We start from the raw sequence: 57,671 nt of genomic DNA, 5'->3' as shown, positions 1-57,671 counted from the left end.
AGAAACTGCACAAAATGGTGATATCGTGATTGCGATGACTGCAGAAGACGAAGCAACTTGCAAACGGTTCTATAAAGAAAGAGATCATTTTCGTTTGCAACCCGAGAATGATTTACTGGAACCGATCATTTTAGATGAGGTGTCGATCTTAGGTCGTGTCGTTGGTCTGTACCGTAGTCATATTTATTGATAAGAAAAGAAAATTCAGTTATTTATTTACGAGCTTGAGATCATGATCTCAAGCTCGTCTTTTCCTCTTTTAGTAGATATCTTTGTTCTTTTTGAACTTCCCTCTTTACAAAACGAACAAAAGTTCGTATAATAATGATACGAACTTTTGTTCGCATTCTATAAAGAGGTGAAAATCATGAAATCAATGAGACGTTTTGGTTTAGTATTGATCGTTTTGTTTTTAGGTATTATTATTGGTAATTTTGGTCTACGTACAGCGCTGTTGGTTTTTGTTCCTTTGTTTACATTGTGGTTTATGTTGTGGGATGAAAAAAAATACCGTCAATCACAACGTCGTCAATCCCATGAAGACTCCTTCTATCACGAAACCTATTACAGCTCCAGGCACTCGTAAAAGTAAATAAGATCGCTTCTATGAAAATTCCGTCCAAGCAAACGATGATCGCTCGTTTGCTTTTTTTTAACGACAAACTGACTACCTACTCCTTGCACATATTTGTTCTATCAATAAATTGAGGCTACTCATCCAACGAAAATCCCCTTCCGCAAACGATTCATCCGTTTGTGGAAGGGGGTTTTCTGTTCAATATTTTATTTGATTAATACTCCATCAAAGTAATCATGTCGTAGCCTTCGATTTTGTCACGACCATGCAAGTCCATCAACTCGATCAAAAAGGCACAACCCACAACAACTCCGCCAAGCTCTTCGATCAATTCGATCGTTGCTTTGATCGTTCCACCTGTTGCTAATAAGTCATCACAGATCAAGACTCTTTGTCCTGGTTGGATTGCATCTTTGTGCAGCGTCAAGGTATCTGTCCCGTATTCAAGTCCGTAAGTCACTTCGATCGTTTCACGAGGTAATTTTCCTTTTTTACGAACAGGAGCAAAGCCCACGCCTAATTCGTAAGCCACTGGACACCCTACGATAAATCCACGTGCTTCTGGTCCAACGACCATATCGATACGTTTTTCTTTCGCATAATCAACGATTTGCTTCGTTGCTTCACGATAAGCATCTCCATCAGCCATCAATGGCGAGATATCTCTAAATATAATTCCTTTGGACGGATAGTCAGGAATACTGGCAATATAATTTTTTAAATCCACTTTATTGTTTCCTCCTAGGTTGTTAACCATTTTTTTATTGTGGGAATGTCACTTAATAGTAAGAATTCCTCTGATTTGATTTTTTTCAATCGCTCCTGATAGCGGTCACTTGCAGTCAATGGATGACTCGCCGGATCTGCGACTTTCTCCAAAACACCATTGTTTATTGTAACAAACTTCAACTCAAAAAACACCTGTATCATAAAAATTAATAATTTTTGTGGAATTTTTAAATAGTTGGCCATTGCACCTAATTTATGTCGGATATCGATCCGTTCTTGCGCATGGATCAATTTGAAGAGTCGAGCATATTGTTCTCTTGTTCCTACACCGTTCAAGTATGCTTCATCAACAGAAATACCTAAAAAGTAAACTCGGCTAAAGGACCCAAATGATAAGATCTCTTTCAAGTCGGTCAAATCGGTTGGACAATCGATCACGACTAATGCGTTTGGGTCATTTTCCTGAATCCATGATTGAATCATTTCTTTATCTGTCCAATGAATGATGTGTTTTTGTATCGACTTATTTAGTTCTTTGATCGATGCTTCATCAAAAGCTAAATAAATCGGATGTTCGATTTCATTTGCTAGCGTTCGGTAACGTTTTGCTCGCCAATCAAACACTTGCAATCCTTCTACTGCAAAGTCGGAAACCATCAGCTGTGGTTTTTTGCGTCCATTCCACTCATTGATCGATAACTGTCCTACAATATCAAGTGAATCATCTACAAATTCGTTTTCTTGTGGGCCAAAACCAAACGCGACAGCATCTAATTGACTATCTTCATCCACTAAAGAAAGCTTCAAGTGCTGTTGGTTCGAACCGATTCGTTTTACATTTTGGACAGCAACCTGTTTGAATAAAAAGTTAGGTACAGGATTATCTGTTCCGAATGGTGCCAGTGATTTCAATGTAGCGATTTGTTCGACCGTCACATCTTTTGGCGAGACGACCTCATCGATCGTCAACGCAGGACCCTTGGACAAGTCGATTTTCTTTTCTTCTATATAGGCATTCATCCGTTCTTGTAATTGGGGGATATTTTCCGCTGGCATCGTTAAACCGACTGCTGCGTGATGGCCACCAAAAAATGTAAACAATTCACGCATCTCATTCAGCATATCGAAAAGATTCAACGCTTCGATACTTCGACCTGATCCTTTTGCAACGGACTGGTCTTTGATGCCAAGCACGATTGTTGGTTTGCCTGTTTGATTCATGATTTTTCCTGCGACGATCCCTAGTACCCCTTCATGCCAACCTGGATGTGCTAATAAATGGATCTGGTTCTCTTCATTGATCATCGCTAATGCTTCTGAGGTGATTTGCTCAACGATTGCTTTACGTTCTTCATTGACCGTTTGTAACTGCTCGGCTAATGTCTGAGCTTGACTTTCGTCGAATGTGGCTAGTAATTCAACCGCTGGATTAGGGTCTCCCATCCGACCGATGGCATTCAAGCGCGGGGCAATCGAAAAACCGATCATCGTTTCATCCGCTTCATTCGCACGTACACTACTTTTCGCAAACAGTGCCTGTAAGCCTACTCGCTCGGTATGACGAATTGCCTCTAAGCCTAACGCCACTAGCGTCCGATTCTCATCAGTCATAGAGACAAGGTCAGCGATTGTGCCAATTGCGACTAAATCTAAAAATTCTGCTGGTGGTTCTTCCAACAAAGCGGTCGCTACTTTAAATGCGACACCGACACCTGCTAATTCTCCAAAAGGATAATTGCCTTGTGGATGGCGGGGATGGATGATTGCATAAGCCGTCGGTAATTCACTAGGCAACTCATGATGATCTGTCACGATCACATCTACTCCCTGCTGTTGTGCATAAGCAATTGCTTCATGCCCAGCTACCCCATTATCGACAGTCACGATCAGTTGGGTACCTGCGGCTATTTTCTCTTGATAAACGGTTAGATTAGGTCCATACCCATGTTCAAATCGATTAGGTAAAAAGACTTCCACTTGGGCACCAAGCAATTCTAACGTTTCTTTCATGACGGTCGCACTGGTGATGCCATCTGCATCATAATCTCCGTAAACTAAGATTTGTTCACCATTGATCACGGCTTCTTGGATACGGCTGATTGCCTTGTCCATATCAAACATCAAATATGGATCATGCAACTTTTGCTCTTTTGGATGTAAAAACCGATGGATACTTTCTTCCTCTCGGTATCCTCTTTGCCATAGCAATTGCCCGATCAGAGGAGACAATCCTTGTTGTTTGATTATTTGGATAAAAGATTCAGAAGGTGTTGTTTCATTGACCTTCCAATCAAAATTTGCTCGTCTCACATACTCACCCCTAACTTAGTCATTATAGCAAACGTCTTCTCTAAAAAAAAGAATTTCAGAAGATTAGATTCTGACATCACTAACTTAAATAAACCAAAGTAGACAAAACAGATTCGTTTGCCTACTTTGGTTGCCTTTTAGAAATTGAGTAATAAATCCTCTATTTGATTTTTGATACAGTGATTTCTACCACTTTATTCTATTTACTTTCAAAAAAACATCAGCTATCCATGATCAATCAAAGTAATTGACGCTTTGCTTTGGTGTTTGAGAAGGTGATTCAGAAGGTGTTTGCATTTGTTCGATCTGTATTTGCTTTGCTTGTAATTCTGCTTGATAGGCCGCTTCAAGTTCCGCACGTTCATTTCGAAATTGTCTTTGTTGTTCTTCTGTCGCCTCTTCGATTTTCTTTTGGATATCTGCTTGGTTCTCTGCTAATTCTTTTGTTAATTGTTTTAATTGTTTCTTTTGTTGCCATAGTGTCGTAAAGGCTGTTAAAAATACAATCAATGCACCAATCAATGCTGAACCAATGATCACTAGAATCAATGGCGCATTAAAAGAAGCAAAGCCAAAGCTTACAGGAACATTTTGATTGTTCAATACAGCGAACACGACAATGACAAGTACAAGTAAAAAACCAACGATCACACTACCTTGCTTTTTCATTTACTTCACCTACTTTTTATTAAAAATTCCACCTGCAAAATAATCCCCAATGGTTGGGAAAAGTGCATAAAATTTAGACGCGATTTCTAACAATACCGGTTGATTGATCTCACGTTTCGGATGTTTCATCGCTCGCACGATCGTTTGCGCCAATTTAGTTGAATCCAAAACTAAGTGACCGACTTTTTCCAAATAGCTACCACTTGGATCAGCCTTATCAAAAAATTCCGTTTCGATTGGTCCGGGATTTACCGTAGTGACCGCGACTCCTAGTGGCTTCAACTCTAAACGTAACGCATTTGAAAAGCCCAAAACAGCAAATTTTGTAGCGGAATAGATCGTAGATTTAGCTGTCGCCATTTTTCCTGCCATGGATGCCACATTGATGATATGTCCTTGGCGTCTTTCTGCCATATCGATCGCAAATTTTTGTGTCAATACCATCATCCCCAAGACATTGACTTCGAACATATCGTAGGCTTTTCCTAAGTCAAAGGATAAGAAATCCTCAAAGATACCAAATCCAGCATTATTGACTAAGATATCAACACGACCGACCTCAGTCATCACCTTGTCGTACAATTCATCTACGCTGTCAGGATTACTAACATCTAGTTGAAACGCGTATGCTGGTTTTCCACTTAGTTCTTGACAAACCGCCTTCACTTCGCCGATTTGTTGGATTCTTCTTGCACATGTGACAACGATTGCTCCTTGTTTTGCTGCTTCATAACAGATTTGTGCACCTAAACCACCAGAGCCACCAGTGACTAAAACGACTTTATTTTCTAAATTCAACTTTTTTCCTCCTCTTGAAACGGAACATCCACAACCTCAAAATCTTTCATGACTTTTGTATTTGGAAAGATTTCTTGTGCTTCTTGTTCAAGTTCTTGTGTTGCTTTTCCTAGATATCTCGCACTGATATGGGTCAGTAATAATCTTTGGACATTTGCTTCTTTTGCCACTTCTGCGGCTTGATGAGTCGTTGAATGGAAATAATTATGGGCCATTCTCGCCTCGTTTTTATTAAACGTACTTTCATGCACCAAGACATCTGCGTTTTTTGCTAATATAACAGAATTGGTCGTTTTTCGAGTATCTCCTAAAATGGTCACGATTCGGCCTTTTTTATCTGGACCGACAAAATCACGTCCATTGATGAGCTGGCCATTGTCTAATTGGACCGTCTCCCCTTTTTTTAGTTTTCCATAGATGGGACCAGCTGGAATATTCAGTTCTTTAAGCTTATCCACTTGTAATTCGCCTTTGTGATCATGCTCAACGATCCGATATCCGTAGCTTTCGATGCCATGGCTTAATTTTTTTGCATACACAGAAAAGTGTGCGTCTTCAAAAATAGCTTGATCTTCTGATAAATCAATAAAAACAAGGGGGTAGCCTAATTTTGTTTGAGAAATCGTCAGCGCATTGCGTACAAATGCTTCCGTTCCTTTAGGGCCATAGATTTCTAATGGTGTTTCGCCCCCCTGAAAAGAGCGACTACTGATTAAACCTGGCAAACCAAAAATATGATCCCCATGGAGATGAGTGATAAATATTTTTTCTATTTTTCTTGGACGGATATTTGTTCGTAGAATCTGCATTTGCGTGCCTTCCCCACAATCAAACAACCAAATCTCATTTCGCTCGTCCAAAAGTTTCAATGCGATACTTGAGACATTTCGATGTTTAGCAGGAACCCCTGCGCCTGTACCTAAAAATTCTAGTTCCATAATTTACCTAACTTTCTATTCATTCTTATTAATTCTAGGGTAAAATCAGCCGACAATCAACTGAAATTCGCAGGATTATTTTTAGAAGACTGTCCCTATAAATGAAAAGAGTGAATAAGTACCACTATTCTTACATCCATTCTTTTTATCGTTATTCAGAAGGCGTAGTATCCTCTGAGCTATCGGTTGGCTTTTTGTGCTTTTCATCCCAATTTTTCTGCGCTGTTTCTTTTGCATGTTTTTCTACCTCAGTTGCATCATGAACGTCTTGTTCTACTTCTTCATAATCCAATCGAGTGATTTCTCCACCTAATTCCATCATCACAAGTTGATTCAATGGTCGGTTGTCCTCTTCTTCTGCGATCAAGATCAGACCGGTTGCGCCTTCACCGATCTTATTACCGACAAAATCAAACACCGTTTGTGCATCTTTGATTTCCTTCGCATCTTGGCTGGCACCGATCATTCCGCCTGCAAACCATCCTAGTAAGATCCCTAATGGGCCACCTAAAACGCCAACTAGCATCCCGATCAGACCACCTTTAGAGGATTTATTATTGCCAGTAAAATCTAAAAAGTCTTCAATTTTGAATTGATGGGCGCCATTAGATTGATGGCTGATGACCGCCATTTGTTCGCCTTTGATCGCTCTCGTCATGTGAAGCTTCTTGATTTCGGAAAATGCTTGGTAAGCTTGACTTTCTAACTCAAAATTCAATATGATCACTCGTTTGCTCATGGAGATCGCCTCTTTCTCATTTTCTTTTAGTGTACCTTGGAATAAACAAAAATAAAAGGGAAAACCTTTAAAAAATAACGCAGTATACAAAAAAAGGAGTATGACATTCGTCAACTCCTAAAATCTGATAAACGTTTTAAAAAAACTACTCCTAAGAGAGTAAGCCAAAACTTGAAAAAATGAACGATTATTTTCTCAAATTTCGCCTTACTACTTGGAGCTGAACGACTACCTAGTCACCTAGATATGTGGTGTACCAAAAAATTATTCGACAAATTCAAACTCAAACTCACCAATGCGGACCAAGTCACCATCTTTTGCACCTCTAGCACGCAAGGCTTCATCGACACCCATCCCACGTAATTGGCGAGCAAAACGCATCACCGTTTCATCGTGGTCAAAGTTAGTCATTTGGAATAACTTCTCGATCTTCTCACCTGACAATACCCATGTCGCATCTGGTTCACGATCGATCGTAAATTCAGGACCTTCTGGATTGAAACCATAGTGCACAGTTTCTTCTTCGATCTCTTCCTCGTATAATGGGAATTCTGGTGTTACTTCTAATAGATCAGCTGTCGCATTCAGTAACGCATCCAGTCCTTTACGAGTCACACCGGAGATTGGGAATACCGGCAGGTCATCGGCAAATTCATCTTCTTTGTTTTTATTTAATTGTTCTTTGAATTTCACTAGATTTTCTTCTGCATCTGGCATATCCATTTTATTTGCTACAATGATCTGTGGACGCTCTAACAAGCGCAGGTTATGAGAAGACAACTCATGGTTGATCGCCAAGTAATCTTCATAAGGATCGCGCCCTTCCATTCCACTCATATCAATGACATGCAAAATGACACGAGTACGCTCGATATGACGCAAAAATTGTGTGCCTAATCCGACGCCTTGTGAAGCTCCTTCGATCAGTCCTGGAAGATCCGCCGCTGCAAAACTACGTCCGTCACTTGTAGTGACCATTCCTAGATTTGGCACAAGGGTAGTAAAATGATACGCACCGATTTTTGGTCTTGCCGAAGAGATCACAGAAAGCAAGGTCGATTTCCCAACCGAAGGAAAACCTACGAGACCTACGTCTGCTAGTACTTTTAATTCTAATTCGATTTTACGTTCTTGGCCGGGTTCGCCGTTTTCAGCAATTTCCGGGGCAGGGTTTCTTGGAGAAGCAAAACGGATATTTCCGCGACCGCCGCGGCCACCTTTTGCTACTACCAATGTCTGACCATCTTCGATCAAATCTCCTAAGAGTGCCCCTGTTTCTGCATCACGTACAGTTGTTCCTTGAGGGACTTTGACATACGTATCATCAGAACCACGTCCATGCATCCCTTTACTCATGCCATTTTCACCGGGCTGAGCCTTAAAGTGACGGTTGAAACGGAAGTCCATCAACGTGCGTAAGCCTTCATCAACGACTAAGATCACATCGCCTCCTTGACCGCCATCACCACCAGCCGGTCCTCCATCAGGTACATATTTTTCTCTACGAAACGCAACCATCCCGTCTCCGCCTTTACCAGCCTTCACGTCGATTGTTACTTGATCTAAAAACATGGACATATTATCGTCCTCCTATTTCCTTTTATCTATTCTAACTATACTGACTACCTGAATTTCCACAATAAACACAAGTCCTGTCTATTTTATCGGTGAATGGCCCGTTTGTCCATCATTAAACTGAAAGTTTCACGGAAATACCTGACTCTTTCTTTATTTTACTGCAAGAACGAATGGAGACAAAATAAAACGTTGTGACCAAAAGTTTCAAGAAAGTTCTTAAAGTTCTTTAAGAAACACTTTGGTCACAACAGTTATTTTACATATTTTTCTAGGAAACTACTTACAGTCTTTTGATAATTCTCAGGATCGATCGAATATGCTTTGGCATGCTCTGCTCCTGGGACGATATATTTTTCTTTTGGTCCGTTCGTCGCTTGGTAGACTTTGTCCAACATTTCATAAGGAACAAAGGTATCCGCATCCCCATGGATAAACAGCATCGGTAATTGGTTTTTTTCTAATTGTTTGATCGCATCAGCTTCCCCAAAGAAATAGCCGGCTCTGATTTTTGTCATCAAACTGGTTACTTGGATCAGTGGGAACGGTGGTAAGCTAAATAATTCATTGAGCTGATAAGCCAATTCTTCGTTAACAGAGGAATAACCGCAATCTTCGATGATCGCTTTAACATTTGTAGGCAGTGATTCTCCGCTAGTCATCATCACCGTCGCTGCCCCCATACTAATACCGTATAGAACGATTTCTTCCGATTGACCGTTTGTTTCAAGCACTTGATCGATCCATTTCACATAATCTTTCCGTTCGTGCCAGCCAAAGCCGATATAATCCCCTTCACTTTTTCCGTGTCCACGCGCATCAGGTACTAATACGTTATAGCCAAGATCATGGAACATCTTTGCGTAATTTGCCATCGTTTCTGCATTGCCCATATATCCATGAGCCACAATCGCCGTCTTATGACTGTCTGTTGCTGGTAGATAAATGGCTGATAGCTTCAACCCATCCGTAGATGTCTGTTGCCACTCTTTACGATTGTCAGGGTTCGCAAACCAAGATTGTGCACTCGATTCTTCATTTGTTTTTGTTGTGCCAGGAGTATCGCCTTCTAAAAAGTCTTTTTCTGAAGGAACAACGGCATAGTTATAAAAATAATTACCCGCAAAGACTAATACGACTGTCACGAGTAATGTCACGCCGATTAAAATTTTGATCCAAAGTTTCATCTTATACCTTCCTTGCTTTTACATTGATATACTATCTAAAATTAGTATAAACAAAGAGGACGTGTGATGCAATCTAGAATAAATAATAATCGTCATTGAAAAGCCCCGTAAAGCTCTGATCGCTTTACGGGGCTTTTCAATATTTATAATTACACAATTATTTGCTTTCGATCAACTTGAAGTTTGACCATGGTTTCAAGAAATCAAGTAAGAATAACTCATCGTCTGAGATACGTCCGACGACGTTCACACGTCCATCATTCTTCATTTCTTTTAAGGCAATTTGTGTTTCGCCTTTATATTGACCATAGCCAACGTTATCGATCAATACATCCCCACGGGTCATATCTTTCGTATTATGCGCTGGGAATGGTTTGTCTTTGTAATAGATACGTGTCATCGTTGAACGCAAGATATACTCTGAGCGATCCCCACGATAACTATGAAGGTTGTCGAATAGACAAATACGTTCGTCTTCTGTGATATCGTCTGCTACATCCACTTTTAATGTAGGATAACTTGCAAAGAAGGCTTCAGACATTGCGCGTAATTCCTCTTCACTCGCATAAGCATTCCCTACAGAGATATCATCGATCAAACCTGTCAACATCAGGTGTTTGACTTGTGTTGCGATCTCAAGATCACGATGGTCTTCTAATGAGCAAAGTCCGTCTTGAGTCGGCCATGGACCAAAGTCAGCAGTTTGTGAATTTACGAAAGCCATCGTATTCAAATTATATTTACGGAATTTCTCCGAACAAGCAACAAAATGTTCATAGCCTAAGCCGGAATAACGATGAGGGTAGAAGTTATGTGAACCTAATAAGTTATCTGTGTTCGGCGAATAGCTCATGATATTGTCAACATAATTCGTACCTGAACTCATGTTGATCTCGATTTTGATATTGTATGGATTACGAGTCATTTTTGCTTCTTCAGCTCCAGTAAATCCAATATCAAGACGAATGCCGTCGGCGCCCATCTCATCAAAGAACGATAGATCATCATATGAGATCTCTAACTGTTCAAATAATGCTGGATTGATATCCACCATGACTTCCATCTCTAATTGATTGGCATAATCGACTACCTTTTTAAAGTCTGCTAAGACTTTTTCTTTATCGTCTGCAATTTGTAATAAACTTGTGAATACACGTTTAAATCCGTATTTATGTGCTAAATCTAAATATTCTTTGTCCTTTTCAAACGTTGAACGTTCAGGATAAATTGAAATTCCTAATTTTCCCATGTGTTGATACCCTCCTGGATGTGCGTTTTTGTATCCACTTACATTATAACAAACCGCTTTCAAATGGTCTACACCTTTTGCTATTTATTAAATAATTTCGCTTATTGTTCGAAAAAGTGTAGGTATTTATCTGATAATTTGCTATCATTAAAGATAACAACGAACAAAAAAAGAAAGGAATTACTTATGAAACACAAAAAATTATTTTTAACTATGAGTATGGCTGCAACGCTATTATTTGCAGCTGGTTGTACGTCGAACGGTTCAGATACCGCCTCTTCAAGTACGAAAGAATCTACAGAAAAAACAACAGAGACTAGCACTGTAGAAAGCATCGATTTAAATTCTTTAGAGTTACCTCAATTGAATACAGAAGTCGCTGATAACGAAGATCTAGTTGAAATGGTCACAACTAAAGGAACAATCAAGATCAAACTATTCCCAGAGCTTGCACCAAAAGCTGTGGAGAACTTTATGACTCATGCTAAAGATGGCTATTACGATGGCGTCACTTTCCATCGTGTCATCCAAGACTTTATGATCCAAGGTGGCGATCCTGAAGGGAACGGAACTGGCGGAGAAAGTATTTGGGGAGAAGGTTTCGAAACGGAGATCTCAAACCAACTGTATAACATCCGCGGCGCCCTTTCAATGGCTCGTACACAAGACCCGAATAGTAATGGTAGCCAATTCTTCATCGTACAAAACTCTGATGATATGCATGATGGTTTATTGAAAGATGATTACCCACAAGCCATTATTGACGCCTACAAAAACGGCGGCTACCCTAGTTTAGATGGTGAATATACGGTCTTTGGTCAAGTCGTTGAAGGAATGGACGTTGTTGATGCTATTGCTGCTGTCGAAACAGATAGCTCAGATAAGCCAACAGAAGATGTGAAGATCGAAAAAATCAACATCTTACAGGAAGCAAAATAAACACACATTTGATCACTTTCTACTGAAACATCAAATGAGGTGGGGACAGAAGTGTTCAGCCTCGAGAAATAAGGCGCCATCCACGAAAATTGTATTTCAAATTTTTGTGGATGGCGCCTTATTTTCGAAGAGGTTACTTTTTTGTTCCCGCCGTTTATTCGGTTATAGGTGGGAGAGGTGAACGAATGTCCCACTCCCTTTTTTTAATTAAAAAAATTTTGATGGCTGAGACTTTACAACTATTTTTTATATTTTCGCTAAAAAATAGTTGTTTTCATTTTTACCTTTAGTAAAACTTAACATTTTCAAAACAGTCTTAGATAGACAAAAAAAGACCATCCAAGAATAGAAAACTATTCAGAAGATGATTCTTTTTTTGTGGAAAGCTGCTTTCCGCTCCCCTATTGCCATATCTATTGATATTTTTAGAACCGCTCTATGGGTTCCTAAAGTTTATTTTTATCTTTATGCTTGCTCATTGACGATAAATGTAAATTCACATTCACACACTTTTGTATCGTCAACAAAAGCTTCAGAAATCGCAGTCCCTACAGGTCCTTTCATTTTGATGATCTCAAAATGACACTTCATCACATCCCCAGGAACGACTTTTTGGCGGAATTTTGCTTTGTTGATCCCACCGATATACGCACGTTTCCCTAGGAACTCTTCTGATTTTAAAATCAAGATCGAACCTGCTTGTGCAAGGGTTTCTAGAATCAACGCTCCTGGCATGACCGGATTGTCAGGGAAATGCCCTTGGAAAAAATCTTCATTGATCGTTACATTTTTTGTTGCAATGATCTTCTTTCCTGAATCGATCGAATCCACGTAATCGATGTAACAAATTGGGTAACGGTTTGGAATAAGATCCATTACTTCCGTTGCTGATAATGCGTATGACATAGTTTACTCCTTCTTTCGGGCAATAGCCGTAATCAATACTTTGATTATCAAAGTATCATATTCTTGATTATTTGGCAATCATTTTTTATTCATCAAAAAAATAGTTTGACAATCAAAGCATTTTACTGAATAATAAGAAATCAAGAAGTTATTTTTTTGCACTTATATTATCGTCAAACAAAACTTTTATTGAATCAAAGGAGTGTCTATATGTCTTTTTTAGAAGGAAAAAAAATCGTGATCATGGGTGTTGCGAATAAACGCAGTATTGCTTGGGGTTGTGCGGAAGCAATGATGCAACAAGGCGCTGAGATCATCTATACGTACCAAAATGAACGGATGAAGAAATCGTTAGTCAAATTAGTCGGTGAAGATGCCTTCACTGTAGAGTGTGATGTCGCTAGCGATGAGAGCATCGAAAAAGCGATGGATACGATTGGTGAATATGCCGGTGAGATCCATGGTTTGGTCCACGCTGTTGCTTATGCCAACAAAGAAGAGCTTTCAGGTAACGTTTCTGATATTTCAAGAGATGGTTATCAATTAGCACAAGACATCAGTAGCTATTCATTGATCGCTGTATCGAAGTATGCCCAAAAGTACTTAGCTCCTAACAGTGGGATCGTAAGTATGTCTTATCTTGGTTCACAACGAGCGATCCCTAACTATAATATGATGGGCATCGCGAAAGCTTCACTAGAAGCTGCCATTCGCTACTTAGCCGCTGAATTCTCACCTAAAGGAATCCGTGTCAATGGGATCTCTGCTGGTGCGATCAAAACGTTAGCCGTGACTGGTGTGAAGGATTACCAAAAATTGATCGAGTTATCCGAATCACGCACCCCCGATCAACAAGGTGTGACGATCGAAGAAGTCGGAAATACTTGTGCCTTTTTGATCAGCCCCCTATCTAGCGGGATCATCGGTGATATCATTTACGTAGATAAAGGTGTTCACTTATCTTGATCCAATAAAAAATCAGCCCTCCAATGTGAGAGCTGATTTTTTTGTAGTTATTTTTACAGCAAGTCATTATTCGACGACTTCGATCCAACCATCTGGTGCTTCGATATCCCCAAACTGGATACCCGTCAATTCTTCATATAAGCGCTTAGTTACTGGTCCTACTTCTGTCTCACTGTAAAAGACATGTAAATCATTTTTATAGTAGATTCCACCAATTGGTGAAATCACCGCTGCGGTTCCACACGCACCTGCTTCTGCAAATTGATCAAGTTGATCGATGTAGATATCTCCCTCAACTGCTTTAAGCCCCAAACGTTCTTCCGCAATCTGCAACAAGGAATACTTCGTGATACTTGGTAAAATCGAAGGCGATTGCGGTGTGATGAACTGGTTGTCTTTAGTGATACCAAAGAAATTCGCCGCGCCGACTTCTTCAATTTTTGTGTGCGTCGCTGGATCTAGGTAAACGCAATCTGAATAATTTAATTCTTTCGCTTCAGTCCCTGGTAATAGACTTGCTGCGTAGTTCCCTCCTACTTTGGCAGCTCCTGTTCCATTAGGTGCCGCTCGGTCATAGTCAGAAACGATAAAGTTCGTTGGTTTTAATCCACCTTTGAAATAGGCTCCTACAGGCGTACAGAAAACAACAAACACATACTCAGGCGCTGGATGAACACCAATGTTTTCTCCAACCCCGATCAGGAAAGGACGTAAATATAACGTTGCTCCTGAACCATAAGGTGGCACAAAGGATTCATTTGCCTTTACGACTTCTTTCACTGCATCAACAAACATTTTTTCTGGAACCATGGGCATCAATAAACGTCTGGCACTCTGGTTCAAGCGACGACTGTTTTGCTCTGGACGGAATAAATTGATCTTTCCATCTTTTCTGCGATAAGCCTTTAATCCTTCAAAGCACTGTTGGCCATAGTGAAGTGCGGGCGATCCTTCATGAAGTGACAGATAATTATCCTCAGTCAATTCGCCTTTTTCCCACTCTCCATCTTTCCATTTGGCAACGAAGCGCCAAGGTGTTTTGATGTAAGAAAATCCTAAGTTATCCCAATCTATTTGCATGTTCATACCACCAATCGTCAGTTTTGAAATATTTTAGCACTATCTCTCCCATTTGTCATCGTTTATTTTAACCACTTGTTATTGCAAGTGTGATTGGTAGCTTATCTAATGATTTATTTTGATTTTTATGCTGTTCTTGTTACAATACAAAAGAGACTAATTAGAAAAGGGGATTTTATGTTTTCATTCATTGCAACAGCAGAAACAACAAGCTCAACCGGAGAAAATTTGACCGATCAAGCGGTCAGTCAACTCAATGCGTTCCAACGTTTTTGGAATAATATTGATTGGGATGGGATTTTTTCTACAATGATCCAAAAAGGATTATTCCTTATTTTTTTGATTATTCTTTTTGGACTCATCAATCGAATCGGTAAATACTTGATCGACAAATCTTTTAAACAATATTCAAAAAAAACCGTTCTTAACGGTAGCCGCTTAAAAACGTTACAAAGTCTTTTAAATACCATTTTCAATTATACGATTGGCTTTTTCTTTATTTATGCCATCCTATCCGTGATTGGTGTGCCGATTGGTTCACTATTAGCCGGAGCAGGGATTGCCGGAGTAGCCATCGGTTTAGGGGCACAAGGCTTTATGAGTGATGTGATCACTGGCTTCTTTATTATCATGGAACAACAAATGGACGTTGGCGACTATGTCAAATTAACGAATCTTACGATCGAAGGAACCGTGGTATCCGTTGGTATCCGGACACTGCAACTCAAAGGTGTTGACGGCACCGTCCACTTCATTCCAAACCGTAGTATCACAACGATCAGTAACCTCTCTCGTTCCAATATGCAAGTCGTTCTTGATATTCGGATCGTTCCGGAAGAAGGCTATGATAAGATCTATGAGATCATTCAAAAAGTTAATGAAACGTTAGCTGTAAAATACGAAGAGGAATTACAAACTGAGCCATCGATCTTTGGATTGGTCGATATCGGCAACAGTAACTTTGCGATTCGGACGATTTGTTACGTTTTAAATGGTAAACAGTTCGAATTGAAAGAAGAATTTTTGAGTTCATATGTCAAAGAACTGACAGCTGCCGGTTACAGCATCCCAAATACACCGATCGTGTTGAAATAGTTTATGTAGTGTCTACGCTGGGAGTGGGACATTAGCCCTCTCCTACCATCTAAAACCGAATGAACAGAAGTGTTTAGGTTTGACCTCTTTTTTTAATCATTAGAAAAATGTCTAAAATGACTAAATTATTTGATTCTCAGGACAAACTTTATTCCCACTCGTGCCATTCCTTAATACAACAAATGAAGCGACGTCCAGAAGTTAGAAATATAATCTAACTTTTGGGCGTCGCTTCATTTGTTTTATGTCTTTCTATTTTGTGAGTAGGATCAATTACCTTTAACTAACGATATCGATTCTTTCTCTTAAATCATCTACATCTATTTTAGGTGATACAATATTTTGACGTTCTAATTCGTGTACCATGTAATTGACTGCTTTCAATAACTCTTTTCGTGTGATGATTCCTTTGAATACTTTATCCTCTGTGACAACTGGCAAGAACGAAGCATCCACTAGTAAATGAAGAACTTCTTCTAGTTCCCAATTTTCATCAATGGTTGGTACATCGGTTTCCATTACATCAGCCACTGTTAGGCCTTCTAATGGTTCCATACTGATTGTTTGTAGGTCCATCATCTTATTGACAACATTCGATAGACTGACTAAACCAACAAAGCGATCATCTTTCCCTAACACAGGGATTTTAGTGTAGCCAACTTTCGATAAAACTAATAGTCCATGCGATAACGGATGTTGATACATAACATTTGCCACGTTTTCTGCTGGAACCAAAAATGTCTCTTGATTTTGCAGTAATAACTCTCTTACAATTGGTCCAATCATGTATTGGCCCTCCATTTCAAATTCTTTCAATATCTCTATTTTACCGAAAACGGATGCAAAATCTATACAAACATTTCTTTTTTTAGCAAAAATTAGAGTTTGTTTGTCAGCGTTTATATTCAAATGCCATGTTATCGATTTTTTTGTGTGATCGATTATAGTATTGGACAGCAAGTGTCTCTTTCGTACTTTCAATGATTGCGTAAGCTGGGATTTGGATCATTCCTCGAGGTTGGGAAATGCTTCCTGGATTCAAGAACAAAATGCCTTGTTCAAATTCACAGCCTAGTTGATGGGTGTGACCAAAAAGAGCAATCGTTGCTTGTTGTTCTTTTGCTTCAAGGGCTAACTGAGTCAAGCCAAAGCGGACATTCGATAAATGGCCGTGCGTCATATATACCCGATCAAGCCCAGTATCTACCACTCGTTTTGTCTCAAAGTCTGTGCCGAAATCACAATTCCCTTGTACACCCAGATAGGTTTCCCATACTTCATCTGTTGCGTCAAGTTCTGAATCACCGCAATGAAAGAAATAATCGACTTGATTTTGGTATTGGGCGAGTAATTCTTCTATGATTGCTCGATCCCCATGGTTGTCACTAACGACTAAATAGCGCATCTACTCCACTCCTTCCAACCATGCCTGCCAAACTTGGCTTAGTTTTGCCATGGCCAAGCCTCGGTGACTGTGGTTATTTTTGTCTTCACTTGAGATTTCTGCCGCTGTTTGAGCATAACCATCTGGAATGAATAAAGGGTCATAGCCAAAGCCATTTTCGCCTTTAGGTATCCGACCAATTCGTCCAGGCCACTCTGCTTCCACTACTAGGCTTTCTTTATTTGGTTCAGCGAAAACCAATGTACAATGGAATTGCGCTGTGCGTTCTTCATCGGCTACATCGGTTAATTCAAAAAGCAGTTTTGCGTTATTTGCCGCATCACTCTTGTGTTCGCCAGCAAAACGAGCAGAATAAACTCCTGGTCTGCCACCTAGCGCATCGACTTTCAAGCCAGAGTCATCCGCCAATACTGGCTGATTCAATACTTGTGCAATCGTTTCTGCTTTTAAACGGGCGTTTTCTTCGAATGTTGTACCTGTTTCTTCGACATCAGGTATCTCAGGATAATCGAACAGTGTTTTGACTGTATAGCCTTCCTTCGCAAATAAGGAACGGAATTCTTCTGCTTTCCCTGCGTTTCGAGTAGCAATCACAATCGTTTTTTCTGTCGGTTCAGGCGTAGTGTCTGACCATTCACTCAACAAAACATTTTTTTGTTCAAAAATCAGTGATTCGATCGCTGTTTTGCCATAAACAAGCATTTCGTTCAATTGTTCACCATCAAAGGTAGCTTCTTCGCCTGTCCCTTGGATTTCTACAAATTTGCCCGATTCCGTCATCACTAAGTTCATATCGACTTCTGCTGCAACGTCTTCGTGATAGTCCAAATCAGTCACACATGTCCCATCAGCTAAAATCCCTACACTGATGGCGGCTAAATGTTCTTTGATTGGATCATTCGCTAACACTTTTGCCTGTAATAATTTTTCGATTGCTAATCTTAAAGCCACAAATGCACCGGTAATACTTGCTGTTCGGGTGCCACCGTCTGCTTGGATCACGTCACAATCAACGATGATACTACGTTCACCAAGTTTCTCGAGATCGACGACCGCACGCAACGAACGACCGATCAAACGTTGGATCTCCATCGTCCGTCCACTTAACTTACCTTTGCTGCTTTCACGACGATTTCTCGTATTCGTGGCGCGGGGCAACATACTGTATTCTGCTGTCACCCATCCTTTACCAGTCCCTTTTAAAAACGGGGGGACTGTCTCTTCAACCGTTGCCGCACAAATCACTTTCGTATCGCCAAAGCTGATCAAAACTGATCCTTCTGGATGCTTCAGCACATTTGTTTCAATCGTGATTTTACGTAAATCTTGGACATTTCTTCCGTCATGACGCATCATTGCTCTTTTCCTCCTAAATCAATCGATTCAACGATCAGTTCTTTTAATCCTAACCAATCTTGGGCAATCTCATGGAACATTTTAGCTGATCCTGTCGTATAAAACTGACAAAGCGTTCGGCCATTTTGTGGTGAATTACTGATTTCAAAATAGTCAAGTAACATCGAAACTTCGCCAATCGTTTCTGCTCCTGAATCGATCAGCATGACTTTATCCCCCATAACATTCTGAATGATCGGGCGAAGGAGTGGATAATGGGTGCAACCTAAAATCAAGGTGTCGATCCCTTTTAATTCTAATGGAGCCAAAGTTTGGGCCACGATTTTTTTAGCGACTGATGATCGGTATTCTTTACTTTCTACGACTGACACAAACTTTGGACACGCCAAGCTGGTGACTTTCAGTTCGGGTGCTTTATCCAGCAAGGCCGTCTCGTAAGCGGCACTTTTGACGGTTCCAATTGTTCCAATCACCCCTACTCGGTGATTTTTCGTTTGTTTGACTGCCGCTCTCGTTCCTGGCAAAATCACACCGATCACTGGAATCGAGAGTGTTGCTTTGATTTCTTCTAATGCGACCGCAGTTGCCGTATTACAGGCAATCACAAGCATCTTTATGCCTTTTTCAACTAAATAATTCGTCATTTCCCATGTATAAGCGATCACTTGCTCTGCTGGTCTTGGTCCATATGGACAGCGCGCGGTATCGCCAACGTATAATATGTTTTCATTCGGCAATTGCTTCAATGCTTCTTTGACGACTGTAAGACCGCCAACTCCTGAATCAATAAAACCGATCGGACGTTTATCTGTCAATCGAATCATCCTTTTTCAAAAAAATTCTACCTTCTATATTGTGGACTTTTTGACGTGATTTATCAAGTCCTACAATCTGCTTTCCTGCTCTTTTCCCACATGACGACTCAACACGTGTTCCAATGAAAATTTTTGGATAACGTAAGAAGGAATCCACAAAAAATTTAAAAAAAATTTCGTGGATTCCTTCTTAATTCCCATGTAAAATACGATTTTTTCTACTAATAACTATACTTTCTTCTTTCTAGGTAAGAAGAAAGTAAAGAAAGTGCGTAACATACGACAAAATACATGAAAGTCATCATAACGAACATTGGTAAGACATAATTGGTATTTTGACCGTAGACGATCCGCGCTTGGTGTGTCAATTCTGGCAACGAGATGATCACCGCTAAAGAAGTGTCTTTGATCAACGAGATCAACTGACTGACGATAGCAGGGATCATTGACTTGAATGCTTGCGGCATGATGATCGTACGCATCGTTTCCACATAGCTTAATCCCGTGGAAAGCCCTGCTTCCATCTGACCTTTCGGCACAGCATTCAAACCTGCACGGAAAATCTCTGATAACATGGCAGATTCAAAAATCGTCAATGCTGCAACTGCTGACCAAAAGATGTTCATTTGGATACCGATTTGCGGCAAAGCAAAATAAGTGAAAAAGATGATCAGCAATAATGGCAGATTACGAATGATGTCGATAATCAAACCTACTATTTTTGATAAATAAGGAATACTCGCAAAACGAAGAACACCTGTCAGCCCACCGATCAGAAAACTAAAAATGATGGAGAAGAGCGAAACTTCGATCGTTACTTTTAGTCCTTCCAGTAAAAAGCGAATATTCATCCATGAAAATGCACCACTAAAATCCATTGAGATTCTCCTTTCTATGAACGAACTGCCCATTTTTTCTCAAGATAAACCATCAAATAAGACAATGGTAAGGTAATGATCAAGTAAAATAAACCGACGATGATATAGGTATCAAACGTGTTGAAAGTTTCACTGGCGATCAAATCCCCTTGATACATGATATCCAAACCAGCAACAATTGCTAAAATCGATGAATTTTTGACCAAATTGATAAATTGATTGCCTAATGGTGGGATAACGATTTTAAATGCCTGTGGCAATACGATGTAACGCATCGTCTCTGAGTAAGTAAATCCTGATGAAAGACCAGCCTCCATTTGACCTTTTGGCACAGTTTGAATGCCCGAACGAACGGTTTCTGCAATAAATGCGGAAGTATAGATCGTCAGCCCGATCGTTCCTGCTTGAAAACCATCAAAGCTGATCCAATAAAGTGGTAATACGACATAGAAGAACATCACGATGATCAATAACGGGATATTCCTAAAAAATTCAACATAGGCTTTCGCTAAACCACGAATCCATTTATTGTGTGACAATTGAAAAATCGCCATCAACGTTCCGATGATCAAACTGAATAAAAGTGCCAAGACACTTGATAGGATCGTTACTTTAAATCCATCAAGGAAGGCTGGCCCATAAGTTTGTATCAATTCACTCATTGTATTCCCTCCTTAATCAATTTTTCCCTGAGTCGTATCTGGGAACCATTTTTCATAAATCTTATCGTAGGTGCCGTCTTCAACCATTTCTGCTAATGCTTGGTTGACTGCATCTAAGAAATTTTCTTGTCCTTTGTTGATTGCAATACCATAAGGCTCTTCGGTAAATGTTCCTCCTGCTAATTCATAGCTAGGGTTCTCCGCTGCCATCCCGAGTAAGATTGCATTGTCTGTCGTCATGGCATCACCTTGCCCCGATTGTAAAGCAGTAAATGCTTCTGCATAGTTCTCTAACTCCAAGATCCGCGCATCAGGTGCATGTTCTCTGATGTTGGCAGCTGAAGTCGAGCCTTTTACCGCTAGAACAGTCGTTTCAGCGTTTAGATCCTCTACGCTTTTGATAGGACTACCCTTTTCAACGAGCAATGATTGTCCGGCGTCAAAATAAACAGAGGAGAAATCGACTTGCTTTTTACGTTCTTCGGTAATCGTCATCGTCGCAATGATCGCATCGATATTCCCATTTTTTAATAAAGGGATTCTTGTTTTAGAAGTAACTTCGACAAACTCTGCTTTTCCATCCTCTCCTAAAATCTTTTTCGTGATCGCTTTGGCGATATCGATATCAAACCCTTGAACTGTGCGACTTTCGATATCCATCATCCCAAACAATCGTGTATCGTATTTGACACCCCAAATGATCTCGTTCGTTTCTTTGCTACGAGTCAAAATATCTTTTTCTGCCAAACTGCTACCTTTACAGCCGCTCAATACTAGAAATACTAGCCCAAAAAGAAATAATAAACGAGTGAATGTTGTCTTACGCATATCGTTCCTCCTATCAATGATTGATTACTTTACTGATAAATTGTTTTGCACGTTCTTCTTTTGGATCATCGAAGAAATTACGTACATCGCGACTATCTTCTAATACTTGTCCATCCGCCATAAAAATGACACGATCTGCCACTTCTTTCGCAAAGCCCATTTCGTGGGTGACCACGATCATGGACATGCCATCTCTTGCCAATTTTTTCATTACGTCCAATACATCGCCGATCATCTCTGGGTCCAAGGCAGATGTTGGCTCGTCAAATAACAGCATTTCGGGATTCATCGCTAAGCCGCGAGCAATCGCTACACGCTGTTGTTGTCCACCAGATAACATGGAAGGATAGGAATCTTTTTTATCTAGCATGTTGACTGTCTTTAAGAACTTTTCCGCATTTTTTACAGCAGTTGCCTCATCTTGTTTTAATACTTTGATTGGTGCCAATGTGATGTTTTCTAAAACTGTTTTATTGGGGTAAAGATTAAAATGTTGAAAGACCATTCCGACATTTTTTCTGATTTCCGTCAATTTTGTGTTTTTATCGCGAATATCGACATCATTGATCAAAAGCTTTCCTGAAGTGATTGTTTCCAAGCCGTTGATACAGCGAAGCATCGTACTTTTCCCTGATCCTGATGGACCAATGACAACGACAACTTCCCCTTTTTCAAACTCAAGATTGATGTTTTTCAACGCATGGAATTTGCCGTAATACTTTTCCACGCTATCAAATTTAATCATTGTCATAACATTACACTCCCATTATTATTTAGTAAGATTTCATTTAAAGATATATAATAGAACACATTATATCCGAAAGCGAAGCAACTTGTAAAGTTTCCAAGAAAATTCCTTTACTCGTTTTCTTTTACCATTTGTATAAATAACGATTTCCTAACTGATTTTTTCAATGATTTTCGGTTTATCCTGTTGTTAATTCTGCAAAAAAACGGTAAGATATTAAGTATTAGTCTTAGAAATTACAAAGAGGTGTTCTTTTTTGAAAAATATTATTTTAACAGGAGACCGTCCTACTGGCAAACTACACTTAGGCCATTATGTCGGGTCTTTGAAAAAACGTGTAGAAATGCAAGCGGATGAGAATAATCAGTTGTTCGTAATGATCGCAGATATGCAAGCCTTGACTGACAATGCGAAAGACCCTGAAAAAGTGTCTTCCAATGTATTAGAAGTTGCTTTAGATTACTTATCGGTCGGTTTAGATCCTGCCAAATCAACATTGTTTATCCAGTCACAGATCCCTGAATTAGCTGAGTTGACAATGTATTACTTAAACTTAGTGAGTGTTGGTCGTGTGCGTCGTAACCCGACTGTTAAAACAGAGATCGAGCAAAAGAAATTTGGCGAAAGTGTCCCTACAGGCTTCTTTATCTACCCTGTCTCACAAGCTGCTGACATCACTGCGTTCAAAGCAAATCTAGTCCCAGTTGGTGAAGACCAAAAACCAATGTTGGAACAAACGCAAGAGATCGTCCAAAGCTTCAATCATACCTACGGTGATGTGCTAGTTGAGCCGAAAGGCGTCTTCCCTCCTAAAGGAATGGGTCGTTTACCTGGAATCGATGGGAACGGAAAAATGAGTAAATCATTAGGAAATGGCATCTACATTTCTGACCCTGCGGATGTTTTACAGAAAAAAGTCATGAGTATGTATACTGATCCAAATCACATCCATGTCCAAGATCCAGGACAAGTCGAAGGCAATATGGTCTTTACTTACTTAGATGTTTTTGGTACAGACAAAGAAGCAATCGAAGAGATGAAAGCCCACTATCGTCGTGGTGGACTAGGTGACGTGAAAATCAAGCGTTACTTGATCGACGTATTAGAAGCAGAGTTTGCACCGATCCGCGCACGTCGTGAAGAGTTGGCGAAAGACCCACAAGCCGTGATGGATATCTTACGTCATGGTAGTGAAGAAGCCGCTAAAGTTGCGGCAGCCACACTTTCTGAAGTGAAAGCGGCAATGGGCATCAATTATTTCAATAAGTAATCACACAAATAAAACTGGAACAAAAATCATTGAATGATTTTTTGTTCCAGTTTTTTTCTTCTATTGTTAAAGGTTAACGAATACTTGCATCGACTGTTTCTGTCAACGCCTTTTCAACCTTACTCATTGCTTGGTTGATTTCTTCATCCGTCAACGTTGCTTCAGGATTTTCAAAGCTTAACGTATAGGCAACTGATTTATGCCCTGATTCAATATTTGCTCCTTGATAGACATCGAATAGTTCCACATTCGTCAAGAATCGACCAGCTGCTGATTGGATCGTGCGAACGATTTCTTGATTCGTCACTTGTTCAGCTACTAACATGGCAATGTCACGCGTCACACTTGGGAATTTTGTGACTGGTCGGAAAGTGATGCCTTTTTGCGATGCTTCTACGACTGTCGCTAAATCAAACTCTGCCACATACGTTTCTGGAATATCATAAGCTTTAGCAGTCATAGGATGTACTTGACCAACAAACCCGATCATTGTTTCACCTAAATAAATGGCTGCTGTACGACCTGGATGAAGTTCATCGATCGTTGTCAACGCTTGATAAGTGATTTCCTCATTGATGGAAAGTTGTTCGAATACATTCTCTAATATGCCTTTTACTGTAAAGAAATCAACCGCTTGAGGCTTACTTTGCCAACTCTTTTCTTCCCATGTGCCAGACACCGCAAGAGCTACGTGAGTGACTTCTTGTGGCAGATGTGTCAACGGATCGTTTTCTTGATAGAAGACGCGACCCACTTCATAAAATGCGATATCTGCATTTTTACGTGCTGTATTGTATTGGACGTTATCCAAAAGACCACTGATCAAGTTCATACGTAAGACAGAACGGTCTTCACTCATCGGCCAATCCAAGCGAGTGATGGCTGTTTCTTTCAAAGCGAATTGACGAGATTTATCTTCCGTTGTCAATGCATAACTAATGGCTTCAGTTAGACCACTGCCTTCAAGTAATGTACGGATCTTCCGTGTTGTCGCTTGTTCTTGTGTCAAACTACCTGCAACTGTTTCGCCGCTCGGTAACGTTGAAGGCAAACGATCATACCCATAAATACGTGCAACTTCTTCGATGATGTCTGCTTCGATCTGGATATCCCAACGTCTTGGAGGCACAACGACAGTATAAGTTTCTCCATCGACTTGATAGCCGAATCCTAATGCTTCAAAGATCTCACTTACTTCAGCGACACTTAACGTTGTGCCAAGGTAATGGTTGATGCGGTTCAATGTGATCTGTACTTCGACTTCTTTCGCTTGATACTCAGAACCTTTGACCGCTCCTTGTAACACTTCTCCTCCTGCTAAAGCAACGATCATCGCCGCTGCAACATCACTTGCTTCGCCGACGGTTCCTTTATTGATGCCTTTTTCAAAGCGCGCAGATGATTCACTACGTAAATTGAAACGTTTTGCTGTGCGACGAATTGAGATTGGGTCGAATAGAGCGGATTCTAACGCAACGGTTGTCGTTGTTCCCGTGATCTCTGAGTCTAGTCCCCCCATTACCCCAGCTAAAGCCACTGGCACTTGTCCATTCGTGATGACCAAGTCTTCTGAAGTCAATGTACGCGTTTCGCCATCTAACGTCACGATGTTCTCTTCTTCTGCTGCATGACGCACCACGATTTCTTCTGAACCTAACTTATCATAGTCAAATGCATGTAACGGTTGACCGAACAATAATAAGATATAGTTTGTGATATCAACGACGTTATTGATTGGTCGGATTCCTTCATTCATCAAGATATTTTGTAGCCATTGTGGACTCGGTTGGATCTTGACGTTTTCAATGATACGGATTTGGTATGCTGGTACTAATTCTTCGTCTTCTACTTTTACCGCAATTTTCTCTGAAGCTTTACGTTCAACTTCTACTAACTTTTCATCATTGAATGTCGGTGTTTGGCGGTAGATCGCGCCAACTTCGTACGCCACACCTCTCATTGATAACGCATCGGCACGGTTAGGTGTGATCGATAATTCGATGATAGCATCGTCCATATCTAGATAAGAAAAGACTGGTTCTCCATTGACCGCTTCTTGTGGCAAATAGTAGATGCCTTCTGAATATTCTTTCGGTACGACACTGTCAGAATAACCGATTTCTTGTAAGGCACAGATCATCCCATTCGAAACTTGTCCGCGCATCTTGCCTTTTTTGATTTTGACATTGCCCGCAATCCGTGAATTTGGTAAAGCCACGATGACTTTGATTCCTGCTTTGACGTTCGGTGCGCCACAAACGATTTGTGATAATTCCTCTTCGCCGATGTCGACTTGACAAATCGATAGATGATCCGAATCAGGATGTGGAATACATTCCTTCACTTCTCCGACAACGATTTTTTTCAACCCTTCTTCAGGTACAGTCACACCTTCGACTTCGATTCCTGTGACTGACATTTTGTCTGCAAGTTCTTGCGGTGTCACATTTGATAAATCAACGTATTGATTCAACCATTTATATGATACTAACATTCTTTTACTCCCCCTTGAACTGACTTAAGAAGCGCAAGTCATTTTGATAGAAATTACGAATATCGTTGACCCCATAACGTAACATTGCGACACGATCTGGGCCAAGTCCAAAAGCAAATCCGGAGTATTCTTCAGGATCGATCCCTGACATTTCCAAGACATTTGGATGAACCATACCAGCACCTAAGATCTCGATCCAACCTGTGTGTTTGCAGACGTTACAGCCTGAACCACCGCATTTGAAACAGCTGACATCGACTTCAACAGATGGTTCTGTGAATGGGAAATAGCTTGGACGTAAACGGATTTGACGATCTTCACCAAACATTTTCTTCATCACGACTTCAAGCGTTCCTTTCAGATCACCCATTGTCACGTTCTTGTCAATCACCAATCCTTCGATTTGATGGAATTGATGGCTGTGTGTTGCATCATCAGTATCACGTCGGAAAACTTTCCCTGGTGAGATCATGCGTAGCGCACCTTTTGAAAAGTCATGTTTTTCCATGGTACGTGCTTGGACAGGTGACGTATGGGTACGGATCAAGATCTCTTCTGAGATATAGAAAGTATCTTGCATATCACGCGCTGGATGATCTTTTGGTAAATTCATTCGTTCAAAGTTGTAATGGTCTGACTCGACTTCATATCCTTCAACGATTTGATACCCCATGCCGACAAAAATATCTTCGATTTCTTCCATGATCTGCGTCAAGATATGGCGTGTACCTTGCTTGACTGAGCTACCTGGAAGCGTTACATCGATCGTTTCTTTTTCTAATGCTTCATTCATTGCAGCGATTTCCAAGACTGCTTTTCTTTCTTCGATTTCTTGTGTCAATAGATCACGGATCTCATTGGCAAAGCTTCCTACTTTAGGTCGCTCTTCGGCACTTAGATCTTTCATTCCACGTAAGACCTCAGTGATCGGTCCTTTTTTCCCTAATGTTTCGACACGGATTTGATTTAGTTCTTTCAAATCCTGCGCCTGCTTGATCTTGACGATCGTTGCTTCTTTCAAGCTTTCGAGTTGCGCTTGTAAAGACATGACATTTCCTCCTTTAAATTCAACTACAAAAAAGACCTCATTCCTATCAAGGAACGAGGTCTTCGCGTTACCATCCTAATTTACGATCCCAACGAGATCGTACACTCATTTTAATAACGACAGACATACTGCCGGTCTGAACTATCTCAGACGAACTCGGAAAGTGAACTTCATTTTTCAAACACAGGATCTGCTTTCAGTCCATGACAGATCTCCCTATACTGGTTTAGCCAAACTACTCTTTTTCGTCAACATTCTTTTTTATCTATTCAATTAAAAACTAGTGTACAAGATTTTTGATGCAAAATCAACTGCATTCTTCGGGTGTGACCCATTTCTCACTCCAAAGCTGTAACTGGACCATCGCTTTTTGTAGATCTGCCCCTTTTTCCGTCAGCATATATTCTGAACGACTGGATTCATTACACGAAAAATTGCGGGTAACGATCTTTTCTTTCTCAAGCTCTTTTAATCGTTCGACCAAGACACGATCACTGACCATCGGGATTTTTGCAGAGAGATCAACAAAGCGTTGCGGACCATTTTCGAGTAATACATCGATAATCAATCCATTCCATTTTTTCCCTAGAATCGAGAATGTTTTTTCAAATTTGGGGCACAGAATGAATTCTGTCTGTGTTAGCTCCATTTTACTCACCTCTTTTCATGAGTATAGCATATTACTTACAAAGTGTAAGTCCAGTTTGCTCAATTCTTATTCTTTATTAAGATTTATTATTTTCTTCGCTTGTAGCAAAACTAAAAAGACATCTTGAACGGGTTTAGCCAATGCTTCACTCAACGCACGTTGGTATAAGTTCAATTGCCCGCGGTATTTATTGATGACTTTAGCAATCTCCTCTGGATTTTCAGGATGTAGAATAAAATCAGTTTTGAAATCATAAAGCTGTACATACTCACCAAAATCAAGATAACCATCGACGATTCCATGGACTAATAATTCATCTTCTTCATTTGGATAGTGATCGAACACCCTTTCTGCTTGTAGAAGCATTGAAAATGGTTGTTCGCGTTTTACTTTTTCTGGATGTTCGATCAATGATCGACCAAGAGCAGATTCATAAAACCATAAGATCGAATCAACTGGCACGCGTTTTGCTACTTGCTCATCGACTAAACGTTTTTTGACGAGGGTCGTCAGTTCTTTTTTGATGCTTTCTTTCGTCAACTGTTCCAATGGTAAGACTTGTAATAGAAAATGTGTCGCTGTCCCAACAGCTGCGGCAGAAACTTTGCGCTCTTTTTGTACAAAACGTGGTTCAGCTAATTGGTCTTGCGTATACCTGAAAGGCTGGGCAAAGGCTTTTTTATCACTGCTTTCCCAAGTCAAACGTGCCTCTGGGGAATCATCTGGATCTTCAAACAGCCGTTTGATCTCAGAAACCGATTGATAACTCGTTGTTTGCGAAGAGGCTTCATAAGGATAAGTGAAGGCTAAACGAGCTTGTAGTTCAGCCGTTAATGGTGTTTGATCTCCTTTTTGTTCCTCTGCTTGCTCTTCTTTGACTGTCAATGCTTGGCGTTGTGTTAAAATCGCTTGTTGATCCATCCAGGTGATCGTAAAATCTCCCGGTGAATGTTTCAGTTGTGGCAAAGGCGTGATTTCTGGAAAATATTCGGTCATTTTAGGATGACGGATCAAGCTGTAACCGATCCAATTCATCAAGCTACTCGAACTTTTCAGGCGAATCACAGGGTCTAACACTACATCCGTTTGCTCACTTGCTTCTGACCAGGCTTTGAACGTGTCTTCTTTGCTTTTGTAAGAACCGACAATAAACAGTTTTTGCTCCGCCCGAGTCAATCCAACGTATAATTTACGCATTTCTTCTGAGAGCAATTTTTTTTGTTTCGCTAATTTGATGGCTTGATAAGGTAAGGTGTCAAACAAGACCCGCGTGTCTGGCTCCATGTAGCGCACGCCCGCACCTAGTTTTTCTTCGAAGGCGTAACGGTTTTTCAAGTCTTGTAGATTGAATTGCTTCGTCATATCTAATAAGAAAACGATAGGAAACTCTAATCCTTTACTTGCATGGATGGTCATGACGCGAACGGCATTGTCACTAGAAGCAATCACTGGTTCCGCCAAGTCTTTGTCTTTTTCCTGCATTTTCTCAATAAATCGTACAAACTGATAGAGACCGCGAAACGAACTTTGTTCATAAGCTTTGGCACGATCCACTAACGCATACAGATTCGCTTGACGTTGCGCACCAGCCGGCAACCCAACGACATATTCTAAATACCCCGTTTGGTAATAGATCTCCCATAATAAGTCCGTGATCGAAGAACGCCGTGCTAACTCCCGCCATTGTTGCAGTTGCTCATTGAAATGAAGCAACTTAGCCGCTAATTCATCTTGGTTATTATTTTGGTAAGCTAAGACTGCATCATAGTAAGTATGCACCTTATCTGCTAATCGGATACGTGCTAACTCGGGTTCGATCAAGCCAACGACTGGTGAACGTAACACTGAAGCTAAGGGAATATCCTGATAAGGGTTGTCGATCAATTGGAGCAATGAAATCATGATCCTGATTTCTGTCGCTTGGAAATAATTCTGCGCATCATTGAGTTCCAACGGAATATCGAACGTTTTGAACACTTCTAAAATCGTCAAATTGTTTTTCTTCGTTGGTGTCAATAACACGATATCTTTGTATTCGATCGGGCGCTCTTCTTGACTTTTTTTGTCGTAGATCATGAATTTTGAATCGATCAATTCACGGATCTTCAAACCAGTCATCAAGAGTTCACCTTCTGTCTTATCTTCCAACATATCGTCCATCGGCAACTCGATTTCTGTCGTTTCTTGTTCCTTTTCATAGATCAAGACTTCTGGTGCAAAACGTTCATTTTCTGGAAACCCAGAAAAACCAAGAACCAGCCGAGCCGCTTCATCATAGGCGATTTGTCCGACTGTTGGGTCCATCAACTGTTCAAAAATCAAGTTGGTAAACGCTAAGACTTCCTGACGGGAGCGAAAATTCTCCGCCAAGACGATTCGTCGACCGCCTTTTTCTTCCGAGAATTTCTCATATTTATTGATAAATAGAGTTGGATCTGCTAAACGGAAGGAATAGATCGACTGTTTGACATCTCCCACCATAAAGAGATTGCCTCTCTCCTCATCTGGCTCTCTGACCCAATAGAGCAATTCTTCTTGCAATTGATTGACGTCTTGGTACTCGTCGACCATGACTTCTTTGAACTTTCTGCGATAATAATCTGATGCTTCGCTTGGTAACCACTCTTCCTCAGTCTGTTTCGTCAAAATTTGTAATGCCAAGTGTTCCAGATCATTGAAATCTAGCACGCCTTTTTCACGTTTGCGCGCACTGAAACCTTCCATGAAAAGCTTAGTGACTTCGGTCATTTGTTCAACGAGGGGGAAGGCTTTTTGACTCAACTCTTCGATTTGCGCAGGCGAAACTGGAAAGTAGCTTTTGCCGATTTGTTGTAAGATTTTTTTGGCACGGTCTCGCAAGTTTTTGACTTCAGCCGAACGCTCTTTCAACTCTGCTTTACGACTACTTTTGAAAGTCGAAAACGTCAGATTTTCTAAAGCTTGGTAAGCTTCGTCTAACTCATCACCAAGAAAACGTTCATAGATTTGTTGGATACTTGCTTGTTCTTGTGAGACTTGTTCAAACATCTTTTCAAGTCCTTCTTCTTGTGCCAAAACGACCATTTCTTCGTATAACTGCGTACAATGGAGTAGATCAGCTAAAACGAGCGGCCGGATCTGTTCTTGATACAATGCAGAAGCTGCTAAACCATCTTCTAAGCGATACGCTTCTGGTAAGCGATCCAACCAAGCCAACGGATCAGGATTTGCTCGGGCAAAATCATAGAGAGAAAATACGAGGTTAGTCAAACCGTCATCTGAACGATCATTTGAAAAGTTCATTGTCAGCTGGAAAAAACCTTCGCGATTTTCTGCATAGAGTTGTTCTCTGATCTCATCCCAGACATCTTCTTTCATCAAGATCGTTTCCGTTTCATCCGTCAACATCCGAAAGACTGGGTCGATATCGATCAAATAGTAATATTTACGGATCACCGTTAAACAAAACGCATGGAGTGTCGAGATATTTGCGGTAGGTAGTAAAACGAGCTGTTTCGTAAAATGTTTTTGCCAGACCGGATCACTTTCACTATTCACTGCTTCTTGCAAGGCTACTTGGATCCGTTCCTTCATTTCTCTTGCTGCTGCTTCTGTAAACGTCACGATCAGCAACTCGTCGATATTGACACCCATTTTTAACTTTTCGATCACTCGGCGGACTAACACAGTCGTCTTACCTGAGCCAGCGGAAGCCGAAACAAGTAGGTTGTCGCCTTGGTCAAAAATCGCTTGCCATTGTTCATCGGTAAAACGTTCATTTTCCGGTTTTAAAGGAATTGATGTCACTCGTCTTCACTCCTTTTTAGTATTCTGCGCAATGCTTCATCTTTATCCAGTTTTTCTAAACGATGATAATTATTTTCTTTGAGCATGACATCAAACGTACAAATACTTCTGAACGGACAATGCTCACAAGCAATCCGTTGTTTATCTTTGTAAGCGGGATTCAGTTTGATCTCCCCTGAGGTGATCGCTTCCCCCGCTAAACGCATATTCTCACGATTATGGTTCATGAATAATTGAAGTTCTTCTTCTGTATAGAACTTCTCTTTACTATAACTGCCTTTTTGTAACTCGTCTTTGGCATTTTTCTTCACCGGATAGATCAATGAACTTTCTTTTGCTTCCAATGAATGATCGAGCACCTCTAACAGACCTGGATCATCGACAAAAACACCGTCATAGCTGAATTTCTTCAAGGTATTCTTCTCGACGTCTGTCGTATCCGTCAAGACTGGATTATGCACATGCAAATAATAAGAGCCTGCTGGTTTGACTGCGGCTTTCCCAGTCAAACGTACAGCATCCATCAATGCCACATCAAGATATGTCAATAGTTGCATCGCCATGCCGTAGTAAGCTTCAGTCACATCAAAAGAACGACCACTTGATTTATAATCCACCACACTTAACCACGTATCACTTTGTTCAGTTGCCACATCGATGCGATCGATTTTTCCGCGAACGTGGAGTTTTCCGCCTTTGTCTAAAGGTATTTCCAAACCTGGTATCCCTCGTGCACCAGCGATCTGACCAAATAAAATCTCTGTTTGCAATGGTTTCATGCCCGTATTCTTGCTTTGTTTTTGTAACGCCCAAGCCACTTTTTGGATCGTTTGCCCTAATTGGTAACGAATATAGTTCATGCGGGCAGAGCTATCTAAAATCTCAAAACGTAATTCACCAAATACTTCTTGTAAGACTTTTTCAGTAAATTCTTGTCGTTCCTTCTCCGACATCGCCACAAGTGACAGTTGATTCGAGAATAACAATTTGAAGAAGCGATCCAATGATTCATGATAAAAGTCGCCAGTGGCAGCTGGTGTCAGTCCATAAATATTACGTTCTTTCAGCTTCAAACCAAACTGGACAAAGTATTTATATTCACAGTTATAAAAGTTTTCCATGCGTGAGATCGACGTATAGATTTCTTTGCCATAGAGAGCTTCTGCCATTTCTTCTGATAAGGAAACTGGTACATTCAGATGATCTTGACTTTCAAAAATCGTCAATGCAAAATTTCGTTGATCCGAACGCAGAACTAACTCTTTTAATTGTTGCCAATAAAGTGGTACTACCTGTTTGGCTTCTTTTGCTAAACGATAGACCCGATTGATCGTATTGATCCCACTACGGTAAGTGCCAACGTAACAATCTGGCTTACTCGTCAATTGCAACTGGCATTTTGGCTCGACTGGAACGCCTAGATAGTCAACGACTCGTTTCAAATACGGAGACATTTTCAACCGATTGGTATCATAGCTCTGCGCGTAGCTCAAGTACAAACGTTCCGTTCCCGAAACAAACACTAAATACGCTTGGAAAGGTTCGAAAGACATACTTTCTTTTGCTGGATCGAATAAAAACTGATCCTCGCCTAACCCTTGATTCAACGCTTCACGTTCTTCACTCGATAATAAACCTTTAGTTTCATGGCGATCTGGAAACACTTGGTCATTCAAGCCGACCGCAAATGTTACTTTTGCTTGATTGGCACGTACAAGTTCCAACCGGTTGATCCTCACTTGGTCGATTGCTGTAGGGATCTTCCCATAGCTGAGATTTTCTAGGCCACTCGTGATGATCTCTTGAAATAATGACCAGTCGAATGCTGTTTCTCCGTAGATCAATGAATACTCGTCCAAAAGATCCATCAAAGCGCCCCAAGTTTGTTCATGGTTTCTAGCCGCAGCTAACCCGCCACGCGCCACTTCTTGGTCTCGCCAGAAAAGCAATTGTTGTTGCACACCGCTTTCGATCAAGAAGCGATAAAACAAAGTGACCGCTTCTTGCCCTGTTCGGCTTTTTTTGATGTTCTTCAGGAATACCGGCACCATGTCGCGGAAAAGTCTTCGGACCGTATTCGATTGCTCTTCCAGTTGTTTGACGTCTTCTAGCTGTTCTGCTTCAAAATCATAGGCGACAAATTGCCAATCTTTTTCGCGAAGCCAATAATTCCCTTGGTAGTTGTACGCTAGTGCTACGTTTTCCGTGATATCTAAATTCGTGCGGAATTGATTTCTAGTAGCTTCCCAAGTAGCCAGATCGAGCTCTTCATCTGTCCGACCGATCGTCAACTCCGTCTTGAAGAAACGCATGATGTCGTTTAGGCGATATTGATAACGATCCAAAGCAAACAAACTGTTGATCCATTCGATCAATGGATGGTTTTCCATCAGTTGCTCTTCATCCAGATAAAAAGGGATCGCCATCTCTTGGAAAATTGGTCGCAATAAATTGCCATACAGTGTCATATCCTTCGTCAACACTTGGATATCTCGATAGCGAAATCCTTCTTGACTGACCAAACGACGGATCTCCACCGCTAATTGGCGAACTTCTTCCGTTGGATTCTCCGCCTCCCACAGATGTAATGTCTCTTGCGCGCCAAGTTTCACAGGTTGGCTTTTCTGCTGGCTGGAAGTTTCTTCCCACATTTGTTGTAATGTTTGAAGTTCGTTTTGGTGTTCTCGATTCGGTGCATAATGATCAACAGCCACAGGAACATTCAATTCTCTTGCTGCGTTGAGAAGTTGGAAATAGATCTTTCCTGTATTGAAAAACAAGGTCAACGGATCAGGCAGATCGGATTTGTAGGGACGATCCAATAGCAAATCGACCACTAGATGTCCTTTTTCCATCATTTTTTGCAGCAACTGGTACTCTTGGGCGTTGATCCGGGCGAAACCACTCACTAAGAACTTGATCTTATGATAATCCTGCGTCGCCATATAATTCGCTAATACCGTCAGCGCATCTTCAGATTGTAGGGCGCGTTGGACTAATTCCTCTTCGAATGCAGAGAAAATCAGTTGTAGATCCTTCATTTTCAATTGTCGGTCTTCTTCTTTTGGTGATTCTCCTGTCACAGAAGTCAACAGATCAACAGGGGAAATTTTTCCGACTTGTAGTTCGCTATATAGCTCTTGTAACTGACGGATAAACCCTTTTTTGCGGATTTCTCCTCGAAATATCGTCAATTCTTCTTGTTTTTTTTCTAAAATTTGGCGGAGGATCATCGCTGAGCCAGATTCGGTCAATTCACTACCTGTCAGCAATGTAGTTTGTTGCAATAAGTACCAAGCCAAACGATAGAAACTGAATACTTGCATGTTGGTTGTGCTAAATGAGCTTTTTCCGCTTTTTTTGCGCATCTCAGCGAGTAATTCTTGCTCTTGTTCAAATTTATTATAGTTAGGTACAAGGAAAAATACTTGATTGTCTTCATCTTTGTCAAGCCAAGCGGCGGCTTCATCGATCAGTGCTTTGCGGTGGTCTTTTTGACCATTCCCTAAGATAAATTGTAACGACACCTTATTGCCTCCTTTTCCTGGTTGATATACCTCTTCATTATAACAAAGATAGCTGAACATTTGTTCTATTATCGTTTAAATTTTGGAAATAAAAAAAGCCGGAGCAGGACGACTGTCCTCTCCGACAAATGATGTAGATCCAATCAGTGGATCGACCCCATTAATTTTTTGATTGGTTCTTTGATTGCAAATAAAATCACTGCACCGACGATTGCAACGACACCGATGATCCCAAAGTAGGCAGATTCAGTACCTGGTGTATAGAAACGAGCGATTTGTGCATTGATGGCTTGGGAAGAAGCATCTGCTAAGAACCAGATCGCAATCGTTTGCGATTCGAAGGCTCTAGGCGCCAATTTCGTCGTCACTGATAGGCCGACAGGTGATAAGCAAAGTTCAGCAATCACGATGATGAAAAAGCTACCAATCAGCCAAAGTGGGCTGACTTTTCCAGCTGTTCCATATAACATCCCCGGCAACATCAATAACAGATAAGACAATCCGGCAAATAACAACCCTAGAGAGAATTTCACTACAGTTGATGGTTGACGTTTACCTAAACGTGTCCATAAAGTAACGAACACAGGTGTCAAAATAAAGATGAAGATCGGGTTCAATGATTGATACCAACTTGCTTGGATCGGAACACCCATCAAGGTCGATTGTGTTCGTTCACTTGCAAATAGGGCAAGGATCGATGACCCTTGTTCTTGCAATGACCAAAAGATGATTGCTGCTAAGAATAATGGGATATATGCCCATACACGTGGTTTTTCTTCCACTGAAACATCTTTTGAAGTCAACATTTTGATAAAGTAATAGAGTGGTAAAACGATTCCTAAGACACTGATCGTATTAACAAAGAAATCGATCGTCAAATGTCCAGTCAGTTGCGCTCCACCAAAAATAATAGCAAATACGACCAAAGCGATCACAACATTACGGATAAATCCTTTACGTTCGCCTTGTGTCAAAGGATTTGGAGGTGTCATACCCACTCCATCCAATGTCTTACGGCCTTGGATCACATATTGCAATAACCCGAAGAACATACCGATAGCGGCTAATGAGAAACCTAAATGGTAGTTATACTCTTGGCCAATCGTACCGACGATCAACGGCGCGAGCAATGCGCCTAAATTGACACCCATATAAAAGATCGAAAATCCTGCATCTCTTCGTAAATCGGTTTTCGTATATAAATGCCCGACCATTCCCGAAACGTTTGGTTTTAAGAAAGCTGTACCGATGATGATCAACGCCATCGAGATAAATAAAGTAGAGACACCAAACGGCAATGCCAAAACAACATGACCGATCATGATGAAGACCCCACCAATAAAGACGGTTTTTTTGGCTCCTAACACACGATCAGAAAACCAGCCGCCTACGATACTCGACATATAAATCAACGAACCATAGATCGACATGATCGACAACGCTGTGGCACGAGGTAAACCAAGGCCTCCATTTGCTACCGTGTCGTACATATAATAGATCAGTAAGGCACGCATACCATAATAACTGAATCGTTCCCACATCTCTGTGAAGAACAATGTAGACAATCCCTTCGGCTGACCGAAGAACCCTTTGTCTTGTTTTTCCATATTCCCATACCCCAATTCTTTTAATTTTCAGAAAATAATACACATATTTACCGAAAATCCGTGTAAAAATATTTATTTAAGAAATATATACTTATTTTCTATAAATACAACAAAAATTTAATGGGAAAATGATAAGAAAAAACATAGGTTATTTTTAATAATTATATAGTCTACTTTATATCATAAAGCTTAAATGTCGGTATATTCAGTATGTAAACGGTCTCGTAACAAATTTTTTATGTAAAAGAACATCTTTTTTCTATTCGTACATTTTGTTGAGCATTTTGTTTTACTTACTTTTTGTAAGATGATATACTTCGTTTTGTCATCAAGAAAAAAACGCAGAAAAGCGAATTAAAGGAGAACTAATCTATGACTGAATTTACAAATATCTTAAAAAACCGCCGTTCGATCTATGATCTAGGCCGTAACGTATCACAATCAAATGAAGAATTAACAACATTGATCCAAGAAGCAATCAAAGAAAGCCCTACTGCTTTCAATGCGCAATCAACACGTGCAGTAATCTTATTTGGCGATGCACATGAAAAATTATGGGAAATGACAGAAGAAGCTTTACGTCCACTGACACCTGCTGATGCTTTCCCAAATACTCAAAACAAATTAGCTAGTTTCAAAAAAGGTTATGGTACTGTCTTGTTCTTCAAAGACACAGATGTGATCAAAAACTTGCAAGAGCAATTTGCATTATATGCAGATAACTTCCCTGATTGGTCAGAACAATCAAATGGTATTGCTACAGCCAATACTTGGGTGGCATTAAGCGAAGAAGGTTTAGGTGCAAACTTACAACATTACAATCCAGTGATCGATGAAGCTGTCGCAAAAGAATGGTCGATTCCTGCAAACTGGAAATTACGTGCACAATTAGTCTTTGGTTCACCTGAATCTCCAGCTGGCGAAAAAGAATATATGAACGATGCCGATCGTTTCCGCGTGTTTGGCTAATTCTACTAATACAAAAAGACAGCTCCCTCTACTAAAAGAAGGAGCTGTCTTTTTGTCATTTCAATGGATCATTCATCCTCATGCTCAATCATGATATCAAGTTCTGCATCATCATTTAAGTGTTTTGCTAAAAAAGGAATCAATTCTTCTAATGAGACAGAAAATTTCAATAGCGGGCCACGCCAACCGTTCCGGAAAAAATTCATTTTGACTTCTTTCGAATCTTTTGGTTGGTAAAGAACGACTTTGTTGATTTCAGAATATGGCACTCCACGACGGTCAAAGCTGTTCAAAACTAGCCCTTCTGTAGTAAGTCCTCGACTATCTAACAAGAAACTCAATAACACAAGAGAAGCCAAGACGCCTTTCACTAACTCATCAGTGGTTGGTTGACTGACCAATGTATACCATAAAACCAGTACAGCAAGGAACGGAACAACTAAATAGACCCAGCGATTCCGAACCGTTTTATAAACGATCTCTCGTCGTACAAGCCATAAAAATAAGCACATGACGATGACAAATAAAAAAAGAACTATTGTAAAAAAGGAAACCATCTTATCGATCCACACCTTTATTTTCAACTCTTGAAACTAGAAAATCAAAGGGGTAAATCATGTCCCCTCTAACTGAACAAACGGTATTCAAGGAGCAGCACTTCGGTCATAAGCCAAAAAACTCAAAAATGAAATAGGCGTTTTCGTTTTTTCTATCTTATGCCTTAGTGTTCAATGCCCCTTTCATAACCTTAAAAGGACCTGCAACATGATCATTCGATGTTGCATGTCCATATTTTCTTATTCAAATGTATCATATTTAGCTACTACCATGCTAGCTTTTTCTTCTAATAATTCTTGATCTTCTATAGCGCATTGGGCAACTTTGACTACGGCGCAATTCGTCATTTTTGAAACAACTTCTCCAACAACTGATTTGGTAAAACCAATGGGCCTACATGAATATTGTTCTCCTAAATTAATCATTTCTTCCGTCATCAAAATCCTCCTAAACTACTCAAACAGTTTGCCACAGAAAATCATTTCGTTTTATCTGTGTGTTTCGTTAGTGGTGATTTGATCAAACTCTTATTTGATCTATCCGCATTATAGCGTACTGTTTTCGTTTTCACAAATTTTAACAGCTAAACATAATAAAAAAATCGTTTTTGGGACTGTTTTTCCTTGTTTTTTACATTTGATCAGGCAGATTCATGTAGTTTTTTTTAGAAAAACAATTATAATAGAAAGAAGTCTGGGGGAGTATTTCATGTCAAAACAAAAAAGTAAAAAACGATTACTGCTAGGTGGTGCAGCACTAGTATTGTTTTCAAGCGTCTTTTACTTTACACATAAACAAACAGAAGATCAAAAAGCGATGTTGGATGAAAACGTAGAGCAAACGATCAAAGCCGAAGAAAAACAAGTGCTTCTCGATGTACCTCTTGAGAACCAATTCGATGAACCTGCACTAGAGAATGGCTGTGAAGTTACTGCCTTGTCGATGTTGCTGCGCTTCTATGGCTACGAAACAACCAAGAATCAATTAGCCGAACAATTAAATTATGTCCCCGTTTTTAATGCCGATGGCACTCATGGCGATCCAAATGAAGGGTTCGTTGGTGAGATTTGGGGTGGTGACTGGGCAATGGGTGTCTATGTTCCGCCAATCGCTACGTTAGCTCAAGAAATCGTGCAAACCGATTATCATACCGAACCGCAAACGGATGCAAACTTAACTGATATCAAAACTGCGTTAAAAGAAGAAAAACCTGTTTGGGCTTCTGTCACGATCGATTTTCAAGTGCCGACAGAAAATGATTTCATGACTTGGACGACTGCAAACGGTGAAGTACAAGTCACGCCATTAGTCCATGCCTGTGTTGTAACTGGCTACGACGATCAATCGATCTATGTCAATGATCCTTATGGCATAAAAAATCGTGCGGTACCAATCGACGACTTTGAGCAAGTATTTACTGCCATGGGCGGACAAATGCTTACTTTAGAAAAGAACTAGTATTTCCTAGAAAAATAGCTTATACTCAAGCTAACAAAGCATGGAAGGAGCAAGAATCTGTGGAACGATTTATTCATAAAAAGGCGGATCCAAATGAAATCCCAATCATCTTCGTCCGTGATACTGCTGGTAACATCCAAAAAAAAGTGTCAGTCAATGAATGGACGAACCGATACAGCCCTGCTTCCCTCGATTTACTTGAAATCAAACTTTATCGACAAGCATTGGCTTATTATTCTGAGCAAGACTACGAGAAAGCCATTGATTTGTTGAAATTTTTGATCATTCAAACTGGCTATACTCATTTTGAGTACATCGAACGTCTAGCCACCATCTATCGTAAAATCCATGCAGAAGCACTTGAATATCAGTTGCTCTCTTCTGTCTTAGCATCCGCTGAGATCATCGGCTTGCCTGTTGGTTTGATCAAAAAACTGGAACGGCGGATCGATCAATTGAAATTGAGCATGGCGAGAAAATAAAATAAACCTAAGAACGAATGATTAAGTTATTAATCAATTATTCTTAGGCTTATTTTTTAATTCGATGCTTAGTTTACATAATAAAAATAAAATCAACCAATTATAGCTAATGCTTCTTTAGGTACCTCTTCTTTGGAAATTTCTTCGTATGTTTCTACATGAGCGCCTTTATTCGTCAATCTCAAGTAACGGTCTTTTTTTAAAACAGATAACCCGTTAAATTCAATTTCGCGTTCGTTGCCATTAGCGTCAACTGCCTTTTGGATATATTTTGCTGTCCCAAACGAATTGACTTCATCAGGCTGTTTTGTTTTGACATACACTTCTCCCTTAGTGACTAACGGATTCAATTGGTCTATTACTGCTGGTAATTCTCCAGTAGCGTCTTGGGTATAAAACTTCAAGCCAAATAACGCCAACCCACTGAATACAACGGCACCTACTAATACTTTGATTACTTTCATTTTCCTACCTCCTCTTTACTCTTTGAGTATAGCCTGTAAAAAAATCACATTCATCCGTCTCTAGATCGAGTTTTTTATCGGACTTTAGCACAGAAGTTATTTTTACAAAATTTCATAGATTTTTGCTATTATAATAGGAAAGAAAGGATGTGTTTCATTATGAATAAAGAAGAAATACTTCAGAAAATCAAAGATCTGGTCCAAAGTGGCAATTTCACTGAAGCCAAAACATTTTTCGAAGAGCATAAAGAACAACTAGGTCCTTACAAAGAAAAAGCCCAAGAATTTCTCCAAAATGTCGATTTTCAAGGAATAACGGATAAATTCAAAAATCTATTCAAATAAAATTTATATTTTCATAGGGATGATCGGAGCGATTCTGTCATGATCTAGAAACAAAAAATCCTCAACAATCAAGGATTGTCGGGGATTTTTTGTTAGGATTTCTTGTGCTTCAAAATAAACGATTGATCTCCAAATCGCCACACTTCTATCAAACCCTACTTTTAATACAATCTTGTTGGGTCATAGTGGTACGTCACATTACCATTCAGTTCGGCCTTTCCAACAACAAACTTGCGATTCTCAATTTTTAACCACGCTTCACGAAAAGCCATGACTTCCTCACGTTTGACCTCTATTTTTTGGATTTTTCCATCCATCAACTCTTGGATCATTTGTTCATAGGGATTCATCTTTGATTGCCTCCAGCTTATTTCAATATTCAGTGAAGATCGGCGCATGTATTTCTTTCGTATCTAAATCTTTTCGCACGTTCACTTTCGTATAAATCACTTTTTCAACTGGAATACTGTAGTAACTTTCTTCTCCATCGTTAAATTGATGGACATCCTTTTTTGATAAAATACCATCGATTTTGTTCATTAACACTCGCGGTTCCACACTATTACTAACAATATAATAGCAAATACGGATATTGTTTACTAAATGTAGATCAACTTCTAATATCACTTGGTCCATGAAATACTACACCCTTTCTTTAAAAGAATTATAACAATAAGTACATCAAGAATCAAAAAAACAACTTTATTTAAAAAACAAGAAATTTTATAACATATCCTCTTGTGCACAAACATACAAAGTGTTATTTTTAATTATAGATTTCTTTTTTCCTTGGAGGCGTATATTATATGGACACTTTGGGACAATTGGTTTTTTATGTTCCTTTTTTTCTAATGACAACTTTAGCAATCTACTACACGAAATGGACGAAGCGTAAATTTTCCGTATTGCTGACACTTTTACCAGTCGCTTATTTTTCCCACAAAATATTTTCCCTTCGGCATTGGGAACCCACCGCAAAATTACTTTCACATGAACTAGGGTTGATTATTTCATTGACGATATTGATCTTATGGATTTATTACCTTTACAAACATCCTTAGTTACCAGTACTACTCTTCACGAACAAAAAAGCCACGTTGGAAATCAGCAACGTAGCTTATCAGTAATCGGCATCTATTTAACGACCAACACATTACAAGGCGCATGAGTCACCACATAAGAAGCTGTCGACCCTACTAACGCTTGTTGGATCGAGCCTTTACCTGTTGCCCCCATCACGATAAGATCAATTGACTCTTGTTTTGGTAAGACAGTGGCGATCAATGTTCTTGGATCACCGGTCTCCACAATTGCATGAATCGTTTCAATCCCAAATTCTTTGGCATCATTGATTCTCTTCAATAGTTCCACTTCTGTTTTTTGTTTTTCTTCTGCATAGATTTTTGAGAACGCATAGGCACTATGTGTCAAATCGATTTTATTGATAATTGAAACGATCAATAATTCTGCTTGGTTATCTCTCGCTAATTCTAAAGCCTCGCCAAATGCTTTCTCGGCTTTTTCCGAACCATCAATCGCTACCATTATTTTTTTATACATATTCGTCATCCATCCCATCTCCTTGTTTCTTTTATTCTATCACTTCGTATAAATTTTATAAAAAATTCACTTTTTTCTCGGCTTTTCAAACTAAAATTGAGCATTTTCTATTTTTTTATTTTGAATCTTTCTAATAAAAAACAAATGTCAGAAGCGCACAATTCTTCATTTATGATGTTTTTCTAATTAAAACGCACATTATTTAAACACATTCTTGTTACAAAAAAGGAGCATTTGTCACAAACTGTTACGTATCTTTCACCTATGAAATATAATCCCATGGTAAAGTATTACTCGTTAGCGAAAACAGCTAATCAAAATAACTTTTTAAAATACGAAGGAGATCTTTCATGAAATCACTTAAAACTATTCTTTTTGGAACAACTTTGGCCGCCGGCGCTGCATTATTTATGGGTACTTCTGCACACGCAGACGAAGCCTACACTGTTCAATCAGGTGATACTTTATCAACGATTTCTCAAAAATACGTTGGTGACAACTCCTTGATCCAAACAATTGCCGAAGCTAACTCAATCTCAAACATTCACCTGATTTTTTCAGGTCAAGAATTAACTATTCCTACTGGTGAGCAAGCAGCTGCACCTGTCGCTACTCAAGCACCTGTGGAACCTGTTCAAGAAACAGCTCCAGTTGTGGAAACACCTGTAGTGGAACAAGCTCCTGTAGTAGAAGAAGCGCCAGTTGTGGAACAAGCACCAGCTACTGAAGTCGCTGTTTCAACTGGTACGAACGATGCCAAAGAATGGATCGCACAAAAAGAATCTAGCGGTTCTTATACAGCAACAAACGGACGTTATATCGGCCGTTACCAATTAGACTCTTCATACTTGAACGGTGACTACTCTGCTGCCAATCAAGAAAGAGTGGCAGAACAATATGTGGCTTCTCGTTATGGCTCTTGGGATGCAGCCAAAGCTTTCTGGTTAGCTAACGGTTGGTACTAAAAAGAACGATTTTGAAAAAATGGGAATCTTATTGATTCCTATTTTTTTTGTTCTTGTTTCACCTAATTTCCCTTTTGTTTTCGCTTCTGCTTTTGACTTTGTTTGATTTTTTTGATTGCCCAATCATAATGACTCGAAGTAGCAGAAACGAAATAACTGCCAAGCGTTGTATTCCCCACCCAAGAATACTGGTTTTTTTGGAACAGTTGATCGTCATCGAAGGTTTTCGCCAGTAACATCACTTCTGCATGGCTTTCCTTCAACCAGTCAGACGCTTGCCGTAACGTAGTAGACTGATGTTTTTTTGTAAAGGCACGATTCATCTCGGCTGTCGTTCGCCAATTATAGGGTTCCGGCAAAAAAGATACGCTTTCTCCCAATTGATTACTTTTTACCCATTTTAATAATAAAGAATGCCACTCGTACAAATGGATCAACACGTCTTTGATCGTTTGATCTCTTCGCCAATGTGCTTCTTTTTTCTTTTCAAGAAATACTTCCTCAAAATCAAATGTCGCTTCTCTTTGTTCCTCAGGTATTGAATCGATCAACTGCTGTAACTTCTCATAATTTTCAGCTGCGAGTATCAATAATTCCTCTTTTGACTTTGGTCTCATATTCTTCTCCTTATTCAAAATACATGTGTTTTAAATCGTTTCCAATCCAACTATAATTCTAGTATGCCTGATTTCTAAAAAAAAGACGAGCAATATCCTAGAATGAATGTTCATTCTTCGATATTACTCGTCTTCACTGACTTGTTTCAATGTTACCCATGTCGCTTTGTGACAGCGATCCACACTTCACTATACGCTTCCCCTTGATTAAGCCATTTGGTAAAGGAGATTTCAGGTGCCTCCACCAACTCGTACCCAGAGTTCGGTAGCCACTCTGAAAAAATATTCGCCATCGTCGTTTGCAAGACTTCTGGAAAACTTCCTTGATTGGGAAAAATCGCCCAAGTATGTCCAGGAATGATTCGTTGCTCTAACCCTTTACATTCGTCGATTTTTGATGTCAAGAAACCGATCATATGCGTCAAAGCGCCCTTTTCTTCCAAGCGTCCTTCATCAAATTGAAAAGAGGCATTTACCACTTGATTAGGTGCAAGATCACCTAACCTATGCATTTCCTCTTTTTGTTCCTCTGTAATCGCTTTTGCTAATTCGACGATTGATGAATTGACTCCCACAAATTGGATCGGTACCCGCTTTGATACACCGATAATTGCAAAGGTCCCTTTTTCTTCGATTCGATAATCCATTGAATTTCCCCCCTTGATTTCTAAGTGAAAGGTGAGTTTAGGATAAGATTTGCAAACCCCTGATTTTTTGACCTCTGAAGGCAAATAACCTGACCAGTCGCGAAACGCTCTAGAAAAACCTTCTAACGTTTGATATCCATACGCAAAGGCCGTCACTGTCGCACTTGCGCCGTTGACAAGATCTACATTGGCACAAGCCAGTCGCCGATTCTTGATATATTCAAATAAAGTGATTCCTGCAACAAACGAGAAAGTCCGCTTCAAATGATACTCCGAGATTCCTGATTGTTTGGCTACTTCGCTTAATTGAATGTCACTTGTCAAATGTTCTTCGATATAATCGATCAGCCGGTTCAGCTCTTTCATCCTCTCACCTCACAACTTAGTCTATCGCGTCCATTCAATGCTCACTTGATTTTTCTTAGACCAATATTATCAATACATATTTTTCTACGCTTAGTTAGCGATATTCTTGATTTTATCTTTGATGATTTCGCGAGTTTTTCTAAATTCAGCAATAATTTCTTCTTCTGTCCCAGTCGCTTTTGCTGGATCTTCTAAATCCCAATGTTCATGACGAATATGAGCAGGAATCACTGGACATTTATCCAACGCATCTCCGCACAGAGTGATGATCAAGTCGGCATGATTAAAATAATCTGGGTCAATCAAGTCTGACGTTTGACTCGTGATGTCGATGCCATCTTCTTCCATCACTTTTACTGCACGTGGATTTAATCCATGTGTCTCTACTCCCGCGCTCCGAACTTCAAATTGATCTTCCAGATATTCGTGGCCATACCCTTCAGCGATCTGACTTCTGCAAGAATTTCCTGTACATAAAAAATAAACTTTCTTCTTTTCTACACTTGTTGACTTCTCCAAAACCATTCCTCCAATCCATTAATCCTTTCAGGATTAAGTGTATGATATCATAAATTCAAGGGATCGTTAGTTTATTCAAAAAAAACGTATGGTTTTTAATAAAGCAATGATCCGCCATTTACATAACAAATAACCAACAAAACTGACAAAACAGCATTTTAAAGCATGTCAAAGACTTTTTACATGCTAAATCTGGCAATGACAAAAACCTTTGATCGTCGATTTTGACCTCTTCGATCACACTGAGATAAGAAGGAGCGGATACTATGGACTTAAGTCATCAAATAAAAAAATATCGCAAACAACTAGCTTTCTCCCAAGAAGAATTAGCCGAAAAATTATATGTATCAAGACAAACGATTTCAAACTGGGAGAATGAACGCAGTTATCCTGATATTCATAATTTATTATTGCTGAGTGTCCTATTTGACGTTTCTTTGGATGAATTAGTCAAAGGAGATGTAGAAAAGATGAAAGAAAATGTTACCCTTACTGAACTGAACAAATATACCAAAATCATGCTATTTTTCATGCTTCTCACCTTGATTTCAGTAGGCCCATCCTTATTTTTACCCGGTAATTGGCGATTAGCTTTTCCCTTGATCTTTTGGATTGCCAGCATGTACGGCGCAATAAAAGTTGAGGGACTCAAAAAACAAGAGAATATCAAAACCTACAAAGAAATCGTTGCATTCATGGAAAACAAAGAAGTAGCACCTCTACGTAAACAAAGAAACAAGGTCAGAAATCGGATCGAAAAAGTAGGCATCGTCATTTTGTTTGGACTCATTTGTGGAGTGATCGCTTTCCTCGCAAGTCTGCCGTTTATACTTCTTGATCGCTAGTAATCCCATAGAAAAAACAAGATCCACCTTCAAAGATTGATCTTGTTTTTTTACACCTAGGCGTAGGTAGACTGCCCATGGTTTGTAGTCATTAAATCTGTCTATTTCTTTCCCACACCATGAGGTATTCTTTCTCACCCGTCGATTCATCCATTTGTTCATCCACTTTTCTAAAGTCATTTTTATAGTAGAATCGTATTGCTCCTTTATTTTTACCATAAACATGCAAGCTTATTCGTTCTTTTTCTTTTTTAGCAGCTTCAATCAATTTTTGTCCGATTTTTCTATTTTGATATGTTGACTCTACAAAAATGCCAGCCAAATAAGATTCATCTACGATGCCCATAAAACCAACAATCTGACTATTCATTTCACAATAATAAATTTCTGCTTTTGGCAATTCTTTTATCAACAATGCTTTTTTCTCATACCAATATGTCGCATCAATAAAATCATGTGTCCTGATATTGGTCGTTAACCAAATACCTAGTAGTCGGTCCATTATCTCTTGGTCTAGTTTCTTCACTTTTTTAATCATCCCATTACTCCTGAAAACTTATAGTTATTCTTCATACCACTTCAAACGATCATTTAGATTGCCCGCATGGATGTCTACTGCTACCCGCGAACGTTCTTCTTCAATTTTGAGGTCTAGAAGACGAAGTTGTTCTTTATATCAAAGAAGATGTTCCGGAGAGATTTGAAAAATCAATATGATTGTAGGTTTTGAGAAGCTTTGTCTGCTTATCTTCCCTCAATGCCACCCACAGATCACCGATCAATAAGAATGTTTCTGGAAATAAGGAGTATTGTTTTCCTTACTCGAATACACTTCTTTTGCATCAAAGATCTCCGTAAAGACTTCTGTCGAACATTTACGACCACGAACGACAGCTGTCATGTGCGAGAGTTCCAACTTCGCTTTCTTTTTTAGTTAAGACTTTTTAGCATTACCAAACATGGATTCCATTCATCCCATAAGGTTGGGAACACTTCTAGCTCAACAAAACCCATCCTTCGATAGAATCCAATCGTCTGATCATAGATAGCGTAATGCCCTTCGGCGACCGTTTTCACTTGTAAAAATAGGTAATGTTCTCTTGCATAGGATTCTAGTTCACCTAGTAATCGCTTACCTAATCCTCGATGATGATAGGTTTTTTTTATCCCCATACAATAGATCTCACCGGTGGCTTTACTTGTTTCTTTTAAACTGATAAACCCTATTGATTCATTTGTTTCTTGCAAGACCCACAACGGATATTTTTGGCAGTTCTCGATGTATTCTTGTGTCGAATCTGGCAAGCCAAACCATTCTGGCAAATCATTCAAGACTTCTTGGACGATTTTTTTCTTTTCTATTGCTTCTTCTACTAAATCAATACGCATTGGTTTCCTCTTTTTTCGGCAAATATCGATCAACAAGTTGGAATCGTTCAAAGACGATTTTTGTTTCTTCATTGAGCAATAGTCCATGTTCTTCATAGTAAGGTTTGAAATAATTGTAATGCCCCTTTTGCCAATACATAAGAGATAAGTCGCCTTCACCTTCTGTAGCTGCCAGTTCTTCGGTGATTTCTTTCCAAGGTAGGATCAACACTTCGACAGTCTGGATAATGCCTATCGGTACTTTAGAGCTATTCACCACGACGGAGTAGTCACCAACTTTAGGTAATGGTTCGTTATCCATTTGGTAAAGCTCATACCCTGAGCTTGTCCCTGTTTTCTTCCCTTTTAATACCAAATCTGCTAATTCATCTGCGTGTTCTTTCGTATTTCCAAAAGCAAAAATTTCATATAATGATGCTTGTGGCACACCATTTTTTAAGCAAAAGCTTTCCCAATATTTTTGTGCTTCTAGGTTCAATCTGTCACCAACTTTCTAATTGATAGTAAATCAAGTGTACCAAAAATAGGAAAACTAAGCCATTCACACTCAATTTTTTACAACTCCGATAGTCAAATTTATAGTTGCTCACCAACTTCACTTCTTAAATACAAGAAATAAAAAAAACTAGATTCACTTTTTAGAGAATCTAGTTTTGTTTTCAGGATGAAATGGAAAATTAGACATCCACTTTGTTACAATAAATGCAACCAAAGAAAAGGAGAAAATCCATGGAACTTTATTTCAAAGAGTTTTTATTGATCACGCAAAAATTAAACAAGCAGCAGATCACTCCGCTACTACTAGGTTCATTAGGCTTGTCTTACTTAACAGATATCGACTGGCAACCAAGAGACATTGACATCCATGTTCCTGGCGATCCACGGGGTTGGGAGGCACCCGATAAAGATCGCTTGCACAATTGGCAAAGCATCATGAAAATTATGGAAACGTTGAATTACCAACTAGTTGATTTACACGAACATGAATTTGCAAAAGATTCTTATACCATCCAGTTTGGCAGCATGGACAGTCTTCTCGCCTTTGCAGGTATTCCACTTAATGAACTCTCTCTAATCAGGATCGATGACTGTTCCTTTTACTTACCTACAGCGGAACAATATTTGAAAGTCTATCAACGTTCTGCTAAAGATAGTTACCGTGCAGAGAAAAATAATCATAAGGATCTAGCAAAGATCAAGTATTTGGAAAAGTACTTAGATGGGAATACGTAATAAGTGGTTTTAAAAGATTGAGTTATTTTTACTTATAATCAAAATGTTTAATTAGGTATTGCATCAAGTCTATTCATTGAATCAAAGACTCTCTTATCAATTTTTTAATCAATCGCTAAGAGAGTCTAAGATCCTATTTTTGATTTATTTTTATATCGATAAACAAACAAGCTATATGTAATCAAAAAAATTCGTCTAGAAGAGAGAAGCTATCATAAAAAATGATGTACTCTTAATTAATTTCTACGTATTTATTTATCAATCAAATGAGTTTGGCATTGAAAGCACCATCAACTGCAACTCTTGTCCAATTTGTGATGTAAATGTTTCTCCAATTTCACGAAATCCAAATTGTTTATATAAATCCATCACCTTAGGAATACAAATACTATCAAGTATTATTAATTTTCCTCCAATTGATCTTCTAACATCGTCAACAATAAGTATAGCTTCTTCAATGATTTTTACTCCTGGAAATTCTTTAGAAAAATAATCATTCTTTGCGACATGAGCAATTAAATAAGACGGTGCAACACCTACCTTACTCGGCGATTTTCCGTTAAATACTAATTTCTTTTTCTCTTTTATTTCAAGCTTGCTAATATCTAAATCTTTGATTGCTAACGTAAAAAAACCTAAGAGATGTTCTTGTGTTTCGTCTTTAAAAATCAAGTACGTCCTTGTCGCATGATAAAGCTCTTTTTGTATGGCATCATGTTTTAAAATTCAGTCATTTCTGAATTGTTTCCACAAAAAAAGAAGATTCTACAAAGTTCGAAAAGCGTTCTCTTACCTTCTTTCTAAGAGCTTTATTTCCAATCTCAATTTCCTCTTCTTTAATTACTTCAACCAGCATTTTGATCTTTTTACTTAATGAAATCACAGTATAGTCCATATTATTTTTTTCTCATCCAATTAGGTACTTGATCCTTGTTACTAATACGATCACTAGATTTCTTTTCTAATAAGTCATAGAATTTTTTTGTAGGATGCGTATTTTCAATAATTTTGACATCTTCATTAGATAAAATAATTGGACGTTCCAAACTTATGTTTGCCATAAATACCGACTCCTTATTATTATTAACTACATGATAGATTATATTATTTCTTCGCAGTAATTTAAATACGTTACATACAAAGTACACACGTTATCCCTAACGATACTTAAAATTTTAAGCAGAGTTTCATTGATCGGATAAACATTTCTGTCATCTTCCATTTAAAATTTGGTTATCTCTAAACTAAAAAGTGTCACATAATTAGTAAAAAACAAAATGATTTTTTTTGAACTGTTTTATTCACTTTCATATAGTAGTACTATCTAAGACAAAAAAAGATTCAACGATTTTGAAACATAATCACTCATATTCACTCTTTTGGCGTTTATTAGAAATCACTCAAAAAAATTGAAATATTGTTCAGGTGGTTCTCCCACACTTTTTAATACTTCATAGCCTCCTTCATCATCTTCAATGACACGTAACACTTTGCATTGAAATCTCCAATCATCACCAAAATCAAAGACAAACTTGAATTTATCTCCTTTTTTCAGACCGAGTTGATAAAGTTTATAGTCACAGGTATGAAGGTATTCGTGTCCCATGTCAACTTCTGCCATGTAGTAACATTTATTTCCACTCCAAGCAGAATTGTCCATAAAAAATGCATGTGCGTGATCATTGATAAAATCAAATGAATCCAAGATAATTTCAGCAAAATCTTCAAGTGTCTCATCTGTTGACACACTAATGTGCCGATAACAACCTGATCCTATTGAAATACTAAATACAATTGCTTGATTGTCTTTTTGAGAAATCATTTTAATCCAACCTTTCTAAAGTAACCAAAAATTTTATAAGTTAACAACCTACCCGTTCTATGTACAGGTTTTTACATCAAAATTGATCATGAGAATAGCTACTATAACTATTATATCGTTTGTAAGAGTGAAAACGTACTAATTTATTTATTTTCGATTACATTAAAGTTTGCTAATTTTCGTCTGTATCGTTCAACTAACCCAACATTTTTCATAATAAAAAACTCTTTAATCAACTTTTCAAAAAAGTTGGTTAAAGAGTTCAACGTTTACTTCATCATTCGTTATATTACAGATCCGATCTACCTTCTAAAGAACCATTACCTAACGAATCCCAAGCGCAATTCGTGCATAACGACTCATTTTATCGGTCGTCCAAGCGGGATACCAGACTAATTTGACTTCTGCTTTCGACACTTCTGGCACTTCTTTTAGTGCATCATGGATCGATTCAGTCAAGATATCAGCTAACGGACAGCCCATCGTTGTCAAAGTCATTTTAACAACGGTATCTCCATTTTCAGGGTCAAATTCGATTTCATAGATCAAACCTAGGTTCACGATATCGATTCCTAGTTCTGGGTCAATCACCATTTCTAACGCGGTGAGAATTCGCTCTTTGATTTCATCTACTTCTTCAGCAGACCATTTTTGTTCACTCATTCTTCGGATTCTCCTTCTCACAATTTTTGTTTATCATACCTTTTTTTAAGAGGTTTGTAAATATTCATTTGGGTAGCAAGGTCTGGACAGAAGTCTTTCACCTCAAGAACTAAGGTAACAGCTACGCAAATTGTTTTTCGAATTTTTTTATAGATCCTCTTAGTTCCTAAGAAGTTACTTCTTTTTCCACTAGTTATTTGGTTCAAAGGTGACAAACAAGGGGGTAGATTTGTTTGTCTATCACTTTTTTATTTGTTTTTCGCCTTTTTAGATGCATGTTTGATTTCAGGAAGAACCCCTGTTGAACGATACATTTTTTGTTCGTTCTCATTGGCAAAGCGACCAAAAACGGAATGCGTTGGTAAAATATTGATGAACGCATCTTCGTCGATCTCATGGACGATTTGATCAAGATCATACATTTCGTAACGTGTGATGACCATCATGATCATTTTTCCTTCACGTTTTGAATATCCACCAACTGAAGGTAAGAGAGTCATCCCCCGAACCATGCGTTGCGCAATTTCAGCAGTCACTTCTTCTGGTTTCACAGTGACAATCATGGCGGTCACTTTTTGGTGACTCGTATGGATCGCATCGATGACTTGAGTCATTGCATAGATTGAGATGATTGTATACAAAGCACTTTCCCAATTAAAGAGGAAGCCAGCTGCTACGACGATAATGCCATTTAAAATCAGCATATAGTTTCCTACGGTTTTCCCTGTCGTTTGAGAAAGAACCAATGAAATGATGTCCATTCCACCAGTCGTAAAACCCATTTTCAGAGAAATACCGACGCCGACGCCAAGTAAAACACCACCGACTAATGCATTCATCAGTATATTATCTGTTACCTGTCCTGTCGGTAAAACTGTCGTCATGACTGACACACAAACAACGTTGATGAAACTAAGTACAGTTGCGCGTTTTCCGACTTTTAAAAAGCCTAATATAAATACAGGAATATTCAATAGAAAAATAAACGTTCCAGTATCGACATCTATATGGACCCATTCAGATAATAGTGAAGCAATGATTTGGGCGATCCCGTTCATTCCTGCAGAAAAGACGTTGGCTGGAATCAAAAAATAATTCAATGCCACCGCTGCAGACAAACCGGTCATCAAGATAACCACTATTTTCTTAAGATTTTCGTTTCTTTGATAGACAGTCATGAATCTGCTCACAAGCACCTCTCCTTTTCAAGTTTATTCCAAATGTAAGAATAACAGTTTCTTCCAGAAAATAAAATAGCGACTACTTAAATGAGAAGAATTTTAGTAAAGATGTCACAAAAAAAATAAGCCTATGCTACAATAAAAGAAAACCGAATGAACGAGGAGGACATTATGGCAAAAGATGCAAGTTTTGATATCATTTCAGAAGTATCTGTTGAAGAAGTAAAAAATGCAATCCAACAAACCACGAAAGAATTAACTAACCGTTTCGATTTCAAGGATTCAACGGTTGAGATCAAGTTAGAGAATACAAATAAATTAGTTGTGCTAAGTGACGATGAATTTAAAATCGAACAAATCAAAGATGTTTTGTTTGGAAAATTGAATAAACGCAATGTGCCAATCAAAAATATCCACTTTTCTGAAACGGAACACGCTTTAGGTGGTAAAGCACGCCAATCTGCTGATCTAGTCAATGGGATCGACCGCGATAATGGCAAAAAGATCACGACCGCGATCAAAAATGAAAAACTAAAAGTGAAAACACAGATCCAAGAAGACCAGATCCGAGTAACTGGTAAAAATCGCGATGATCTACAAGCTGTGATCGCACTTTTAAGAAAACTAGACTTGCCGATTGAATTGCAATTTACAAACTACCGTTAGTTCATGGGTACTATTGAGATATCACTAAAAAAGGACAAGCATTTTGCTTCGTCCTTTTTTAGTGGTCTTGCCAAAACTGATGGATAGTTTGTGATAATGCCTCAACTGTTCGAACTTCTTTTGCTTGGTGCCAATGTGGCGGGAAAAGTTTACGATAATTTAACGAGGCAAAGCGTTGATCGGCTAAAAGCACAATGCCTTGATCTTCCATATCTCTGATTACTCGCCCAGCTGCTTGCAATACTTTATTCATTCCTGGTAACTGGTAAGCATAAGCAAAACCTAGCTGTTCTTTTTCATCATAGTAAGATTTGATCAACTCTTGCTCATGATTCATTTGTGGTAAGCCCACACCAACGATCATACTACCAATCAAGCGTGATCCGCGTAGATCGATTCCTTCTGAAAAAATGCCGCCAAGTACACAAAAGCCTACTAATGTTTCTTGCGGTTCGACTATAAATTCTGCTAAGAAATCTTCTCGTTCTTGTTCATTCAACTTGGTTCCTTGGATAAGTGTGCGAGTCGAAGGGTAAGTTTCTTTGAACACTTCGGCGACTTGGTCCAAATATTGATAGGAAGGAAAGAAAATCATATAATTGCCCTTCTTCCCTTGAATGAAACGTTGAATCGTTTCTACTAGACGTGGCATACTCTGCTCTCTTTTGCGATAAGTGGTTTCAAGATAACTTGCTATAAGTACTTGTTGATTCTCAATTGGGAATGGACTAGGTAAGCGATACGCTAAACTCTCTTTGCCCCCTAGTGTTTCTTGATAATAAGAAAGTGGTGAAAAACTCGCAGAAAACAAAAGACTACTCCGCCCTTTATTCAGCGATTGTTCTAAAAATAAACTAGGATCGATACAAAATTGCTTCACGATCAAATCATGATAACTTTTCTCTACAGTCGTTTCATAATGATCGTCATAGAATTCACTGATTTTTAAAAAATGATTCAAGTCAAAATAAAATCCTAAAATTTGCTCTTGCATCGGATGCTCAGGATATTCAGCCAACCATTCTTGAATAAATTCACCGAGTTGAAACCCTGCGTTGATCAATGAATCTGCTGGGGCTTTTTGGTGATGATAGTTCCATCCTTCTTCAAGAGCAATTTCTTGGATCTGATCAAAAGCTTTTAAAAGACGATTCCATCGACGACGTAGTTTTTTAAATTCCTTCGGGATCTCTCCATAGACTTTACGTGCTTTTCCATAAGATAACTCAGCAGAATACATTTCTCTTGAACGATTGACTAAATTGTGTGCTTCATCGATCAAGAAAAGATGATCTTCATTTTTCTCTTCATCAAAAAATCGTCTCAAGTAAACCGTTGGGTCGAAAAGATAATTATAATCCCCGATGATCACGTCACACCATAAGCTGACATCTAAAGAGAGTTCAAATGGGCATAAGGTATGTTTCTTCGCGTATTTCTCAATTACCTCGCGAGTTATTTGGTTTTCATGATTCAGTAGATCCCATAACCCTTCATTGATTCGATTATAATAGCCATTGGCATAAGGACATTGATCTGGATTACACGTGGTCTCATCTAAGAAGCAAATCTTATCTTTCGCTGTCAAGGTCACACTTTTTGTTTCAGCCCCAACATCTTTTAACGCTGCTAACGCATCTTCAGCCACCTGTCTCGTAATAGTTTTCGCGGTTAAGTAAAAAATACGTTCTCCTTCATCTTCTCCGATCGCCTTTAAGGCTGGAAATAATGTAGAGATCGTTTTTCCAGTACCAGTGGGGGCTTCCGCAAACAGTTTTTGTTTTGTCCGGATCGTTTTATAGGCAGCAACTGCCAGTTCCCTTTGTCCTTTACGATACTCTTCGTATGGAAACTTTAATGCCATCAATGAGGCATTACGTACCGTACGCCAATTTTCCTGAAAAATCAGCCACTCTTGGTAATCCTCGGTCAGTTTTTTAAAAAACACTTCCAGTTGTTCTCTCGTCTGATGTTCCACTTTCCGTGTGATCACTTCTTCTGTGGTTTGATAATAGGTTAGCTGGAGGTTGATCTCCTCTAAGTTGTTTTCTTGACTATAAATATAGGCATACACTCTTGCTTGATGAAAAAACAATTCGACTTGTTCGGGTTCTAAATCTTCAAAGCGTGGTTCCGACGTTTTAATTTCGTCGATGTGGTACACGCCATCTTTTTTGAAGATACCATCTGCTCGTCCTTCAACGATCAGTTCATAAGGATCAAGCTGTACACTGGTTTGTAAGAACACTTCTTTTTGATACTCTTCGCCTGCTTCTTTTTGGAGCTTGCGGTGGATTTTTGCACCTTCCAAGGCGGTATGATTACTTTTCTTTCGATTATCGATACTTCCGCGACGCAAGATGAACTCGACTAAGTGACGGACGGAGATTTTAGATTTTTTCACCATGGTCGCCTCCTTCTTGTATTAGAGTACCGCAAAATAGACCGTTTCGCAAAAAACAAAAACACCCTGCTCGGATAAGCAGGGATATAGGATATAGAATTTGGATTTTTGGATACACTCAATGTAACAAGAGTAAATGAAAAATCAATGAAAATTTTCTATTCTTCCGTTTAAAATTTTTAAACACTTTTCATATAATCTGACAATTCAGATAACTGATGTTATAAAAGTAGACACTTTTGTTTCTGATCCATATTTGCGTTATACTTATATCGAACGATAGAAGAAAGAATTTTTAAAAGTTGGAGGTTTCCTTTTATGCATGTTTTACAATTAAAAACTGGAACAATCGAGGAAAACTGTTACCTTGTCTACAACGACGAAGCGCTTCTGATCATTGATCCAGGAGCTGACGCTGAAATGATCCAAGAACAAATCAAGAAGACCCAGCAACAACCTGTCGCTATTTTACTAACGCATACGCATTACGACCACATTGGCGCTGTCGAAGCATTGAGAAATACCTATGACATCCCTGTCTATGTCAGTCCACTAGAACAAGAATGGCTTGGAGATCCCATCTTGAATCTCTCAGGACTTGGTCGCCATGATGATATGGATAATATCATTGTTTCTCCTGCGGAATATGAATTTGAAATGAAACAATACCGTCTTGGGAATATGTCATTTGAAGTCGTTCCAACACCTGGTCATTCAGCCGGTAGTGTTAGCTTTATTTTCGATGACTTCGTGATATCTGGAGACGCACTCTTTAAAGGGAGTATCGGACGCACCGATCTCTACACCGGTAATTTAGAGCAGTTACTCTATAGCATCACGACACAGCTTTTTGTTCTACCAAATGAATTTGTGGTCTATCCTGGCCATGGAGAACCAACAACGATTGAACACGAGAAAAAAACAAACCCATTTTTTAACGCTTAATCAAACTTAGGAGGTCGTTCAACATGAGTGAAACAACCCTGTATATCGTCCGTCATGGTAAAACAATGTTCAATACGATTGAACGTGTGCAAGGCTGGTGTGACACACCATTGACGAAACAAGGACAAGAAGGTATCCATTTTTTAGGTAAAGGTCTAAAAGATATCGATTTTTCTTACGCCTATTCAAGCGACAGTGGTCGAGCAATCGAAACAGCACGGATCGTTTTAAGCGAACATACAAAAGGGAAAGAAATTCCTTACTTTATTGATAAACGGATTCGTGAATGGTGTTTTGGTTCGCTAGAAGGTGGCTACGATATGGAGATGTGGGGTGTCATTCCTCGTGTACTAAATTTTCAAACATACGATGAGATGTTCACCACAGATGTTACCTTTGAACAAATCGCTAATGCCATCTATGAGACGGATACTGCTGGCTGGGCGCAACCTTATGACGAATTAAAAGAACGTGTCTGGTCAGGTTTTGAAGATATCGCCCATCAGTGTGAGAAGAACAATGGTGGCAATGTTTTAGTCGTCTCCCACGGCCTAACGATTGCTTTTCTTCTTAGCTTGATCGATCCTTCTCAACCAGTTCGTGCTGGATTGTTAAATGGTAGTGTCACAAAAGTAACCTATAAAAATGGTCGTTTTTCAATTGAAAGTGTCAACGATACCAGTTATATCGAACAAGGAAAACAACAGACAAGAGAATCATTTATGTGATGAGTCATTGAATAG

Annotated in this window: 61 protein-coding genes (1 of these 61 running past the window's edge); 17 read left to right on the top strand and 44 right to left on the bottom strand. The window is 39.2% G+C overall.

The features are described 5' to 3' along the window. Positions 1-190 carry the 3' end of a transcriptional repressor LexA gene (gene lexA, locus IGJ14_RS06145; protein WP_010735571.1) on the top strand. It extends 434 nt beyond the left edge of the window, so only the last 190 of its 624 coding nucleotides appear in the window; the start codon falls outside the window, past its left edge; it ends in the stop codon at positions 188-190. Between the two features lie 177 nt (positions 191-367). Continuing rightward, positions 368-586, top strand: coding sequence for a hypothetical protein (locus tag IGJ14_RS06140; protein WP_023519576.1), 219 nt, complete (start codon positions 368-370; stop codon positions 584-586). Positions 587-791: 205 nt separating this feature from the next. Here the strand turns inward: IGJ14_RS06140 and IGJ14_RS06135 are convergent, their stop codons facing one another. The 9 genes from IGJ14_RS06135 to IGJ14_RS06095 form a co-directional block, all read right to left on the bottom strand. After that, the gene (locus IGJ14_RS06135; protein ID WP_010735573.1) at positions 792-1,304 is read right to left on the bottom strand and encodes an adenine phosphoribosyltransferase; all 513 of its coding nucleotides are present in this window, start codon (positions 1,302-1,304) and stop codon (positions 792-794) included. A gap of 14 nt (positions 1,305-1,318) precedes the next feature. Continuing rightward, positions 1,319-3,616: a single-stranded-DNA-specific exonuclease RecJ gene (gene recJ, locus IGJ14_RS06130; protein WP_195274480.1), complete on the bottom strand. Its 2,298-nt coding sequence runs from the start codon at positions 3,614-3,616 to the stop codon at positions 1,319-1,321. 234 nt (positions 3,617-3,850) lie between these two features. Further along, positions 3,851-4,285 (bottom strand): LapA family protein, encoded by a 435-nt coding sequence (locus IGJ14_RS06125; RefSeq protein ID WP_023519574.1) that lies wholly within the window; start codon positions 4,283-4,285, stop codon positions 3,851-3,853. A gap of 9 nt (positions 4,286-4,294) precedes the next feature. Continuing rightward, complete coding sequence (locus IGJ14_RS06120) at positions 4,295-5,083, bottom strand: SDR family NAD(P)-dependent oxidoreductase (RefSeq protein WP_029594283.1); 789 nt, start codon at positions 5,081-5,083, stop codon at positions 4,295-4,297. After that, positions 5,080-6,021, bottom strand: coding sequence for a ribonuclease Z (gene rnz / locus IGJ14_RS06115; protein ID WP_065095905.1), 942 nt, complete (start codon positions 6,019-6,021; stop codon positions 5,080-5,082). Before rnz ends, IGJ14_RS06120 begins: the two co-directional genes overlap by 4 nt. A 151-nt stretch (positions 6,022-6,172) precedes the next feature. Next, positions 6,173-6,760, bottom strand: a complete 588-nt coding sequence (locus IGJ14_RS06110; protein WP_023519572.1) for a hypothetical protein — start codon at positions 6,758-6,760, stop codon at positions 6,173-6,175. A 264-nt stretch (positions 6,761-7,024) separates the two neighbouring features. Continuing rightward, positions 7,025-8,338: a GTPase ObgE gene (obgE, locus tag IGJ14_RS06105; RefSeq protein WP_104776808.1), complete on the bottom strand. Its 1,314-nt coding sequence runs from the start codon at positions 8,336-8,338 to the stop codon at positions 7,025-7,027. 251 nt (positions 8,339-8,589) lie between these two features. Then, on the bottom strand, positions 8,590-9,522 hold the full coding sequence (locus tag IGJ14_RS06100; protein ID WP_034689256.1) for an alpha/beta hydrolase: 933 nt from the start codon (positions 9,520-9,522) through the stop codon (positions 8,590-8,592). A 157-nt stretch (positions 9,523-9,679) separates the two neighbouring features. Beyond that, entirely contained in the window at positions 9,680-10,771 is a 1,092-nt protein-coding gene (locus IGJ14_RS06095; RefSeq protein ID WP_108144624.1) for a DUF871 domain-containing protein, read from the bottom strand. 186 nt (positions 10,772-10,957) lie between these two features. Between IGJ14_RS06095 and IGJ14_RS06090 the strand changes: the two genes are divergently transcribed. Further along, a complete protein-coding gene (locus IGJ14_RS06090; RefSeq protein ID WP_065095902.1) occupies positions 10,958-11,710 on the top strand; it encodes a peptidylprolyl isomerase in 753 nt (250 codons plus the stop codon). 465 nt (positions 11,711-12,175) lie between these two features. Here the strand turns inward: IGJ14_RS06090 and fabZ are convergent, their stop codons facing one another. Further along, on the bottom strand, positions 12,176-12,616 hold the full coding sequence (fabZ, locus tag IGJ14_RS06085) for a 3-hydroxyacyl-ACP dehydratase FabZ (RefSeq protein ID WP_071867813.1): 441 nt from the start codon (positions 12,614-12,616) through the stop codon (positions 12,176-12,178). A 210-nt stretch (positions 12,617-12,826) separates the two neighbouring features. On the opposite strand from fabZ, the gene fabI reads away from it, so the two are divergent. Further along, positions 12,827-13,582 (top strand): enoyl-ACP reductase FabI, encoded by a 756-nt coding sequence (fabI, locus tag IGJ14_RS06080; protein ID WP_010735584.1) that lies wholly within the window; start codon positions 12,827-12,829, stop codon positions 13,580-13,582. A 66-nt stretch (positions 13,583-13,648) separates the two neighbouring features. On the opposite strand, the gene IGJ14_RS06075 is transcribed toward fabI, so the two are convergent. Then, positions 13,649-14,662 carry a branched-chain amino acid aminotransferase gene (locus IGJ14_RS06075; RefSeq protein WP_195274477.1) on the bottom strand — a complete coding sequence of 338 codons (1,014 nt, stop codon included), beginning with the start codon at positions 14,660-14,662 and terminating at the stop codon, positions 13,649-13,651. Positions 14,663-14,839: 177 nt separating this feature from the next. Between IGJ14_RS06075 and IGJ14_RS06070 the strand changes: the two genes are divergently transcribed. After that, positions 14,840-15,757: a mechanosensitive ion channel family protein gene (locus tag IGJ14_RS06070; RefSeq protein WP_010735586.1), complete on the top strand. Its 918-nt coding sequence runs from the start codon at positions 14,840-14,842 to the stop codon at positions 15,755-15,757. A gap of 279 nt (positions 15,758-16,036) precedes the next feature. Here IGJ14_RS06070 and cbpB read toward each other — a convergent pair whose 3' ends face one another. The 8 genes from cbpB to IGJ14_RS06030 form a co-directional block, all read right to left on the bottom strand. After that, a complete protein-coding gene (gene cbpB / locus IGJ14_RS06065; protein ID WP_010735587.1) occupies positions 16,037-16,543 on the bottom strand; it encodes a cyclic-di-AMP-binding protein CbpB in 507 nt (168 codons plus the stop codon). A 106-nt stretch (positions 16,544-16,649) separates the two neighbouring features. Next, on the bottom strand, positions 16,650-17,162 hold the full coding sequence (locus IGJ14_RS06060; RefSeq protein ID WP_195274473.1) for a metallophosphoesterase: 513 nt from the start codon (positions 17,160-17,162) through the stop codon (positions 16,650-16,652). Continuing rightward, a complete protein-coding gene (rph, locus tag IGJ14_RS06055; protein ID WP_430608472.1) occupies positions 17,163-18,515 on the bottom strand; it encodes a ribonuclease PH in 1,353 nt (450 codons plus the stop codon). Next, a complete protein-coding gene (racE, locus tag IGJ14_RS06050; protein WP_019724592.1) occupies positions 18,515-19,342 on the bottom strand; it encodes a glutamate racemase in 828 nt (275 codons plus the stop codon). Before racE ends, rph begins: the two co-directional genes overlap by 1 nt. A gap of 212 nt (positions 19,343-19,554) precedes the next feature. Beyond that, positions 19,555-20,211 (bottom strand): amino acid ABC transporter permease, encoded by a 657-nt coding sequence (locus tag IGJ14_RS06045; RefSeq protein WP_010735591.1) that lies wholly within the window; start codon positions 20,209-20,211, stop codon positions 19,555-19,557. Between the two features lie 14 nt (positions 20,212-20,225). Next, a complete protein-coding gene (locus IGJ14_RS06040) occupies positions 20,226-20,873 on the bottom strand; it encodes an amino acid ABC transporter permease (RefSeq protein ID WP_023519564.1) in 648 nt (215 codons plus the stop codon). A 12-nt stretch (positions 20,874-20,885) separates the two neighbouring features. Next, positions 20,886-21,701, bottom strand: coding sequence for a transporter substrate-binding domain-containing protein (locus IGJ14_RS06035; RefSeq protein ID WP_019724510.1), 816 nt, complete (start codon positions 21,699-21,701; stop codon positions 20,886-20,888). A gap of 13 nt (positions 21,702-21,714) precedes the next feature. Beyond that, on the bottom strand, positions 21,715-22,452 hold the full coding sequence (locus IGJ14_RS06030) for an amino acid ABC transporter ATP-binding protein (protein WP_010735594.1): 738 nt from the start codon (positions 22,450-22,452) through the stop codon (positions 21,715-21,717). A 253-nt stretch (positions 22,453-22,705) separates the two neighbouring features. Between IGJ14_RS06030 and trpS the strand changes: the two genes are divergently transcribed. Continuing rightward, a complete protein-coding gene (gene trpS, locus IGJ14_RS06025; protein WP_108144721.1) occupies positions 22,706-23,719 on the top strand; it encodes a tryptophan--tRNA ligase in 1,014 nt (337 codons plus the stop codon). Positions 23,720-23,792: 73 nt separating this feature from the next. Here the strand turns inward: trpS and pheT are convergent, their stop codons facing one another. The 6 genes from pheT to IGJ14_RS05995 all read right to left on the bottom strand — a co-directional run bounded on the left by pheT (position 23,793) and on the right by IGJ14_RS05995 (position 36,830). Then, the gene (gene pheT / locus IGJ14_RS06020; protein WP_195274471.1) at positions 23,793-26,213 is read right to left on the bottom strand and encodes a phenylalanine--tRNA ligase subunit beta; all 2,421 of its coding nucleotides are present in this window, start codon (positions 26,211-26,213) and stop codon (positions 23,793-23,795) included. A gap of 4 nt (positions 26,214-26,217) precedes the next feature. Further along, positions 26,218-27,261, bottom strand: coding sequence for a phenylalanine--tRNA ligase subunit alpha (pheS, locus tag IGJ14_RS06015; protein WP_195274469.1), 1,044 nt, complete (start codon positions 27,259-27,261; stop codon positions 26,218-26,220). Between the two features lie 307 nt (positions 27,262-27,568). Further along, complete coding sequence (locus IGJ14_RS06010; protein ID WP_019724054.1) at positions 27,569-27,910, bottom strand: winged helix-turn-helix transcriptional regulator; 342 nt, start codon at positions 27,908-27,910, stop codon at positions 27,569-27,571. A 66-nt stretch (positions 27,911-27,976) separates the two neighbouring features. Beyond that, positions 27,977-31,696 carry a helicase-exonuclease AddAB subunit AddA gene (addA, locus tag IGJ14_RS06005; protein ID WP_195274467.1) on the bottom strand — a complete coding sequence of 1,240 codons (3,720 nt, stop codon included), beginning with the start codon at positions 31,694-31,696 and terminating at the stop codon, positions 27,977-27,979. Further along, positions 31,693-35,223, bottom strand: a complete 3,531-nt coding sequence (locus IGJ14_RS06000; RefSeq protein WP_195274465.1) for a PD-(D/E)XK nuclease family protein — start codon at positions 35,221-35,223, stop codon at positions 31,693-31,695. Before IGJ14_RS06000 ends, addA begins: the two co-directional genes overlap by 4 nt. Positions 35,224-35,366: 143 nt before the next feature. Beyond that, positions 35,367-36,830, bottom strand: a complete 1,464-nt coding sequence (locus IGJ14_RS05995; RefSeq protein WP_019724155.1) for a peptide MFS transporter — start codon at positions 36,828-36,830, stop codon at positions 35,367-35,369. Between the two features lie 372 nt (positions 36,831-37,202). On the opposite strand from IGJ14_RS05995, the gene IGJ14_RS05990 reads away from it, so the two are divergent. After that, positions 37,203-37,799, top strand: a complete 597-nt coding sequence (locus IGJ14_RS05990; protein ID WP_010735602.1) for a nitroreductase family protein — start codon at positions 37,203-37,205, stop codon at positions 37,797-37,799. 68 nt (positions 37,800-37,867) lie between these two features. Here the strand turns inward: IGJ14_RS05990 and IGJ14_RS05985 are convergent, their stop codons facing one another. Together IGJ14_RS05985 and IGJ14_RS05980 are read right to left on the bottom strand one after the other, a co-directional pair. Beyond that, on the bottom strand, positions 37,868-38,356 hold the full coding sequence (locus IGJ14_RS05985) for a hypothetical protein (protein WP_019724091.1): 489 nt from the start codon (positions 38,354-38,356) through the stop codon (positions 37,868-37,870). A gap of 240 nt (positions 38,357-38,596) precedes the next feature. Continuing rightward, a complete protein-coding gene (locus IGJ14_RS05980; RefSeq protein WP_010735604.1) occupies positions 38,597-38,794 on the bottom strand; it encodes a hypothetical protein in 198 nt (65 codons plus the stop codon). A 271-nt stretch (positions 38,795-39,065) separates the two neighbouring features. Between IGJ14_RS05980 and IGJ14_RS05975 the strand changes: the two genes are divergently transcribed. Next, a complete protein-coding gene (locus IGJ14_RS05975) occupies positions 39,066-39,815 on the top strand; it encodes a C39 family peptidase (protein ID WP_065095894.1) in 750 nt (249 codons plus the stop codon). A gap of 59 nt (positions 39,816-39,874) precedes the next feature. Next, positions 39,875-40,297: a hypothetical protein gene (locus IGJ14_RS05970; protein ID WP_065095893.1), complete on the top strand. Its 423-nt coding sequence runs from the start codon at positions 39,875-39,877 to the stop codon at positions 40,295-40,297. Between the two features lie 92 nt (positions 40,298-40,389). On the opposite strand, the gene IGJ14_RS05965 is transcribed toward IGJ14_RS05970, so the two are convergent. Then, positions 40,390-40,761, bottom strand: coding sequence for a YxeA family protein (locus IGJ14_RS05965; RefSeq protein ID WP_019724088.1), 372 nt, complete (start codon positions 40,759-40,761; stop codon positions 40,390-40,392). Positions 40,762-40,920: 159 nt separating this feature from the next. On the opposite strand from IGJ14_RS05965, the gene IGJ14_RS05960 reads away from it, so the two are divergent. Continuing rightward, positions 40,921-41,106 (top strand): hypothetical protein, encoded by a 186-nt coding sequence (locus tag IGJ14_RS05960; RefSeq protein ID WP_019724087.1) that lies wholly within the window; start codon positions 40,921-40,923, stop codon positions 41,104-41,106. 161 nt (positions 41,107-41,267) lie between these two features. On the opposite strand, the gene IGJ14_RS05955 is transcribed toward IGJ14_RS05960, so the two are convergent. Beyond that, complete coding sequence (locus IGJ14_RS05955) at positions 41,268-41,456, bottom strand: hypothetical protein (RefSeq protein WP_019724086.1); 189 nt, start codon at positions 41,454-41,456, stop codon at positions 41,268-41,270. 22 nt (positions 41,457-41,478) lie between these two features. Next, positions 41,479-41,742 (bottom strand): hypothetical protein, encoded by a 264-nt coding sequence (locus tag IGJ14_RS05950; RefSeq protein WP_108146530.1) that lies wholly within the window; start codon positions 41,740-41,742, stop codon positions 41,479-41,481. Between the two features lie 170 nt (positions 41,743-41,912). Between IGJ14_RS05950 and IGJ14_RS05945 the strand changes: the two genes are divergently transcribed. Beyond that, complete coding sequence (locus tag IGJ14_RS05945; RefSeq protein WP_108146531.1) at positions 41,913-42,167, top strand: glucose uptake protein; 255 nt, start codon at positions 41,913-41,915, stop codon at positions 42,165-42,167. 73 nt (positions 42,168-42,240) lie between these two features. Here IGJ14_RS05945 and IGJ14_RS05940 read toward each other — a convergent pair whose 3' ends face one another. Then, a complete protein-coding gene (locus IGJ14_RS05940) occupies positions 42,241-42,675 on the bottom strand; it encodes a universal stress protein (RefSeq protein ID WP_023519554.1) in 435 nt (144 codons plus the stop codon). 341 nt (positions 42,676-43,016) lie between these two features. Between IGJ14_RS05940 and IGJ14_RS05935 the strand changes: the two genes are divergently transcribed. Continuing rightward, on the top strand, positions 43,017-43,631 hold the full coding sequence (locus IGJ14_RS05935) for a LysM peptidoglycan-binding domain-containing protein (protein ID WP_074799681.1): 615 nt from the start codon (positions 43,017-43,019) through the stop codon (positions 43,629-43,631). Positions 43,632-43,693: 62 nt separating this feature from the next. On the opposite strand, the gene IGJ14_RS05930 is transcribed toward IGJ14_RS05935, so the two are convergent. From IGJ14_RS05930 to arsC, 3 genes are all read right to left on the bottom strand, one after another. Then, a complete protein-coding gene (locus tag IGJ14_RS05930; protein ID WP_195274549.1) occupies positions 43,694-44,248 on the bottom strand; it encodes a ClbS/DfsB family four-helix bundle protein in 555 nt (184 codons plus the stop codon). A 152-nt stretch (positions 44,249-44,400) separates the two neighbouring features. After that, positions 44,401-45,261 carry an AraC family transcriptional regulator gene (locus IGJ14_RS05925; RefSeq protein ID WP_195274547.1) on the bottom strand — a complete coding sequence of 287 codons (861 nt, stop codon included), beginning with the start codon at positions 45,259-45,261 and terminating at the stop codon, positions 44,401-44,403. Positions 45,262-45,351: 90 nt separating this feature from the next. Further along, on the bottom strand, positions 45,352-45,786 hold the full coding sequence (gene arsC / locus IGJ14_RS05920) for an arsenate reductase (thioredoxin) (RefSeq protein WP_108146534.1): 435 nt from the start codon (positions 45,784-45,786) through the stop codon (positions 45,352-45,354). 260 nt (positions 45,787-46,046) lie between these two features. Here arsC and IGJ14_RS05915 point away from each other — a divergent pair, with 260 nt between their 5' ends. Then, on the top strand, positions 46,047-46,625 hold the full coding sequence (locus IGJ14_RS05915; protein WP_104776883.1) for a helix-turn-helix domain-containing protein: 579 nt from the start codon (positions 46,047-46,049) through the stop codon (positions 46,623-46,625). A gap of 91 nt (positions 46,626-46,716) precedes the next feature. Here IGJ14_RS05915 and IGJ14_RS05910 read toward each other — a convergent pair whose 3' ends face one another. From IGJ14_RS05910 to IGJ14_RS05895, 4 genes are all read right to left on the bottom strand, one after another. Continuing rightward, positions 46,717-47,163 carry a GNAT family N-acetyltransferase gene (locus IGJ14_RS05910; protein ID WP_195274545.1) on the bottom strand — a complete coding sequence of 149 codons (447 nt, stop codon included), beginning with the start codon at positions 47,161-47,163 and terminating at the stop codon, positions 46,717-46,719. A gap of 240 nt (positions 47,164-47,403) precedes the next feature. Further along, complete coding sequence (locus tag IGJ14_RS05905) at positions 47,404-47,526, bottom strand: hypothetical protein (RefSeq protein WP_267472077.1); 123 nt, start codon at positions 47,524-47,526, stop codon at positions 47,404-47,406. Between the two features lie 29 nt (positions 47,527-47,555). After that, positions 47,556-48,014 carry a GNAT family N-acetyltransferase gene (locus IGJ14_RS05900; protein WP_195274543.1) on the bottom strand — a complete coding sequence of 153 codons (459 nt, stop codon included), beginning with the start codon at positions 48,012-48,014 and terminating at the stop codon, positions 47,556-47,558. Further along, the gene (locus IGJ14_RS05895; protein WP_207463599.1) at positions 48,004-48,492 is read right to left on the bottom strand and encodes an ASCH domain-containing protein; all 489 of its coding nucleotides are present in this window, start codon (positions 48,490-48,492) and stop codon (positions 48,004-48,006) included. Before IGJ14_RS05895 ends, IGJ14_RS05900 begins: the two co-directional genes overlap by 11 nt. Positions 48,493-48,743: 251 nt before the next feature. Here IGJ14_RS05895 and IGJ14_RS05890 point away from each other — a divergent pair, with 251 nt between their 5' ends. Beyond that, entirely contained in the window at positions 48,744-49,247 is a 504-nt protein-coding gene (locus IGJ14_RS05890) for a hypothetical protein (protein ID WP_019723291.1), read from the top strand. Positions 49,248-49,505: 258 nt separating this feature from the next. Here the strand turns inward: IGJ14_RS05890 and IGJ14_RS05885 are convergent, their stop codons facing one another. The 5 genes from IGJ14_RS05885 to IGJ14_RS05865 all read right to left on the bottom strand — a co-directional run bounded on the left by IGJ14_RS05885 (position 49,506) and on the right by IGJ14_RS05865 (position 52,910). Beyond that, positions 49,506-49,919 (bottom strand): hypothetical protein, encoded by a 414-nt coding sequence (locus IGJ14_RS05885; RefSeq protein WP_019723292.1) that lies wholly within the window; start codon positions 49,917-49,919, stop codon positions 49,506-49,508. A gap of 224 nt (positions 49,920-50,143) precedes the next feature. Further along, complete coding sequence (locus tag IGJ14_RS05880) at positions 50,144-50,308, bottom strand: hypothetical protein (protein ID WP_019723294.1); 165 nt, start codon at positions 50,306-50,308, stop codon at positions 50,144-50,146. 335 nt (positions 50,309-50,643) lie between these two features. Continuing rightward, entirely contained in the window at positions 50,644-51,069 is a 426-nt protein-coding gene (locus tag IGJ14_RS05875; RefSeq protein WP_081308350.1) for an IS1096 element passenger TnpR family protein, read from the bottom strand. A 324-nt stretch (positions 51,070-51,393) separates the two neighbouring features. Continuing rightward, the gene (locus IGJ14_RS05870; RefSeq protein ID WP_019723739.1) at positions 51,394-51,732 is read right to left on the bottom strand and encodes a metal-sulfur cluster assembly factor; all 339 of its coding nucleotides are present in this window, start codon (positions 51,730-51,732) and stop codon (positions 51,394-51,396) included. 248 nt (positions 51,733-51,980) lie between these two features. Then, positions 51,981-52,910 carry a YitT family protein gene (locus IGJ14_RS05865; protein ID WP_080570510.1) on the bottom strand — a complete coding sequence of 310 codons (930 nt, stop codon included), beginning with the start codon at positions 52,908-52,910 and terminating at the stop codon, positions 51,981-51,983. Between the two features lie 174 nt (positions 52,911-53,084). Here IGJ14_RS05865 and IGJ14_RS05860 point away from each other — a divergent pair, with 174 nt between their 5' ends. Then, the gene (locus tag IGJ14_RS05860; RefSeq protein WP_019723741.1) at positions 53,085-53,579 is read left to right on the top strand and encodes a YajQ family cyclic di-GMP-binding protein; all 495 of its coding nucleotides are present in this window, start codon (positions 53,085-53,087) and stop codon (positions 53,577-53,579) included. Between the two features lie 58 nt (positions 53,580-53,637). Here IGJ14_RS05860 and IGJ14_RS05855 read toward each other — a convergent pair whose 3' ends face one another. After that, on the bottom strand, positions 53,638-55,986 hold the full coding sequence (locus tag IGJ14_RS05855; protein ID WP_347082162.1) for an ATP-dependent DNA helicase: 2,349 nt from the start codon (positions 55,984-55,986) through the stop codon (positions 53,638-53,640). Between the two features lie 315 nt (positions 55,987-56,301). Here IGJ14_RS05855 and IGJ14_RS05850 point away from each other — a divergent pair, with 315 nt between their 5' ends. Continuing rightward, a complete protein-coding gene (locus tag IGJ14_RS05850; RefSeq protein ID WP_010735633.1) occupies positions 56,302-56,928 on the top strand; it encodes an MBL fold metallo-hydrolase in 627 nt (208 codons plus the stop codon). A 23-nt stretch (positions 56,929-56,951) separates the two neighbouring features. Next, entirely contained in the window at positions 56,952-57,656 is a 705-nt protein-coding gene (locus IGJ14_RS05845; protein ID WP_019723743.1) for a histidine phosphatase family protein, read from the top strand. Positions 57,657-57,671 lie beyond the last annotated feature (15 nt).

It is taken from the genome of Enterococcus sp. DIV1304_2, assembly GCF_050555445.1.
Taxonomy (GTDB): domain Bacteria; phylum Bacillota; class Bacilli; order Lactobacillales; family Enterococcaceae; genus Enterococcus_B; species Enterococcus_B pernyi.
Note: the sequence above shows the minus strand (reverse complement) of the source record. Positions and strands in the feature narration are given on the sequence as shown.

Coding starts and splice junctions, on each gene's coding strand:
- IGJ14_RS06140 (WP_023519576.1), top strand. CDS start 368: ATGAAATCAATGAGACGTTTTGGTTTAGTATTGATCGTTTTGTTTTTA.
- IGJ14_RS06125 (WP_023519574.1), bottom strand. CDS start 4,285: ATGAAAAAGCAAGGTAGTGTGATCGTTGGTTTTTTACTTGTACTTGTC.
- rnz (WP_065095905.1), bottom strand. CDS start 6,021: ATGGAACTAGAATTTTTAGGTACAGGCGCAGGGGTTCCTGCTAAACAT.
- IGJ14_RS06110 (WP_023519572.1), bottom strand. CDS start 6,760: ATGAGCAAACGAGTGATCATATTGAATTTTGAGTTAGAAAGTCAAGCT.
- obgE (WP_104776808.1), bottom strand. CDS start 8,338: ATGTCCATGTTTTTAGATCAAGTAACAATCGACGTGAAGGCTGGTAAA.
- IGJ14_RS06100 (WP_034689256.1), bottom strand. CDS start 9,522: ATGAAACTTTGGATCAAAATTTTAATCGGCGTGACATTACTCGTGACA.
- IGJ14_RS06095 (WP_108144624.1), bottom strand. CDS start 10,771: ATGGGAAAATTAGGAATTTCAATTTATCCTGAACGTTCAACGTTTGAA.
- IGJ14_RS06090 (WP_065095902.1), top strand. CDS start 10,958: ATGAAACACAAAAAATTATTTTTAACTATGAGTATGGCTGCAACGCTA.
- fabZ (WP_071867813.1), bottom strand. CDS start 12,616: ATGTCATACGCATTATCAGCAACGGAAGTAATGGATCTTATTCCAAAC.
- fabI (WP_010735584.1), top strand. CDS start 12,827: ATGTCTTTTTTAGAAGGAAAAAAAATCGTGATCATGGGTGTTGCGAAT.
- IGJ14_RS06075 (WP_195274477.1), bottom strand. CDS start 14,662: ATGCAAATAGATTGGGATAACTTAGGATTTTCTTACATCAAAACACCT.
- IGJ14_RS06070 (WP_010735586.1), top strand. CDS start 14,840: ATGTTTTCATTCATTGCAACAGCAGAAACAACAAGCTCAACCGGAGAA.
- cbpB (WP_010735587.1), bottom strand. CDS start 16,543: ATGATTGGACCAATTGTAAGAGAGTTATTACTGCAAAATCAAGAGACA.
- IGJ14_RS06060 (WP_195274473.1), bottom strand. CDS start 17,162: ATGCGCTATTTAGTCGTTAGTGACAACCATGGGGATCGAGCAATCATA.
- rph (WP_430608472.1), bottom strand. CDS start 18,515: ATGCGTCATGACGGAAGAAATGTCCAAGATTTACGTAAAATCACGATT.
- racE (WP_019724592.1), bottom strand. CDS start 19,342: ATGATTCGATTGACAGATAAACGTCCGATCGGTTTTATTGATTCAGGA.
- IGJ14_RS06045 (WP_010735591.1), bottom strand. CDS start 20,211: ATGGATTTTAGTGGTGCATTTTCATGGATGAATATTCGCTTTTTACTG.
- IGJ14_RS06040 (WP_023519564.1), bottom strand. CDS start 20,873: ATGAGTGAATTGATACAAACTTATGGGCCAGCCTTCCTTGATGGATTT.
- IGJ14_RS06035 (WP_019724510.1), bottom strand. CDS start 21,701: ATGCGTAAGACAACATTCACTCGTTTATTATTTCTTTTTGGGCTAGTA.
- IGJ14_RS06030 (WP_010735594.1), bottom strand. CDS start 22,452: ATGACAATGATTAAATTTGATAGCGTGGAAAAGTATTACGGCAAATTC.
- pheT (WP_195274471.1), bottom strand. CDS start 26,213: ATGTTAGTATCATATAAATGGTTGAATCAATACGTTGATTTATCAAAT.
- pheS (WP_195274469.1), bottom strand. CDS start 27,261: ATGTCTTTACAAGCGCAACTCGAAAGCTTGAAAGAAGCAACGATCGTC.
- IGJ14_RS06010 (WP_019724054.1), bottom strand. CDS start 27,910: ATGGAGCTAACACAGACAGAATTCATTCTGTGCCCCAAATTTGAAAAA.
- IGJ14_RS05995 (WP_019724155.1), bottom strand. CDS start 36,830: ATGGAAAAACAAGACAAAGGGTTCTTCGGTCAGCCGAAGGGATTGTCT.
- IGJ14_RS05990 (WP_010735602.1), top strand. CDS start 37,203: ATGACTGAATTTACAAATATCTTAAAAAACCGCCGTTCGATCTATGAT.
- IGJ14_RS05985 (WP_019724091.1), bottom strand. CDS start 38,356: ATGGTTTCCTTTTTTACAATAGTTCTTTTTTTATTTGTCATCGTCATG.
- IGJ14_RS05980 (WP_010735604.1), bottom strand. CDS start 38,794: ATGACGGAAGAAATGATTAATTTAGGAGAACAATATTCATGTAGGCCC.
- IGJ14_RS05975 (WP_065095894.1), top strand. CDS start 39,066: ATGTCAAAACAAAAAAGTAAAAAACGATTACTGCTAGGTGGTGCAGCA.
- IGJ14_RS05965 (WP_019724088.1), bottom strand. CDS start 40,761: ATGAAAGTAATCAAAGTATTAGTAGGTGCCGTTGTATTCAGTGGGTTG.
- IGJ14_RS05960 (WP_019724087.1), top strand. CDS start 40,921: ATGAATAAAGAAGAAATACTTCAGAAAATCAAAGATCTGGTCCAAAGT.
- IGJ14_RS05955 (WP_019724086.1), bottom strand. CDS start 41,456: ATGAATCCCTATGAACAAATGATCCAAGAGTTGATGGATGGAAAAATC.
- IGJ14_RS05950 (WP_108146530.1), bottom strand. CDS start 41,742: ATGGACCAAGTGATATTAGAAGTTGATCTACATTTAGTAAACAATATC.
- IGJ14_RS05945 (WP_108146531.1), top strand. CDS start 41,913: ATGGACACTTTGGGACAATTGGTTTTTTATGTTCCTTTTTTTCTAATG.
- IGJ14_RS05940 (WP_023519554.1), bottom strand. CDS start 42,675: ATGACGAATATGTATAAAAAAATAATGGTAGCGATTGATGGTTCGGAA.
- IGJ14_RS05935 (WP_074799681.1), top strand. CDS start 43,017: ATGAAATCACTTAAAACTATTCTTTTTGGAACAACTTTGGCCGCCGGC.
- IGJ14_RS05930 (WP_195274549.1), bottom strand. CDS start 44,248: ATGAGACCAAAGTCAAAAGAGGAATTATTGATACTCGCAGCTGAAAAT.
- IGJ14_RS05925 (WP_195274547.1), bottom strand. CDS start 45,261: ATGAAAGAGCTGAACCGGCTGATCGATTATATCGAAGAACATTTGACA.
- arsC (WP_108146534.1), bottom strand. CDS start 45,786: ATGGTTTTGGAGAAGTCAACAAGTGTAGAAAAGAAGAAAGTTTATTTT.
- IGJ14_RS05915 (WP_104776883.1), top strand. CDS start 46,047: ATGGACTTAAGTCATCAAATAAAAAAATATCGCAAACAACTAGCTTTC.
- IGJ14_RS05910 (WP_195274545.1), bottom strand. CDS start 47,163: ATGATTAAAAAAGTGAAGAAACTAGACCAAGAGATAATGGACCGACTA.
- IGJ14_RS05905 (WP_267472077.1), bottom strand. CDS start 47,526: ATGACAGCTGTCGTTCGTGGTCGTAAATGTTCGACAGAAGTCTTTACG.
- IGJ14_RS05900 (WP_195274543.1), bottom strand. CDS start 48,014: ATGCGTATTGATTTAGTAGAAGAAGCAATAGAAAAGAAAAAAATCGTC.
- IGJ14_RS05890 (WP_019723291.1), top strand. CDS start 48,744: ATGGAACTTTATTTCAAAGAGTTTTTATTGATCACGCAAAAATTAAAC.
- IGJ14_RS05880 (WP_019723294.1), bottom strand. CDS start 50,308: ATGGCAAACATAAGTTTGGAACGTCCAATTATTTTATCTAATGAAGAT.
- IGJ14_RS05875 (WP_081308350.1), bottom strand. CDS start 51,069: ATGATTTCTCAAAAAGACAATCAAGCAATTGTATTTAGTATTTCAATA.
- IGJ14_RS05870 (WP_019723739.1), bottom strand. CDS start 51,732: ATGAGTGAACAAAAATGGTCTGCTGAAGAAGTAGATGAAATCAAAGAG.
- IGJ14_RS05865 (WP_080570510.1), bottom strand. CDS start 52,910: ATGACTGTCTATCAAAGAAACGAAAATCTTAAGAAAATAGTGGTTATC.
- IGJ14_RS05860 (WP_019723741.1), top strand. CDS start 53,085: ATGGCAAAAGATGCAAGTTTTGATATCATTTCAGAAGTATCTGTTGAA.
- IGJ14_RS05855 (WP_347082162.1), bottom strand. CDS start 55,986: ATGGTGAAAAAATCTAAAATCTCCGTCCGTCACTTAGTCGAGTTCATC.
- IGJ14_RS05850 (WP_010735633.1), top strand. CDS start 56,302: ATGCATGTTTTACAATTAAAAACTGGAACAATCGAGGAAAACTGTTAC.
- IGJ14_RS05845 (WP_019723743.1), top strand. CDS start 56,952: ATGAGTGAAACAACCCTGTATATCGTCCGTCATGGTAAAACAATGTTC.